Source organism: Maribacter cobaltidurans (assembly GCF_002269385.1).
GTDB lineage: Bacteria > Bacteroidota > Bacteroidia > Flavobacteriales > Flavobacteriaceae > Maribacter > Maribacter cobaltidurans.
Genome location: NZ_CP022957.1, coordinates 4,577,471 through 4,635,141, shown reverse-complemented (window position 1 = coordinate 4,635,141; position 57,671 = coordinate 4,577,471). Strand labels below are relative to the sequence as shown.

Sequence of the window (57,671 nt, the reverse complement as noted above, 5' to 3'; positions counted from 1 at the left end):
GGAACTATACTTTTTTCAGCCCAAAAAAATCATTCAGATTAAGGGTTCGGAAATCACTTTCCTGTATATGAACCTTGTAGCCGATGAAATCCAAAAGGATTTTGAAACTATTTTGGTCATCGATGGGGCTCCACCTGCACATCACGAAAAAAAGGAAAGACCATCTATAAGAATGCGCATCTTTAAGGACGAGTACTTTGAAAAGTTAGAGCGGATATTGGGGCATATCCATCATGGCGATATTTATGAGGTTAATTTTTGTCAGGAATTTTATTGTGAAGGGTTGGACTTGAATCCTTTGTCTATTTATGAAAGGCTGAATGAAATTTCAAAACCTCCCTTTGCAACATTTATGAAAGTATGGGATAAATATGTGCTCTGTGCCAGTCCCGAGCGATTTTTAAAAAAGGAAGGAAACAAAATAATAAGCCAACCGATCAAGGGAACGGCCGCCAGATCCCATAATCCCGATGAAGATGAAGCATTAAAAAAGAAATTGGGTAAGGATGAAAAGGAGCGATCTGAAAATGTGATGATCGTGGATTTAGTTCGAAACGACCTTTCCAAGAATGCATTAAAGGGCACAGTACAGGTCGAGGAATTGTGCAAAATATATTCTTTTCCGCAGGTCCATCAAATGATTTCAACCATTTCATGCGAAGTAGGTGACGATGAAAACCCGGTGGACATTATACGAAGTTGTTTTCCCATGGGCAGCATGACTGGGGCTCCCAAAGTATCCGCCATGAAAGTTATAGAAGAGGTTGAATCCTTCAAAAGAAGCGTTTACAGTGGGGCCGTGGGCTATTTTACTCCTGATGGCGATTTTGATTTTAATGTGGTCATTAGAAGTATTCTTTACAATAGCACCAATAAATATCTTTCCTATGCTGTGGGAGGTGCCATCACGGCTAAATCGGATCCAGAAAAGGAATATTTGGAATGTCTTTTAAAAGCTAAGGCCATGCGACAGGTCTTGGAGGAACTTTAAACAAGGTCCAAATACATAATTGGTTAACTTTGTGCCATGCTCAAGGATTTTCAATCGCATATCTCCAAAAACTTTCCAGAACTGCTAAAAAATAAATTTTTATTGGCATGTAGTGGCGGGTTGGACAGTGTTTTGCTGTCTTATCTATGCAAGCAAAACCATATGGATTTTATTTTGGCACATTGTAATTTTCGATTGAGGGGCGCGGATAGTAATGGCGATGAGGATTTTGTGAAGGAACTGGGGCATCGGTTGGGTAAGCCTGTTTATGTGACCCATTTTGATACCATGGGCTATGTGAACAACCACAACGTTTCCGTACAAATGGCCGCCAGGGACTTGCGCTATCATTGGTTTAAGGGATTGATGGAGGAGCACGCAATAGAGTATTTGGTTACTGCCCATCATGCAGATGACAACCTGGAAACCTTTTTGATCAATCTGTCCCGGGGTACCGGGATAGAAGGTTTAACGGGCATTCCGGAAACTTCGAACCAAATACGACGTCCCCTGCTTAAGTTTACACGACAACGTATTTTGGAGTATGCCCAGGAATGCAACTTGGAATGGAGGGAAGATGAAAGTAATTCCGATACCAAATACCTTCGAAACAAAATCCGATTGGAAATTGTTCCCAAGCTCAAGGAACTGCATCCTACCTTTATGGATAATTTTGAAAGGACTTTGGGTTACCTCAAGGAGACCCGGGAAATTTCAAAAAGTGAACTCAAAAGGGTAAAGCGGGAACTTTTTAAGACGGACGGTCAACATTGGAAAATTTCGATATCGGAATTAAAAAAGCTACAACCCATTGAAGGGTACTTGCATGGTTTATTTCAGGAGTATGGTTTTACGCAATGGAACGATATCCTGCTTTTGCTGGATGCCCTGAGTGGAAAAACTATTTATGCTGAAAATTATGTGCTGCTCAAAAACCGAAATCATCTTATTTTGGGCAAAAATGAAGGGGAGGAGCAGGAGGAGTTTGAGATACAGGAAGGTGTAATCCAGATTCAGCAGCCTATAGGTTTGGAAATAAAGCAGGTATCCGAAAAAAAGGATAACCAAGGGAATATAATTTATGTTGATAAAAATACGTTAAAGTTTCCGTTGACCGTAAGGAAATGGAAGGAAGGCGACTATTTCTATCCTTTGGGAATGCAGGGAAAAAAGAAACTTTCCAAGTATTTCAAGGACGAAAAATTGGACCTTTTTGCCAAGAAGGAACAATGGTTGCTTTGCTCAAACGATGAAGTCGTTTGGGTAATAGGAAGACGCGCGGATGACCGATTTAAAGTGAAGGATACAACAAAGCAGATATTAAGCATAGCAATACAATGAGAAATATACTAGTAGCATTTATTATTCTGTTCGTACCATTTATGGGCTTTTCACAGAGTGATGAAAACCCGGTGATATGGAGTCACGAAGTCAATAAAATTTCAGACACCGAATTTGACTTGATTATAAAAGGGGATATTCATGAAGGGTGGCATGTGTATTCCCAATTTACGGATGAAGGAGGCGCCCTGCCCAGCGAATTGACCTTTTCTGAAGTGGGCAAGGATTATGAATTGGTAGGAGGTGCAGAGGAAAGCCTTACCGTAAAGGAGTATAGCGATATTTTTGAGGTAGAGGAAACCTTTTTTAAGGAAGAGGCCATCTTTACACAACGCATAAAACTTTTGAATCCGGATGTAAATCAAATCAAGGTTAACCTATTTTATCAAGTTTGTAAGGAAGTCTGTATCCCGGCGGATATCGATTTTACATTCTCCTTGGATGGATCCGAGGCCATTGAGAATACCGTTGCGTTGGACGAAAAAAGCAAATTATTGTCATCCAACTTAAAATTGGATTTAAAGAACAAGGCTCTCCTGAGTCAAGGTCAGGAAAATATTGGATCAGGTTCCAATTTATGGGTGATTTTTGGTCTGGGATTTCTAGGAGGACTTATTGCCTTATTGACGCCATGTGTGTTCCCCATGATTCCGCTTACGGTTTCCTTTTTCACAAAGCATTCGGAGAAAAAGTCCAAAGGAATAGCCAATGCCTTGCTCTATGGCTTTTTCATTGTTCTGATCTATTTTCTTTTGAGTCTGCCCTTTCATTTGTTTGATTCGGTCGATTCACAGATACTCAATACTATTGCCACAAACGTATGGCTAAACTTGGCCTTTTTTGCCATTTTCATATTCTTTGCGTTTTCCTTTTTCGGCTATTATGAGTTGACCTTGCCAAGTTCCTGGGCCAATAAGATGGATGCGGCATCCTCCAAGATAGGTGGCGCCTTGGGAATCTTCTTTATGGCTGTGACCTTGGCAATCGTATCCTTTTCCTGTACGGGACCCATATTAGGGGGATTGTTGGGAGGTACCACCTTGGCAGAAGGAGATGTGGCCACTAATCTATCTGCCGGGATGACCGGTTTTGGGGTGGCTTTGGCATTTCCGTTTGCTTTATTTGCGTTGTTTCCAGCTTGGTTGAATTCCCTTCCAAAATCCGGAGGATGGATGACCACGGTTAAAGTGGTTCTGGGCTTTTTGGAGATTGCACTAGCGTTAAAATTCCTTTCCAATGCCGATTTGGTGGGTCATTGGGGAATCCTAAAAAGAGAGGTTTTTATTGGAATTTGGATTCTAATAGGAATATTGACAACCTTATACCTTATTGGAATTTTCAGGTTCCCGCATGACGGACCCAAAGGAAAATTGTCAAAGGGCAGGATTGCCGTAGGGGTTGTAAGTGCCCTTTTTAGTTTATATCTGATATTGGGCCTTACCGGGGTTTCCAATCTTAAACTATTGAGCGGTTTTCCGCCACCGGAATTTTACAGTGTTTTTGAACAGGAATCAGATTGTCCATTGGGCATCGACTGCTTTAAGGACTTTGAAACTGGATTGGCCTATGCCAAGGAACAAGAAAAACCTATTTTGTTGGACTTTACCGGATGGGCATGTGTCAACTGTAGGAAAATGGAGGAGAACGTGTGGAGCGAGCCAGATGTATATCAAATCCTAAAAAATGACTACGTGCTTATCTCCCTATATGTGGATGACCGAAAGGAACTACCGGAAGAGGAACAGTTTAATTTTCAATACGATTCCGGACGAATAAAACGCATCGGTAATATTGCCCAAAAATGGGGAACTTTCCAGGATGTGAATTTTAATGCCGTGTCCCAGCCTTTTTATGTGTTGTTGTCACCGGACTTGGAGGTGTTGAATACGTCCATTCAAAATACGGATGCCGATACGTATAAAAATTGGTTACTGGAAGGGCTTAGGACTTTTGAAAAAAGGGAACTTTCCATCATTCCGTAATAAATTCAGTGACCTCTTTCAGGCTTCAAAAATTTAACCCTAAATTACAGGTGATTTTTTTTGAACATTCATGAAACTAGCAAAGAAAATAGGGTACATTATTTTGGCCCTTATCCTCCTTATTGTTATATCAGGGTACCTATTCGTACAATTGCACAAGCCTGATTATTCTGGCGAAAAAAAACTCCTGAACCTTCAAAACGAGGTCCAAGTGTATTTTGACGAATATGGGATTCCCCATATTTACGGTCAATCCGAAGAAGATGCCTTTAGGGTGTTGGGCTATGTACATGCCCAAGACCGACTATGGCAAATGGAACTTCTAAGAAGAATTGGTAGCGGTGGACTGTCCGAGGTTTTTGGCAAGGATTTAATCGGTACGGATAAATTCTTTCTTTCCTTGGGAATTGATGAAGCCTCCAAGGAAGCCATCTCCAAACTAGATGGGAATAGCGAGGGCGTTTCCATTATCAATGCCTATTTGGACGGACTCAATCAGTTTGTGGAAGAAGGGCCAACCCCGGTAGAGTTTTACCTTACCGGTATTGATAAGACCAAGTTTACCATTACCGATGTATACAATACCATGGGGTATATGGCCTTTAGTTTTGCCATGGGACATAAGACCGATCCGTTATTGAGCAATATCAAGGATAAATTAGGGCCCGAGTATTTAAAGGATTTGGCTATTCATTCTGATTCTAGCACTGTATGGATAAGGAACTACAAAAAATCTTCTAAAGATTCCATAGGAAACTCCGTGACCGCAATGGTGACCGATGCGCTTAGTAAATTAAAACTTCCGCTTTTTGAAGGAAGTAACAGTTGGGTTTTAGCTCCTCCAAAAACAAAAAATGGGAAGGTCATCTTTGCCAACGACCCCCATATTGGCTTTGCCCAACCTTCGGTTTGGTACGAGGCCCATATAGAAACACCCACGTATTCAAAATACGGATATCATATTGCGGGCATTCCATTTCCAGTACTGGGTCACAACAGGGATATTGCCTACGGAATGACCATGTTTGAGAACGACGATGTGGATTTTTACTATGAAGAAAACAATCCCGATAATGCCAATCAGTATAGGCACAATGGTACTTGGACAAATTATGAAAAAGTAACGAAATCAATTAAGGTCAAGGATTCGGTGGATGTCGAATTTACTTTTAAAAAATCTGTACATGGCCCCATCTTAAATGGCATTGCGAACCAAATTCAAGGAGAACGCCCCATATCCATGTATTGGGTGTATACACAGGAAGAAAATACGGTGGTCGATGCTTTTTACGAAATAAGCCATGCCACAAATCTTTCCGAGTTTACATCGGCCTTGCCAAAAATCCATGCACCTGGACTAAATATTATGTATGGTGATGCAGAAGGTAATATTGGGTGGTTCGCCACGGCCAAATTGTGGCAGATTCCGGATAATATCAATACCAAATTGGTCTATGAACCCGATAATAGACCCAACGATAATCGGGAATTTCTAAAATTCGAGAAGAATCCACAAGCGGTAAACCCACCATGGAATTATGTGTACTCGGCCAACAACCAGCCGGATTCCGTTTCGGGAATGCTATATCCGGGGTATTATTTACCAGAAAACAGGGCCAAAAGAATCGTGCAATTGTTGGACCCCAAAAACGATTGGGATAAGAACGACATCTCCAGTATGATTTTGGATGTGAACTCCCCTGTACATTTGGAAATAGCCGAAGATCTTATGAGCTCTTTGAATAGTAAGGAATTGACAGAAAAGGAAATTAAAGTTCTAGATGTTATGAAAGCTTGGGACGGCACCTATTCATTGGACAATATTGGTGGAACTATGTATACACGTTGGGTATATTATGTTCTGGTCAATACGTTTAGGGATGAGTTGGGCGAAGAAATGTTCAAGCAATTACTGGATACCCATATTTTAAAACGAACCATTGCGCCCATGATTGCCAATGAAAATTCTATTTGGTGGGATGATATCAATACCTCAGATGCAAAAGAGACCAGGGAAACAATACTTAGGAATTCCTTTACAGACGCCATAAGTTCTTTGGAAAAGGATTTTGGTACGGATACCCAGGAGTGGACTTGGAACAAAGTACATACGTTGGAACATGGACATCCTATAGGTCAGGTAGATGCATTACGGTCATTTTTTAATGTGGGACCCTTTCCTGTTGAAGGTACACGTGAGGTCATCAACAATTTGGCCTTTCCTTATGATAGCACGGGATTGTACAAAGTTAGTTCAGGCCCATCCACGCGTAGGATCGTAGATTTTTCCGATGTTGAGAATAGCATAAGTATTTTGCCCACCGGGCAATCCGGAAATCCATTCAGCGAACACTACAAGGACCAGGCGGAGATGTATGTAAATGGAGTGTTCAGGAAAATGATGATGAACAAGGACGAGATTCAAAAATCTTCTGAAATGCTTACATTTATCCCAAACGAGAACTAAATGCTAACCAAAGTTTATGGCAGTGCCGTTTTTGGCGTTGAGGCTACCACAATTACCGTTGAGGTTAATATTGACAAAGGTATTGGGTATCATTTGGTAGGATTGCCGGATAATGCCATTAAGGAAAGTAATTACAGGATAGCGGCGGCCTTACAGAATAATCAATATAAAATTCCGGGAAAAAAGATTACCATCAATATGGCACCGGCCGACCTCAGGAAGGAGGGTTCCGCATATGACCTTACCTTGGCCATGGGTATTTTGGCGGCATCGGGGCAAATACAGTCCGAAGACATTGAGAAATATATCATTATGGGCGAACTATCCTTGGATGGAAGCCTGCAGCCCATAAAAGGGGCCTTGCCCATTGCCATAAAAGCCCAAGAAGAAGGTTTTGAGGGATTTATTTTGCCAGCCGATAATGCCAAAGAGGCCGCCATCGTGGGGAATTTAAAGGTGTTTGGGGTAGAGAACATTAAACAGGTGATTGATTTCTTTGATCAGGGAACTCCTTTAGAACAGACGGTTATCGATACTAGGGAAGAGTTTTACAAAAGTTTGGATTTTCCTGAATTCGATTTCTCCGATGTAAAAGGTCAGGAAAGTATCAAACGTTGTATGGAGATTGCCGCTGCGGGCGGACATAACATTATCCTGATCGGACCTCCAGGTGCAGGCAAGACTATGTTAGCTAAAAGGTTACCTTCAATATTGCCCCCGATGACCTTGCACGAAGCTTTGGAAACGACCAAGATTCATAGCGTGGTGGGTAAGATTAAGAATATGGGGCTCATGAGCCAACGCCCGTTCCGGAGCCCGCACCACACAATTTCAGATGTGGCACTCGTCGGCGGTGGAGCCTATCCACAGCCCGGAGAGATATCCCTTTCGCATAACGGCGTTTTGTTTTTGGACGAACTGCCCGAATTTAAACGCGGTGTTCTGGAGGTAATGCGTCAGCCCTTGGAAGATCGCGAAGTCACCATTTCACGGGCAAGGTTTACGGTAACTTACCCAAGTAGTTTTATGTTGGTGGCGAGTATGAACCCAAGCCCCGGTGGGTATTTCAATGACCCCGATGCACCCGTGACTTCTTCCCCCGCGGAAATGCAACGCTATCTGAGCAAGATTTCCGGTCCCTTGTTGGACCGAATCGATATCCATATAGAAGTAACCCCAGTACCTTTTGAAAAACTCTCCGAAGATAGAAAAGGGGAGAGCAGTGTGGAAATCCGCAAACGAGTTACGGCTGCGCGCCAACTGCAAACGGAACGATTTAAGGAATTGGAAAATGTGCATTACAATGCACAGATGAATACCAAACAGATCCGGGAATATTGCAAATTGGATGAATCTTCAAAGTCATTGTTGAAAAACGCCATGGAGCGGTTGAACCTTTCCGCCCGGGCCTATGACCGCATCTTAAAAGTGGCCCGAACCATTGCCGATTTAGCGAATGAAGAAGAACTGAACGGCAACCATATTAGTGAAGCGATTCAATATAGAAGTTTGGACCGGGAAGGTTGGTTGGGGTAATCCCTAGTTTAAAGTTTCTAGTTTTAAGTGCAGGGTGCAAGGTTCCTTTTGTCATACTAAGCGAAGCGAAGTATATTTCGTATATCTAAAATGATTCTTTACTGCTTCAACTACTGCCGAGCCAAGATGCAAATGAAAAGTACGGAAAACATTTCTGCTCTATCGCGAAAGACTTGCGGCATGGTTTTTTATAACTCTGTTAATAAGGTTTTGATTTTTAAGTATCAGAATTTCAAGTAATTGTTAATTTAACTCGTTGTAAAATCTGGTAAATCATGAATAAATTTAAAGTCTATATTTTGTTCTTGTTAATGCTAATAGGTTCTAATGTAAATTCTCAAGTAGGAGATTTAGAATTACGAAATTACTTTAATGCAATGGTCTTTTTAAAGGACTCAGCCACAATAAAACAAAATATAAACGGTATTGAGCATGAAGTGTATTTAAAGAATCCGAATACGAAAAAACTGATACCAATGAAAAGTGTAGGGGTTGGGAGCGGATTTTTTATATCAAAAGGTTTGGACGATTACTTAGTAACTGCTCAACACGTAGGGGTAAATATTTCAAAGCGAGGTACTATTGCTTATCGTAATGCATCTGGAAAAAAGATTGAGGTTAAATTAGAGGACATAACTTATGAAAATGAAAATTGGGTTTATCATCAAGAAGCCGATGTAGCCGTTTTACATTTGAACCTTAAAGAAAAAGATGAGGAATTTATAAAGGGTTTGGAAATTAGATTTATCGATTACTGGTATCTTATGAGAGATCAAGTAGCACCGGATAGATTTACTGATTTGCATGTAGTTGGATATCCTTTGGGTTTAGGGGTGACAGAGCTAAATATCTCCCCAATAACCAAGAAAGTTAGGGTATCTAGTGATATACTGGTTTTACCAAGAGCCGACAGGGGCAATTTAAGCCACTTTTTTCTTTTGGATGACCCTAGTACATCTGGATTTAGTGGTGGGCCAATAGTTTACTTAGGTGATCCAATTATAAGTAAGGATAAAAAAACCTATTTACCCTCTCCCATGCGAATCATGGGGCTTGTACATGGCACGATTTCAGACCCAAAAGACAAAGCAGGTAGATTTTCAGCTATTGTGCCCTCTTATTTAATTGCGGAAACAATTGATTTAGCTCCTTCTTTTGAGGGGACTTATACTTATAAATACCCTAATGGGAAATTATGGAGTAGGAGGATTTACAAAAATGGGATTCCTTGGACAGTAATTGATAATTACGACCCAGAGGGAAAACCACAGGAAAAGGGTACTTTAAAAGATGGGACAGGGACTTTAAATACTTATGATGCCAAAGGTAAACTTATCTATGTTGAAAGATTTGAAAAGGGTATCAGATTAAGCCTTTCCCCAGTTATGACAACAGAGGAATTAGAGAAATTTGGAGGATTTGCACCCGCAAAACCTGATGAGAATGATTGAGACTTATATTTCCCTCCGCCGGCGCACCCACTAGCACTCATTTATAACGAGTGCCCACACGAGAAAGCACTATCAAACGATGGTAAGACCCCGCCCCAAGATTTTTGTAAGTTTAAACTTAGTAACATAGAAACCTACCCCATCACCCTCTTAAGCCCTTTATCAAAAGCCTTCATATCCTCCATGGTGCCGGTACTGATACGGGCCCATTCATAAAAGGGTGGGAAGGGCCTGCCGATCAAGACATTTTCTTTTTCCATGGCGGCCATCATGTCCCTTATCGGTCTTCCGGTTTTAAAGAAGACAAAATTGGTGTGTGATTTTATATAGGGCAATTCCAAACCGTCCAATGTTTTGTAAATGGCTTGCTTGGCCTCCATGTTTTTCGCCACGCTAAATTTGTAGAATTCATCGTCTTTCAAGGCTTCTTTGGCCGCTTCAATGGCCAACACATTGGTCATGGCCATCACACTTTTTTGTAATCGCTTTGCAATATCCGGGCGAGCAACCAAGTAGCCTATCCGCATACCCGCAAGTCCGTACACTTTGGAAAAGGTCTTGGAAACGATGACGTTCTTTCCTTCTTTCACCAGTTCCACCATGGAAGGGTAATCCGGTTCCGTAATGAAATCATAATAGGCCTCATCGCTAAAGACCATGGCCTTTTCACTGGTGCGTTCACAAAAGGATTTCAGGTCGTTTTTATCCAAAAGCGTCCCGGTAGGATTGTTGGGATTACAGATAAAAATGAGTCGGGTTTTGCCGTTGACCCGGTTTTCCATTCCCTTTAAATCGTGCTGCATGTTCTCGTCCACCGGAACTCGGTGTACATAGGCGCCAAAGTTCTCGGCGTAGGTCATCATGGACTGGAAGGTAGGATCTGCAGCGATAAGTTCCCCTCCATTTAATCCATACGTAAGACCAACGGCTTTGAGTCCTTCGGTAGAACCACCTGTTACCACGATATGGTCCGTAGAAACACCTTCGGTCTCCGCAATTTTTTCCAGCAAGGGCCTGAACACTATGGAAGGATACCTACAGGCATTATCAAAAGCAGCGGTTATGGCCGCCCTTACTTTTAGGGAAGGGCCAAAGGGGTTTTCGTTGCTGTTGAGTTTGGCAACGTTTAGCCAAACATTATTTTTGTTGGGACTTGGTTTGGACAGAGCCAATGCACTGGCGCCACCCAAAAAAGTAAAACCACCGGTGAGGGCAGCGGTCTTTAACCAGTTTCTTCGGTCTATATGATTCATACCTTTTATTATTTCTTTAAAAGGTACAAAAAGATGGCTTACAGGGTAATATCTAAAAGAAATTGTTTAAGGCAAAAACTCAAAGTTGAAATTCTTCGTTGTTGTTATCCTTTTTTTCCTTCTTTTCGGCATTAAAGATATCCTTTAGAATATAGGCGGTAACAATTGTGAGTCCGGTCGTAAGGGTGGGTATTGCATATTCCCACTTTAAAAGCTGCATTAGGCCACCGGCAATAATGGTCAGCACGCCAATGACCATAGCGAAATTCCATGCGATTTCCAATACGGTATTGTGCGATTTTCGGTCCTGGTCCATAAAATAGGCCGTACCCTCCATGGCAAACCACAATATAAAGGATAGGGCCGTCCCAATTTGGAAAATTACGGTATATGGAAAATCCAGAATTCGGAGCAGTCCGTTCGTAGTCCAAAAAAGAACAAGCAGCATTTTAATGTAATCTACCGGCTTTTTTGGGTCTTTTCTTGAAAAGCGGATTGCGTATAGGATTGCAATGGCCAAAAAGGAGACCAGTATTATTCCCCCGGCGTAGGGCCAGTGTACAATACGCGCAAGCACTCCAATGATTAAACAGGCCAAGGCCACTCTAAGAGGTGTTTTTAAGGTTTTATTGGATTTGCTCATAACGAATTTATTAGTTGATTACTTTTATGTTTGCCTTGAGGCCTTCCATAATTCCTATAATGTTCTTAATGGTTTCATTTAGATAGTATCTAATTAGGATATGCGGAATACGAATAGTGGTAAACCCGTTCTTAAAGGAGTGCATGGCCTCCTCCAAGTTGTTGATGGCCTGTTCTTCGGTCAATTTTTCATATCCACAGTCAATTTCAATGTTTAATTTTACCCTTGAGATGGCGATATCGACGGATTTCTTACCATCCCACCATTCCAACATTCCTTGTACTCCGGCCTCTTTTAGGCCGTAGTATAGTTGAATGGCCTCCAGCGGCGTATCGTTCTTTTCAATCAATACCTTTATCAATTCTTGATGGTGGGAACACAATTCCACGCCCACACTCTCTATGGCACTTTTATGATCAAGATATCCAAGCTCTTTGTTACATTCTAAGCAAGTCATTAAATAGGTTAAGTTTATTTGGTTTGGGGTATTAATAACAGGGAATTTTTTGGTTTAGTATCAACACTCGATGTATGACATCCCGTTTTTAGACGAACGGCATTTTTTTAGATAAACGGCATTTTAAAATGTTAAAATTGTTGTGAACTTCTATTTTTTTATGGGCAGTATTTTAGGATAATTGCAGGTATCTTTACCTGAACATAAATTTTTTATCAAATGTTTAAAAAATTGGGCCCGGGAGTTCTCGTCGCAGCTGCCTTTATAGGTCCTGGAACGGTAACGGCCTGCATGTTGGCGGGGGTGTCGTTTGGATATTCGCTCCTTTGGGCCATGCTCCTTTCCATTCTGGCCACCATGGTATTGCAGGAAATGTCGGCCAGATTGGGAATCATTACGCAAAAAGGCTTGGCCGAAGTAATACGGCAGGAGGTATCCAACACTTATGTTAGAACTTTTGTAGTAGTCATCATACTCTCCGCCATAGTTATAGGAAATGCTGCCTATGAAGCGGGAAATATTGGTGGTGGTTCATTGGGGCTGGAAGCCATTTTCGGTGCTACATATACATCCTATTTTCCTTTTGTGATTGGCTTATTGGCCTTTGGTCTTCTTTTTATAGGAAATTATAAGTTGTTGGAAAAAGTATTTATATCCTTGGTCCTGATCATGAGTCTGTCCTTTGTGGTTACTGCCGTATTGACCCAACCAGATATAGTACAAATTGTTAAAGGTTTATTGTTGCCCAAGGTAGATGGTGAAAATTTATTGACGGTCATCGCCTTGGTAGGAACAACGGTGGTACCTTATAATTTATTCCTCCATGCCTCTCTGGTAAGCGAGAAATGGAAATCCAAGGAAGACCTTAAATTTGCCAGGCGAGATACCTTCGTTTCTATCTTTGTAGGAGGTATAGTATCCCTTTGTATTATTATCTCCGCTGCATCGATAGACTTGGAAAAGGTCAACAACGTTATGGACATGACCAAGGCATTGGAGCCCTTATATGGTGCAAGTGCCCGATACTTTATGGGGATAGGACTTTTTGCCGCCGGAGTTACTTCGGCCATAACCGCTCCATTGGCCGCCGCTTATGTAGCTTCCAATTGTTTCGGGTGGAAGAGCGGACTTACCCATTATAAGTTTAGATTGGTGTGGATGCTTATTTTGGGATTGGGAGTGTTTTTTCTTTCCTTTGATATAAAACCTATAGAAATTATCAAGTTTGCCCAAGTGGCCAATGGAATTCTTTTACCTGTAATTGCCATATTTTTACTTTGGGTGGTCAACCGGGTGAGCGTCATGGGTAAAAATGGGAATACCTTACTTCAGAATAGTATTGGAATAAGCATCGTAATCTTGTCCGTTATATTGGGAGTAAAAAGTATTCTTAAGGTTTTTGAAGTTTTTTAAATGCGACAGATTGTTATCGATATCAATTGCGATGTAGGTGAGGGGATAGAGAATGAACCCAAGCTGTTTCCTTTTATTTCTTCTTGCAATATTGCCTGTGGCGGACATACGGGTGATAAGGATACGATGCTTCAAACGATTCATTTGGCAAAAGAGAATCAGGTCAAAATAGGGGCTCATCCATCCTATCCGGACAAGAATAATTTTGGTAGGGTATCTATGAACATGGACCACGGGAAATTGTCAGATAGCATCAAAGAACAGTTGCATCAATTGCATGAAATTTGCACCGCTGAAGGCGTTACATGGCAACACATAAAACCACACGGAGCGTTATATAATGATATTGCTAAGGACGGCGAATTGGCATCAGTTTTTTTGGAATCGATAGAGGAGTATAAATCCGATGTGGTTTTGTTCGTTCCCTATGGATCTGCAATACAGAATAGGGCCAAGGAATACGGGTTTAAAACGAAGATTGAAGCTTTTGCCGATAGAAACTACAACGATGATCTAAGCCTTGTCTCTAGGTCCAATACCAATGCACTCATAAAGCGGCCCGATGAAGTGCTGCGCCATATAGTACGTATGGCTAAGGAAAAAAAGGTGTTGACCGTAAATAATGAGCTTAAGCCTATCCAGGCGGAGACCTATTGTATACATGGGGATACGCCAGAGGCTTTACAAATATTAATGTATATTACACAAGAATTACCAAAGCATCATATAGTCCTAAGCCAATGAGTCATCCCCCCATTACCCTAAAGCCTTATGGAAATCATTCAGTATTGATGGAATGGCCCAATGAAGTGAGCGAAACGATTTTGGAAAGCATCTTGGATTTTGAACATTATCTTAAAGAGTACTGCATAAAGGACCCCGAATGGGAAACTGTTTCGGCGTATAATTCACTTTTGTTGGTCAACCCAACCAAAGAGATGGATTTTCAGGATTTTGGCCCTAAAATTAAGGATTGGTATGCTAGATTAAAGGAAGCTCCCAAAAGGGAAAAGGTGTTGTGGAAGCTTCCAGTAAGCTATGATCTTTCCTTTGGTATCGATCTGGAGGAGGTTGCCAAGAGATTGGGTAAGTCGACGGATGAAATTATAGAACTCCACACCAGCAATACATATACGGTTTATGGCATTGGTTTTCTACCGGGTTTTATGTACCTAGGAGGAGTTCCAAAAGAGTTGGAAATTCCTAGAAAGGCAGTCCCAAGATTGAAGGTTGAGAAAGGATCTGTTGGTATTGCTGGTCAACAGACTGGAATATATCCCCAGGAATCTCCTGGAGGATGGAACATTATAGGAAATTGCCCTGTGTCACTTTTTGATCCCAATAAGGAAAACCCCTGTTTTGTAAGTGTTGGTGACAAAATCCAATTTGAAAAAGTTTCCCAGGGAGAACATGAATTACATAAAATAGAAGCTGAGGTGGGCATTTATAAACCAGAAAAAGTTGTATTGAATGCTTAAGGTATTAAAGTCTGGATTTTTTACCAGTGTACAGGACATGGGTAGGTTCCACCATAGAAATAAGGGCGTACCGGTTTCAGGATGCATGGACCAACTTTCAGTATTCAAGGCAAATACCCTTTTGGAAAACGATCCGAACAGTGCTGTTTTGGAAATTACCATGACCGGACCAACCTTACAATTTGAGAAAGACACCTTTATTGTACTGGCAGGTGCATTGATCACTGTAACGTTGAACAACGAACCTGTTCAGAATTATAAAGTATACAAGGTTAAAGCAGGGGATATACTCTCCTATGGTAAATTGAAAAAGGGATTTAGGTTCTACCTTGCCGTTAAAGGTGGATTTAATGCACCCGTAGTGCTGGGAAGCCAATCTTTTTATAAACCTATTACCAAAAAGGGTCGGTTTGTGGATGGGGATACGATTCCGTATAAGGAAAACAAAGACTTTTCACCTAAAATATCTGAAATCAAAGTAGATAGCCATTTGGATGAAACGGTTCTGGAGGTCCATAAGGCCCCGGAATACGATGTATTGTCAGACAGACAGCTGGAAGCCTTATTTTCACGTGAATTCACCATCTCCAAGGAAAACAATAGAATGGCCTATCAGTTGTCGGAAACCATCGAGACACACTCCCATAGCATCTTAACATCGGCTACCTTGCCTGGAACGGTGCAATTGACGCCTGCAGGAAAATTGATTATATTAATGAAGGATGGACAGACTACTGGGGGATATCCAAGGATTCTTCAGCTCTCCGATAAGTCAATTTCGGTTTTATCGCAAAAACGGGAGGGAAATACGGTTTCATTCAAATTTATACAGTCGGAGCAATTAGATTAAAATAATTTTTTCAGGCATTGAATTTTTACGTACTATTGTCCTATGAACATGAATAAGATTTTAGTCAGTGTGGTCGTCATTGTTTCCTGCCGGAAATGATATAGATTTTTCATTGACTTAAAAAACCTGTATCAGACTCCTTCGATACAGGTTTTTTTTATGCATTATAATGAAATCTTAATGTATTGAATATGATATAAAAACAAATGTTATTTAATTGTAAATCAGTTATTTAATAAAATTTTATCACCCTTGAATTTGAACCGAAAATAATTGTTAAAAAATCAAAGGGGATGAAACTTTTATCTTTGATACAGACCGACTTAAAATTTGATATTAGTAGACGATAAATATGGAATTGAATAAATACAGTAAAAGCGTAACTCAAGATCCTTCATTACCTGCCGCACAAGCCATGTTACATGCCATTGGCTTAACAGATTATGATTTAAAGAAACCATTGATTGGAATAGCAAGCACAGGTTACGAGGGCAACCCTTGTAATATGCACTTGAACGACTTGGCGGTCCACGTTAAAAAAGGTGCCGATAATGCAGGTCTGGTGGGTCTGATTTTTAATACTATCGGAGTTAGTGATGGTATTTCCAATGGAACACCGGGAATGCGCTTTTCTTTGCCCTCTAGGGATATTATTGCGGATTCCATGGAGACTGTGGTAGAAGCTATGAGCTATGACGGGCTGGTTACCGTTGTAGGATGCGATAAAAATATGCCGGGAGCTCTTATGGCGATGTTGCGATTGAATAGACCTTCCATTTTGGTTTATGGTGGTACTATAGCTTCAGGGTGTCATAATGGAAAAAAGTTGGATATCATTTCCGCTTTTGAGGCCTATGGACAGAAAGTTGCCGGAAATATAGATGAGGAGGAATACAAGGAGGTCATCCACAAAGCCTGTCCGGGTGCTGGTGCCTGTGGAGGAATGTACACGGCAAATACTATGGCTTCTGCCATTGAGGCCTTGGGAATGTCCTTACCTTTTAACTCTTCCAATCCAGCTATTAGTGATGGAAATGTAAAGGAACAGGAATCTCAAAAAGCGGGTGAGGCATTACGGTCGTTGTTGGAAAAGGATATTAAACCATTGGATATCGTAACAAAAAAATCCTTGGAAAATGCCTTTAGGTTGGTCACCGTTCTTGGCGGGTCAACGAATGCCGTTTTGCACTTTTTGGCCATTGCCAAAGCGGCTCAATTGGATTTTACTTTGCAAGATTTCAAGAGGATAAGTGATAATACACCATTATTGGCCAATTTAAAACCTAGTGGTAAGTACTCCATGGAAGATTTGCATGGTGTTGGGGGCATCCCGGGGGTATTAAAGTATATGCTGGATAATGATATGCTGCACGGTGATTGTTTAACGGTTACCGGAAAGACTTTAGCTGAAAACTTGAAGGATGTACCAAATTTGATTGAAGGTCAAGACATCGTCAGCACTTTGGATAAACCTATCAAGGAAACGGGACATATTAGAATTCTTTTCGGGAACTTGGCCACTGAAGGGGCCGTTGCCAAAATTACCGGTAAGGAAGGTTTGTCCTTTAAGGGAACGGCCAATGTATTCGATAGTGAAACGGCCGTTAATGAAGGGATTAAAAACGGAAAGGTCAAAAAAGGGGATGTCGTCATCATACGGTATGAAGGTCCAAAAGGAGCCCCCGGAATGCCAGAAATGTTGAAGCCTACCTCTTCCATTATGGGTGCAGGTCTGGGCAAGGATGTAGCCCTGATTACGGATGGTCGTTTTTCTGGTGGTTCACATGGTTTTGTGGTGGGCCATGTGTCTCCAGAGGCTCAAGTGGGTGGAAACATTGCCTTGGTCGAGAACGGCGATATTATTTCTATTGATGCGGTTAATAATACGATAGACATAGAAATTTCCGATGCCGAATTGGAAACTAGAAGATCAAAGTGGGTGGCTCCGGAATTAAAGGCTAAAAGAGGTATTTTATATAAATATGCCAAAAGTGTATCCTCCGCATCCAAAGGATGTGTTACGGATGAATTCTGATACTTGGCGTATTAATTATGGTTTGATATGGAAACATTAAAAGAGAAAAAGAAAGCGCAACAAACAAAGGAATCCATTAAAATTAGTGGTGCGGAAGCTATAATTCATTGTTTGTTGGCAGAAGGAGCCGATTTAATATATGGTTATCCGGGAGGTGCCATTATGCCAGTTTATGATGAACTCTATAAATTTCAGGATAGGTTAACACATATCTTGACAAGACACGAGCAGGGAGCGACACATGCCGCACAGGGTTATGCCAGGGTATCGGGAAGAGTGGGTGTTGCAATGGCAACTTCCGGTCCCGGAGCTACAAACTTAGTAACGGGTTTGGCGGATGCCCAGATAGACTCAACACCTTTGGTCTGTATTACGGGCCAAGTAACTAGGGAACTATTGGGTTCCGATGCTTTTCAGGAAACGGATATTATTGGTATCTCCACACCTGTGACCAAATGGAACTACCAAATCACCAAAGCTTCTGAAATTCCAGAGGTTATGGCCAAGGCTTTCTATATTGCAAAGTCCGGTCGTCCAGGTCCGGTTCTTGTGGATATCACCAAAAATGCGCAAATAGAGGAAGTGGACTTTAGCTACAAACCCTGTACCGGGGTTAGGAGTTACAAGCCGGTTCCAAAACCGGATGCCAATACCATTAAACAGGCAGCCGATTTAATTAATAATGCAAAAAAACCATTAATTGTTTGGGGTCAAGGAGTTATTCTTGGTAAAGCGGAAAATGAGTTGAAGGAATTTGTGGAGAAAGCTGGTATACCCGCAGCATGGACAATCATGGGGGCTTCTGCCTTGGATTCTGAACATCCATTGAATGTTGGTATGGTGGGCATGCATGGAAATTATGGACCCAACGTATTGACCAATGAGTGCGATGTATTGATAGCTATAGGAATGCGCTTTGATGATCGTGTTACGGGAAGACTAACGGACTATGCAAAACAGGCCAAGGTGATTCATTTTGAAATCGACCCTGCAGAGGTCAATAAGAATGTTCATGCACACGTTGCGGTATTGGGTAACTCAAAGGAAACTTTGGGTATGATCTTACCCTTGATAAATTCAAATTCCCATACGGAATGGCACAATCTTTTTATTGAAAAGTATCAGATAGAATATGATACCATTATTAAAAATGATCTTCATCCTACTAAGGAAGGCCTAACCATGGGTGAGGTAATCCATGAAATCAATTTGGCTTCGGACCAAAAAGCCGTTATCGTTACCGATGTAGGGCAGCACCAAATGATCGGATGTAGATATGCAAAATTCAAGGAGTCTAAAAGTAACATTACCTCAGGCGGATTGGGCACTATGGGTTTTGCACTTCCGGCGGCCATTGGTGCCAAAATGGGTGCTATGGATAGGGAAGTGGTTGCCATCATTGGTGATGGTGGTTACCAAATGACGATTCAGGAATTAGGGGTCATTTTTCAGCATAACGTTCCCGTGAAAATTGTAGTTCTTAACAATGATCACTTGGGAATGGTACGTCAATGGCAGGAATTGTTCTTTGACCGGCGATACGCCTCTACGGTAATGACCAACCCGGATTTTGTTAAAATTGCCGAAGGGTATCATATTGAAGCAAAACGAGTAACGGAGAGAAAGGATTTAAAGAGCACGATTCAGGAAATGATGGCTTCAAAAAATCCATATTTCCTTGAGGTCAAAGTAGAAAAAGAAGACAATGTATTCCCAATGATACCTTCTGGAGCGGCGGTGTCCGAGATTAGATTGAAATAATCCATGAACGATTACAACGTACGGGATATACCGAAGGTTTATAAGGCGATACAGGATAAATCCGATGAAATTGGGTTTACGATGCCCTCAGATGTGTATGCTGGTACCATGTTGAAAACTTTGGTCAGTTCCAAACCGGAAGCTAGGGTATTGGAATTAGGAACCGGTATCGGTTTAAGTTTATCCTGGATGATCGATGGAATGGATAAGGAATCGAAGTTGATTTCTGTGGATAATGATCCCGAGCTCATTGAGATTGCCAATTCGTTTTTTAGTGACGATGATAGGGTAACCTTGGTTTGTGAAGATGGTGCGGACTGGATTTTGAATTATGAGGGAGCCAAGTTCGATTTGATTTTTGCCGATGCTTGGCCAGGAAAATATAGCCAATTGGAAGAAACCCTGGCTTTGTTAAAAGTAGGCGGGTTTTATGTGATCGACGATATGTCGGCTCAGCCCAATTGGCCCGAAGGGCATGAAAATAATGTAGAGGCACTACTTGACCTTTTGGAAGATAGGGGGGATTTAAATTTGACTAAAATGAACTGGTCAACGGGTATCGTGCTGGCCGTAAAAACAAAATAAGGAGGGCATCAAACCGATTAAATAAATAAAATTTGAACAAATGAAAAATGAATGGTTTACAATTTCAGTGTATTCCGAGAATAATGTGGGTTTGCTCAATAGGATATCCGGAATATTCTTAAAAAGACACATTAATATAGAAAGTCTAAACGTTTCAAAATCGGAGATTGACCACGTGTCCAAATTTACGATTGTGGTAAACACCACGGAGAAATGGGTTCATAATATCGTCGGACAAATAGAAAAGCAGATAGAGGTAATAAAGGCTTTTTATCATACTGATGACGAAACCATTTATCAGGAATCCGCTCTTTTTAAGATTGCCTCCAATCTATTGTTCGATGAAAGACAGATTCAAAATATTATCAAGGAGAGTAATTCACAAATCGTCACGGTTTCAAGGGAGTTTTTTGTATTGGCAAAAAGCGGAAGGAGATATGAGATAGACGAGATGTACGATCAATTGAAGCCATTTGGAATAATGCAGTTTGTAAGGTCCGGTCGTATTTCGGTAACCAAGGATGAAATGCAAATCTCCACCTTGTTAAAAGAGTTTCAACACAATTAATACATTAGAATAATAACTAAACAATTCCCAAAGGGATAAATTACACTTAAAAACAATACACAAAATGTCAAACTACTTTAATACGCTGTCGTTAAGAGACCAATTAACACAATTGGGAAAATGTAGATTTATGGACCCAGCTGAATTTTCAGATGGTGTAACTGCTCTAAAAGGAAAGAAAATTGTAATCGTTGGTTGCGGTGCCCAAGGGTTGAACCAAGGATTGAACATGAGGGATTCCGGATTGGATATTGCGTATACTCTTAGGGATGCTGCCATTAAAGAAAAGAGACAATCCTACATCAATGCCACGGAAAATGGCTTTACCGTTGGAACATATGAAGAACTTATTCCAAGTGCGGACTTGGTCATTAATCTTACTCCGGATAAACAACATACACAGGTAGTTGGCGCAGTAATGCCACTAATGAAAAAAGGTGCCACATTATCCTATTCCCATGGTTTTAATATTGTGGAAGAAGGAACAAAAATTAGGGAAGACCTTACCGTAATTATGGTTGCGCCGAAGAGTCCAGGCTCAGAAGTGAGGGAAGAGTACAAAAGAGGATTTGGGGTGCCAACTTTGATTGCCGTTCATCCAGAGAATGATCCCGAGGGAAAAGGATTAGAGCAGGCCAAGGCCTATGCCGCTGCAACGGGTGGTCATAAAGCCGGTGTTTTGGAATCTTCCTTTGTTGCCGAGGTTAAATCGGATCTTATGGGAGAGCAGACCATTCTATGTGGATTGCTGCAAACAGGTTCCATTCTTTGTTTTGATAAAATGATCGAGAAAGGAATCGAACCGGGATATGCTTCCAAATTGATTCAGTATGGTTGGGAAACCATTACCGAGGGAATGAAATATGGTGGAATCACCAATATGATGGATCGTTTATCCAATCCTGCAAAAATAAAGGCATTTGAGCTTTCTGAGGAACTGAAGGACATCATGAGACCTTTGTTTCAGAAACATATGGATGATATCATGACTGGACATTTTTCTAAAACCATGATGGAGGATTGGGCCAACGATGATAAAAACCTATTGACTTGGAGAGCGGAAACCGGCGAAACAGCTTTTGAGAAAACACCTGCTGGGGATAATGAAATTACCGAACAGGAATATTATGACAATGGCGTATTGATGGTTGCCATGGTTCGTGCCGGTGTGGAGTTGGCCTATGAGTCCATGACGGAATCAGGTATCATTGGCGAGTCTGCCTATTATGAATCCTTACATGAAACACCGCTGATTGCCAATACCATTGCAAGAAAGAAACTGTTTGAAATGAACAGGGTTATTTCAGATACGGCAGAATATGGCTGTTATTTGTTCGATCACGCCTGTAAACCGTTGTTGGCGGATTTTATGAAGAAAATTGATGTTGATGTCATAGGTAAGCACTATGGTGAAGGTGAGGACAATGATGTGGACAATGCGAAACTGATAGCGGTCAACAAACAATTACGGGAACATCCTGTGGAAATTGTAGGCGCGCGCTTGAGGGAGTCCATGACCGCAATGAAACCTATAGTATAATTTATAGCAAAACTAAACCTTTACCAATAAGCCTATGGAGTATTTTCCCAAGGTAGAGGATATAAAAAAAGCGGCGTTGACCATTCGGCAAGTATCGGAGGTAACGCCGCTTGCTACTAGCATACGTCTTTCCAAACAGTATGGTGCCAATATACTTTTAAAAAGGGAAGATTTACAACGCGTACGATCTTACAAGATTAGGGGAGCTTTTAATAAGATACACTCCCTTTCCTTGGAAGAAAGAAAACATGGTGTAGTGTGTGCAAGTGCAGGAAATCATGCGCAAGGTGTAGCCTTTGCCTGCAAGCATTTAAAAATTGAGGCCACAATTTACATGCCCGCCGTTACTCCAAAACAGAAGGTGGAACAAACCAAAATGTTTGGGGAAGAATGGGTAACCGTTGTCTTGGAAGGAGATACCTTCGATGATTCCTTTAATGCCGCCATGACATACTGTATTGAAGGTAAAAAGACCTTTATACATCCTTTCGATGACCCCAAGGTTATAGAAGGCCAAGGAACCGTGGGTTTGGAATTGTTGGAACAAGCTGATGAGCCCATTGACTATATTTTCGTGGCCATTGGAGGAGGGGGATTGGCATCGGGACTTTCTGCCGTTTTCAAGTCGCTGTCTCCCAAAACCAAGATTATAGGTGTGGAACCCTTTGGAGCTCCTTCCATGAAAACATCCATGGAAAATAATAGGAATACTGAGCTTTCCGATATCGATAAATTCATAGATGGGGCCGCGGTTAAGAAGGTAGGGGATTTAACATTTGCGATTTGCAGGAAGAATCTTCACGATATCATAACAGTACATGAAGGAAAGGTATGCCAAGCTATATTAGATTTGTATAACAGGGATGCGATAGTGGTAGAACCTGCCGGGGCTTTGAGTATTTCCGCTTTGGATAGCTATAAAGAAGAAATTAAGGGCAAAAATGTAGTATGTATTGTTAGTGGCAGTAACAATGATATTACAAGGACTGCAGAAATAAAGGAGCGGGCCCTTTTATATGGAAAATTAAAACACTATTTTATCGTAAGATTTCCGCAACGACCAGGAGCACTTAAACAATTTGTGGCCGAAATTTTAGGCCCAACGGACGATATTACACATTTTGAGTACTCCAAAAAATCGAGCAAGGAAAATGCACCCGCCGTCGTGGGAATCGAACTAAAAAACCCTGAAGACTTGCAGCCTTTAATGGATAGGATGAAGGCCAATAATTTTTTCGGGGATTATATTAATGACAAACCGGATTTATTTCAATATTTGGTATAAAATTTCAACAATGATTAAAAAAACCGACATACCCAAGGAATTTGCAATAGACAAACAAATTCACCAAACAACCTATTTGGTAGGTGGAAAATTAAAAGAATGGAAAGGGGAAACTACCGATGTTTATTCCACCATTTCTTCATCGGATGAGTATAAACCTACACTACTAGGTAGCGTTCCGGATTTACAGGAAGCTGAGGCTTTGGAGGCCTTGGATTCGGCATTGAACGCCTATGACAGAGGTCAGGGGGTCTGGCCTACAATGCATGTAAGGGACCGTATCATCTGTATGGAGAATTTTGTAAAACAGATGAAGACCAAGAGGGATGTTGTTGTAAAATATCTCATGTGGGAAATTGGAAAATCCTTACCGGATTCCCAAAAGGAGTTTGATAGAACAGTGGAGTACGTAGAGGATACCATAGAGGATTATAAGAATTTGGACCGGAATGCGGCGAAGTTCCAAAAACATGATGGGGTTTATGCACACATTAAAAGAGGACCTTTGGGTGTGGTACTTTGTTTGGGACCCTATAACTATCCTTTGAACGAGACTTTTGCCCTCTTGATTCCTGCCATCATCATGGGAAACACTACCATTTTTAAACCCGCAAAGCACGGTGTATTACTTATTACACCTCTGCTGGAAGCCTTTCAAACAGCCTTTCCAAAAGGCGTGGTCAACATTATTTTTGGACGGGGTAGAACGGTTGCTGCACCCATTATGAAAACGGGAAAGGTTGACGTATTGGCCTTGATTGGAAATAGTAAATCTGCCAATGCCTTACAGGATCAACACCCTAAAAGTAATCGATTACGTTTGGTATTGGGGCTAGAGGCCAAAAACCCAGCCATTATATTGCCGGATGCGGATATGGACCTTACCATAAACGAGTGCTTGACAGGTACGCTATCTTTTAATGGTCAGCGTTGCACGGCTTTAAAAGTTATCTATGTTCACGATGAAGTGCGGGAAACTTTCTTAAAAAAGTTTGCTGATGAGGTAGATAAATTAAAGTTTGGAAATCCTTGGGAAGAAGGTGTTAAATTGACTCCACTGCCAGAACCTGGAAAGCCCGCATATATACAGGAACTTATTGATGATGCGGTTTCCAAGGGGGCCAAGATTTTAAATAAAAAAGGGGGTAAACATTTTGACAACTATATATGGCCAGCGGTATTATATCCAGTAACCAAGGATATGAGAGTATACCAAGAGGAACAATTTGGTCCGATTATACCCGTGCTATCTTTTTCAAATATTGAGGAACCTTTAGATGATATGGCGGAAAGCAATTATGGCCAACAGGTAAGTCTTTTTGGGAAGGATGTTTATACATTATCTCCGTTGATCGATACTTTGGTGAACCTCGTTTGTCGTGTTAATCTAAACAGTTCTTGCCAACGTGGTCCTGATGTGTATCCGTTTACGGGTAGAAAGGATTCTGCACAAGCCACTTTAAGTGTTCATGATGCCTTACGATCATTCTCTATTAGAACCTTTGTTGCCTTCAAGGATAACGATTTAAATACGGAAACCGTTCAGCAATTATTAGAAGCCAAGGTCTCCAATTTTGTAAGTACGGATTATATATTATAAGGTTAATTTTCAGATAGTCAATACTATAAACCCTATACTTTAATTATTTAGTTGAATTTTCACGAGTTTGGGACAGTTAAATGTGATAGTAAAATTTGAGGCAACTTATAAGAAGATGATTTAAAATGTAAAAAGATGAGGAGTAAATGGTGCACAGTAATTACAATTATCTTTTTTGTAAGTTGCTCCAGTGTTCAAAAAAAGGAAGGGGTATGGGTTTCTATCTTTAACGGTAAAGATTTGGAAGGATGGTCACCAAAGTTTACAGGTGAGAAATACGGGGTGAATTATCTTAATACCTTTCGAGTAAAAGATGGTAAATTAGTAGTTAGCTATGACGGTTACGACACTTTTGATAATAAATTTGGGCATATTTTCTATAAGGAAAAACTTTCTCAATTCAAACTACGTTTAGAGTATCGATTTATTGGAGAGAAAGTAACTGGCGCACCCTCTTGGGCTTTCAAAAACAGTGGTATTAAATATCATTCCCTACATCCCTCCAAATTACCGTTGGGTCAAGTGTTATTAGTGGCACCTGAAGCCCAAATTTTAGGCGGTGATGGAAAAATGGAACGTTTTACTGGAAACGTATGCACAGCTGGAACGCATATTGAAATGAACAATCGCTTAGTCACGGAGCATTGCACGAATTCAAATTACCCGGCAATTAATGATACTGCTTGGGTGAAAATGGAATTGGAAGTACATGGTAGCAAATTAATTACCCATAAAATTAATGGTAAGAAGGTTTTGGAATATAGTGCCGCCCAGTATGATGACTCAGATGAATTTGCCAAGGAACTTATTAAAAATGGTTACCCAAAAATTCTAAGTGAAGGCTATGTAGCACTTCAGGCAGAAGGACATCCTATAGAATTCAAAAATATTGAATTAATGAAATTGGATGATTAACGTTTAATTGTTCTTTGTTCTCTTCGGAAAGTGCTGTTATCCGTCTTTATTGTAAGCCAAATTATTTAGCTCCTAAAAACAGATTTCGATTTTGCACAAAATTGAAATTATATGCCATTTTATCAATACTTAACAAAATACTAACAATTTAGGTTAATATTGAATATAAATAGGATAATGCTGTGATACTAAGTACTAAACAAGTTCGTTAACTTTGCCCCAAAATTCTTGGGTAGTTACCCAGTGTTATTTATAAAGAATGAATATTAATCCATCGAACAAAAAAGCATTGTTTGCCTTGGCCATTGGAGGATTTGGTATTGGTCTGACGGAGTTCGTTATTATGGGCATATTGACCGAAGTGTCTAATTCTTTGGGAATAACAATTTCCGAAGCCGGACATTTTATAGCGTCTTATGCCTTTGGTGTTGTTGTTGGAGCTCCCTTGCTAACTAGCCTTGGTTCCAAACTATCACCAAAACGGATGTTGTTCCTATTGATGATTTGGTTCACCTTGTTCAATTCCTTGTCCGGTTTGGCCACTAACTATGGTACATTACTGGTTTTACGCTTCTTGTCCGGTATTCCCCATGGAGCATTTTTTGGTATTGGAGCAGTGGTGGCCATGAAATTGGCAAGAGAAGGTAAATCTGCGCAAGGTATCGCCATTATGTTTTCCGGTTTAACGGTGGCCAACGTCATTGGTGTTCCCGTAGGGACATATATTGGTCAAGAGTTCGGTTGGAGTACTTCTTTCTTTTTGGTTGGCATTGTTGGGGTATTGACCTTAACTACGCTTCAGCTTTGGATGCCCAGAATGGAAGCGACTACCGGTAGTCCCAAAGTAAAATTGTCTGATGCTCTTAGAAATAAACAACTATGGGCCATGATTGCTTTGACCACCATTGGCACGGGAGGCTTTTTTGCTTGGTATAGTTATATAGCGCCATTGATAAAGGATGTGGCCGGGTTGGAAGATCATTTTGTGGGATATGCCATGATGCTTGCCGGTTTAGGGATGGTATTTGGGAATTTTGTAGGCGCAAAGATGGCAGAAATATTTTCTCCTTTAAGAGCAGTAATAATAAGTCTTTCCGTTATGTCGGTGGTCTTGGTTATAAATATGTTTATAGCCACTAATCCCTACCTACTTATGGTATTTACTTTCTTAATAGGGGCCATTGCATTTACAGTTTCTACCCCCATTCAAATGGCCATTATAAATACAGCAAAAGGATCCGAAATGTTGGGTTCTTCCATGAACCAAAGTGCTTTTAATATGGGTAACGCTTCTGGTGCCTATTTAGCTGGTTTACCCATGGCTTTTGGTTTTGAGGTGGTGTATTCTAGTTTGGTAGGTGGTATTTTGGCTGCTTGCGGGGTTATATTGGCCATTGCAATCTATTTATACCGAAAACAAAAGGAAGGAAAATCTAAGAAAGTAGCGTTAAGTTCCTAATTGACAACTCAATATAGTGCTTTCACAACTTTATGGTTTTTGTCGTAATTAATTTCTAATTTGTACGTTAGAAATTATACTTAAATCATTCTTTAAAGTGCAACGTTTAAAACTCATTTTAGGTGCCTTTTTATTGGTGCTTATTCTTTTTACTTTTTCTGCAGCGACTATAGACATTAGATCAGAGGAAGTTTCCAAAGTCAACTTTCCGAATCAACTGGCCATTCAAAAGGAGGCTAAAATCTATGCTTCCAGAAAAAAAGCGTTGGAAATAGCTGTTAATGAATACTTTGTTCAGGCTTTAAAGTCGGGAGAACTCGTTGGAGCCGGAGTAAGTATCGTTAAAGGTGATTCCATTTTATTGGCGGAAGGTTATGGTAAACGTAATAGTAAAAAGGACATTCTGGTAGATGGAGAGACGATATTCCGGCTGGGTTCACTGTCTAAAGGTTTTACCGGTGTTCTAGCGGCAAAATTAGTGGAAGAAGGCACTTTTGACTTCATGGATAAAGTCGCAGATTACCTTCCCCAGTTTGCTTTTGGAGATAGCGACAACACAAAAAAGATAAAAATAGCGCACATACTATCGCACACCTCTGGTACACCATATCACAGCTATACTAACTTGGTCGAAGCCGGGTTGTCCATGGGCAAGATTGCCGAACAATTTAAACATGTAGAGCCTTTAAGCGAGCCCGGTGTACAATATAGTTATCAAAATGCCATGTTTGCCTTGAGCCAAGAAGTCATGTTGCAGGCGACTGGAGAGGATATCAGTTCTTTGTTGATGGACCGGTTTTTCAAGCCCTTGGGTATGTCCAATACTATGATGGACCATCACTCATTTATAGAAAATAAAAATATTGCTGAACCCCATTCGAAAAATGGAAACAACTGGCGCGTTTTAGCATTAAAAAATAATTATTATAACGCTGTAGCCGCTGGAGGAATCGACGCTAGTTCAATAGATATGGCCAAATGGATGCGGTTTTTGTTGGGGCATAATTCTGCTGTTATGACAAAAAATACCTTGGAAAAAGCTTTTGAGCCTTTTATCGAATTGAACGAGAACAATAAGTATTATCAACGTTGGGAAGGACATTTAAAATCAGCTTATGCTTTTGGATGGAGAGTCCACACAATGAAGAATGAAACAACCAATAAAGAGGAAACCATAGTACATCACGGCGGAAGTGTTAATAGTTATAGAAATGAAATTGCACTTTTCCCTGATTCAGATTTGGGTATTTGTGTGTTAATGAACAACAATTCCCGATTGGCAAGGACGGTTATACCAGAACTAAGGGAAATTGTTAAACATATATACGAATTATCACCAGATGCTTTGGCGAGCTTATAATTCCATTATTATCAAAAGAAAACCCTCAATATTTCAATATTGAGGGTTTTATGTTTTATTAAAGTGAATTGATTAGATGTTTTTGGCCAGCCAATCTCCAACTTCACTGGTTTTATAGGATTTACCACCTTCTGCTAAATCTTCGGTCACGATTCCTTCAGCAAGTGATTTATTTACAACCCTTCTTATTTCTTCTGCTTCCTTGGTCAACTCCAAATCCTCAAACAACATTGCTGCGGACAAAACAGTCGCCAAGGGGTTGGCAATATCTTTACCAGCGGCTTGCGGATAGGAACCGTGGATAGGCTCGTACAATGAAACTTTGCTACCTACGGAAGAAGACGGCATTAATCCCATTGATCCAGAAATTACGGAAGCTTCATCGGTTAAAATGTCCCCAAAAAGATTGGCGGTAATGATGACATCATATCCTTTGGGCCATTGGATTAAGCGCATGGCAGTGGCATCCACAAATTCATAGGAAACAGTTACTTCGGGAAACTCCTTTTCCATGGCCTGTACGGTCTCCCTCCATAAACGGGAAGATTCCAAAACATTGGCCTTGTCCACACAACATAATTTTTTGGAACGTTTCATGGCCATTTCAAATCCTTTTCGGGCAAGACGCTCAATTTCGAATCTTTGATAGGTCATTGTATCAAAAGCGGTATTGTTATCGTCTTTTCTTCCTCTTTCCCCAAAATAGACACCTCCAGTCAATTCACGCAGAATTATTAAATCGGTTCCTTCTATTCTGTCCCTTTTCAAAGGAGATTTATCAATTAGGGATGGAAAGGTAAATGTGGGCCTAACGTTGGCGAACAAACCCAGTTTTTGCCGCATTTTTAAAAGACCTTGCTCCGGACGTACTTTGGCGGAAGGATCATTATCAAATCGTGGATGACCAATTGCACCAAACAGTACCGCATCCGAACTAGCACAGATTTCGTGAGTTTCATCTGGATAGGGCTCGCCAACCGCATCTATGGCAGCTGCACCGGTCAGTGCAGGTTTCCACGATATTTCGTGATTATACTTATTTGCAATGGCATCGCATACTTTTACAGCTTGATCTACAACTTCTGGGCCTATTCCATCTCCGGCTAATAGCGCTATGTTTAGTTTCATTATAGTAATTTTCTATTCTATTGATTAAATTATATTTAGCATTTTCTCTGTGGCTTTAATAGCAGATACTGTTTGGTCGGAATCCAATCCGCGAGAGGTAAACTCCTTGCCATTTATGTCCCACGTTATTACGGTTTCACATAAAGCGTCTGAAGCACTACCTGGTGGTATTCTAACGGCATAATCGGTCAGGCGAGGCAAAACAAGATTTTGCGATGCATAAATTTTTCTCAAGGCATTCATAAAAGCATCATATTGACCGTCTCCAGAGGCATTTTCTTCAAAAATTTTACCGTCAATTTCCAACGAAAGCGTGGTAGAGGGTTTTAGTCCTTTAGCATGGGTCAATACATAGGACTTCACAAAAACTTTTTGTTGAAAGTCCGTATCGAGTACATCGGAAATGATATAGGGTAAATCATCTTTGGTTACCCTTTCCTTCTTATCGCCTAGTTCAATAATCCTTGCGGTTACTTTCTTAAGTTCATCTTCGTTAAGTGTTAAACCAAGCTCCTGAAGGTTTTTTTGAATATTCGCCTTTCCGGACATTTTCCCCAAGGCATATTTACGTTTCCTTCCAAAACGTTCCGGCATTAAGTCGCTGAAATATAGATTTTTTTTACTGTCCCCATCCGCATGAATTCCAGCGGTTTGTGTAAAAACATTTTCCCCGACTATAGGTTTATTGGAAGGAATACTAATACCTGTAAAGGCAGATACTAATTTACTGACCTTATAAAGCGCCTTTTCGTTTAGGTTAATATCTATATCAGGCAGAAAATCATTGATAACTGCAATTGCACTGGCCATAGGTGCATTTCCGGCACGTTCACCCATACCGTTTATGGTCAAGTGTAGCCCATGGCATCCAGCCTTAATAGCTTCCATAACATTTGCCACTCCTAAATCATAGTCGTTATGACCATGAAAATCTATATGAAGTTTAGGATATTTTTTTACGATTTCGGAAATAAAATCAAAAGTCTCCTTATACGTTAGTACCCCCAAGGTATCTGGCAAAAGAACGCGTTTAACGGGTTGAGTCGTTAGAAAATCTAAAAACTCAAAAACATACTCCTTAGAATTTCGCATACCGTTGCTCCAGTCCTCCAGATAAATATTATTGATAATACCTCTTTCTGATGCAGCCTTAAAAATCTCTGCGATTTCGTTAAAATGTTGTTCCGGTGTTTTTTTTAACTGATGTGTTAGGTGGTTTAAAGAACCCTTTGTCAATAAGTTCTGTGAAATGGCACCAGCCTTTTCCATCCAGTCTAAGGAAATGCCTCCATCAACAAAGGTTAGAACCTCTACTTTGTCCAAGTATTCATTAGCCTTAGCCCATTCCGTAATTTGCTGAACCGCTTGAAGTTCTCCCTCAGATACCCGGGCCGATGCCACCTCAATACGGTCGACCTTCAGTTCTTCAAGAAGGAGTTTGGCCAAAGTAAGCTTTTCGGATGCTGAAAAGGATACTCCAGAGGTTTGTTCACCATCCCTTAGGGTGGTATCCATAATTTCCAACTTTCTTTTCATCCTTGTTTTCTGGAGTATAATTAAAGAGGAGTCTTAGCGGCGAAGGTCTCTATTTTATCCTTGATATTCAACAAGTAATCGATATCGTCGAAACCGTTGGTCATGTTATTTTTCTTGTATTCGTTAATGTCAAAGCTTTCGCTTTCTCCCGTAGATAACAAAGTGATTTTTTGCTCCGGTAAACTAACCTCTAATTGAGTTTTTGGGTCAGCCTCAATGGCGTCAAATATTTTTTGCAAGAACTCCGCACTTACCTGAACAGGCAGCACACCAATATTTAAACAGTTATTTCTGAAGATATCTGCAAAGAAACTGGAAACTACACAACGAAATCCGTAATCATATACGGCCCATGCGGCGTGCTCACGAGACGATCCCGAGCCAAAGTTTTTACCTCCTACCAATATTTTGCCACTGTAAGTGGGGTCGTTCAGCACAAAATCTTTTTTAGGGCTATCGTCCTGATTGTATCTCCAATCCCTGAAAAGGTTGTCTCCAAAGCCTTTTCTTTCCGTCGCTTTTAAGAATCGGGCTGGAATAATTTGGTCCGTATCCACATTTTCTATGGGTAACGGAACTGCTGTTGATGTTAATATATTGAATTTATCGTAAGCCATTTTGTTTTGTCTAAGTTTTGTTTCTTAATTAAGCGGTTTCCAATTCCATAAGTTCTCTTGGATCGGTTACTTTTCCAGTAACCGCTGCTGCTGCTGCTACCAGCGGACTTGCAAGAATGGTTCTGGCCCCTGGGCCTTGTCTACCTTCAAAATTCCTGTTGGAGGTACTCACGGCCAATTTTCCTGCAGGAATTTTATCCTCGTTCATTGCCAAACATGCAGAACATCCAGGTTCTCTCAGTTCAAATCCGGATTCTGTTAGGATGTCCAATAGTCCTTCTTCCTTAATTGCAGCTTCTACCTTATGAGATCCTGGAACCAACCAAGCGGTGACATTATCCGCTTTTTTTCTACCCTTGACCAAAGAAGTGAAAGCCCTAAAATCCTCAATTCGCCCATTGGTACAGCTTCCAAGGAAAACATAATCGATGGTTTTTCCCATCATACTTTCGCCTTCATTGAAATTCATGTATTCCAATGACTTTTTATAGCTGCTGGCTCCACCTTGGGTAGCCGTGGCCAATGGAATGTCTTTTGAGATTCCCATTCCCATACCTGGATTGGTTCCATAGGTTATCATTGGTTCTATCAGTGCCCCATCAAAGGTCAATTCCTTGTCAAAGATGGCATCTTTATCCGTGTAAAGGGTTTCCCAGTAGGCCATTGCCTTATCCCAATCATCGCCTGTAGGAGTAAATTCGCGTCCTTTTATGTATTCAAAAGTTTTTTCATCCGGAGCAATCATACCACCACGTGCACCCATTTCTATACTAAGGTTACACACGGTCATTCTTCCTTCCATACTCATATTTCGGAAGATATCCCCTGCATATTCCACAAAATAACCAGTGGCTCCTGAGGTCGTTAATTGACTAATTATAAACAATGCGACATCTTTTGGAGTCACCCCTCTACTAAGTTCACCGTTTATATTGATACGCATTCTTTTCGGTTTGGGCTGCATGATACACTGGGTGGCCAAAACCATCTCCACCTCAGATGTGCCAATACCAAAGGCAATAGCGCCAAAGGCCCCATGGGTAGATGTATGTGAATCTCCACAAACAATGGTGGCTCCGGGTTGTGTAATTCCGTATTCCGGTCCAACAACGTGAACAATTCCATTTTTTTCATGGCCCAATCCCCAATAGGAAATACCGTGTTCATTGGCATTTTCCTCCAACATTTTTAATTGATTGGCAGAAAGAGGGTCTTCTACAGGAAGATGCTGGTTGATTGTTGGGGTATTGTGATCCGCTGTTGCAAAAGTTCTTTCATTATATAAAACACCGATACCCCTATTTTTTAGGCCTAAAAAGGCTACAGGGCTCGTTACTTCATGAATCATATGACGGTCGATGAACAGGACATCCGGACCATTCTCAATTTTATGTACTACGTGGGAATCCCACACCTTATCAAATAACGTTTTTGTTGCGCTCATAATCTTTATAATGTAAGAATGTAAAAGTATTAAAAACAAGGATTTTTAAGAAACGAGCACGTGTTTAAATTACGATGTTCAAAACTTGAATCTGTTAAAAATGACAATCAACTAATATAGTTCCAGATATTTTTAAATTTGACCAGTTGTGCGTAAAAATGCCTAATTACAAGATTCTCCGGTTTTTCTAAGGAAGGGTCGTCCTTTAATAGCTGCATGGCATAATATCTGGCGGACTTTAAAATAGAATTATCCTTTACAATATCTGCAATTTTTAAGTTTAACATACCACTTTGTTGGGTTCCCATGATATCTCCAGGGCCACGGAGTTTTAAATCCACTTCAGCAATCTCAAACCCATCATTGGTTTGTACCATCGTTTCCAATCGGGTTTTGGCTTCGGAGCTTAGCTTGTAGCTCGTCATTAGAATACAAAAACTTTGGTCGGCTCCTCTACCCACTCTACCACGTAATTGATGCAGCTGCGAAAGCCCAAACCGTTCTGCGCTTTCTATAATCATGACCGAGGCATTGGGAACATTTACGCCGACTTCAATCACCGTGGTAGCGACCATAATTTGGGTTTCTCCTTTTACAAAGCGCTCCATTTCGTAATCCTTATCCTCAGGTTTCATTTGCCCATGGACTATGGAAATTTGATAATCGGGTTGTGGAAAATCACGAACAATACTCTCATACCCATCCATCAAGTCCTTATAATCCAATGCTTCGGATTCTTGAATTAAAGGATAGACGACATACACTTGTCGTCCTTTTCCAATTTCATCCCTAATGAACTGGAACACTTTTAAACGGTTAGAATCATATCGGTGTACCGTTTTTACGGGTTTTCTTCCCGGCGGCAATTCATCAATGACCGAAATATCCAAATCCCCGTAAAGGCTCATGGCCAGGGTTCGTGGAATGGGGGTTGCCGTCATGACTAGAATATGGGGTGGGGGAGCCCCTCCGACCTCCCCGGAGGGGAGGCTTTCCAGAACTGTCCCAATTTTAGATATCACCGAGTCGATATTCCCGATTACTTCTTCATTTGTAAATCGTATTACCTTATATCCAAAATCATTGAGAATTTGGGCCCTCATTGTATCGGCTTCCTGCTCGGACGCATCATCATGGTATTTTCCGTCAACTTCAATAACTAACTTTTTGGAAATACAAACAAAGTCTACAATGAACATATCTATGATATGTTGTCTTCTAAACTTATCGCCTAGTTTCTTTGTTTTTAATGACTCCCATAGAATTTGCTCGGCTTCCGTGGTATGTTTTTTTCTGTCTTTTTGTAGTTCCTTCAACAAATTATAAGTTGAAGGTCTGGCGGTTTGATATTGAGCATGGATTTCATTCACCCTCCCTTTGGGAGGGGTTAGGGGTGGGCTTCCCTTATGCCACAACTTGGAACGTTGCGCTACACCAAATCGATGCTGTTCATCAATTATCGCCAAACCTAGGTTTTTGAATACTACTTTATCCTCCAGCACGGCATGGGTCCCGATAAGAATATGGAGCTCTCCATTTTCCAGTTGTTCATGGATAGGTTTTCGGACGGATTTCTTGACCGAGCCGGTCAAAAGCTTGCAGGTTACTGCGGTTCCTGCTAACAATTCCTTGATTCCGTTGTAATGTTGATTGGCCAGGATTTCCGTAGGAGCTACCAAGCACGCTTGAAAACCATTATCTATGGCCAACAACATGGTCATAACCGCTACAATGGTTTTTCCAGAACCTACATCGCCCTGTAATAATCGGTTCATTTGGGCATTGCTACCTAAATCGGCCCTTATTTCTCGGATGACCCTTTTCTGGGCATCAGTGAGTTCAAAAGGCAAATGATTGGCATAAAAATCATTGAACAAGGTTCCTACTTGATCAAAGTTGAATCCTTTGATTTTCTGCTTGTGGAGCATGTTTTTGGCAATCAGTTGTAGTTGCAGGTAAAAAAGCTCCTCGAATTTCAACCGGAATTGGGCTTTTGCCAATAATTCTTGATTTTTTGGAAAATGAATATTAAAAAGTGCCTCGCTCTTCGGAATCAGTTTTAATTCATATAAAATTTTATCGGATAAGGTTTCTGAAAATTTTCCCTTTGTTTCCACAAAAAGCTGCTGTACCAGTTTGCCCAACACACGATTGGTAATGCCCTTATTGCTTAATTTTTCGGTTGAAGGATATACCGGTTGCATGTGAATTCTAAGACTCTTTTCGTGTTCTGAAAGAAGCTCCATCTCCGGATGAGGCATAGAAAACATGCCGTTGAACCAGTTGCACTTGCCAAAAATCACATATGGTGTATTCAGCTTTAGATTTTCCCTGATCCATTTTTGCCCCCGGAACCAAACCAGCTCTATTTCGCCCGTATCGTCTACGAATTTGGCTACCAATCTTTTGCCCCGTTTTTGCTCTACCGTTTTGATATGGACAATTTTTCCCACAATCTGAACCTCCGCATTACTTTTTTGGAGTTGGCCTATTTTGTAATACTGGGTCTTGTCTATATATCTATTGGGAAAGAGGTTCAATAAATCTTGGTAAACCTGAATACTTAATTCGGACTGTAAGGTTTCCGCCCTGTTGGGGCCTACACCTTTAAGATACACAATGGGCGTTTGAAGGAATCCGGCATTCATCCGACTAAATTAGGGCTTACCATCTGTAACTGCAATACAGGAAAAGCCTTATTTTGGTCCAAGAATTAATTGTTTATGGTTATGAATCGGGTTTGGTTTTTATTTATGTTCCTTGGTCTGTCCGCTTTTTCCCAGCATCAGGACAAGGTAGATTTTATAAAGGCGACGGTAGTAATCACTCCTGACCTGTCCGAAGAAACCATTTCAGGAAAGGTCTTTTATGACTTTCACATTCTTCAAAATGTAGATTCCGTTTGGCTGGATGCCAAAAATATGGATTTTGAAAAAGTGAGATTAGACGATAAAAGAGTTAAATGGAATTACGATGATAAAAGATTGGTGATTAAAAATAAGTTTAAAAAGGGAGTTGACCACAAGCTGTTTATCCAATATTCATGCACACCTAAACAGACGGTTTATTTTATAGGACTTGATGACGACAATCCCGACAACGACCAAGTCTGGACCCAAGGACAGGGTAAATATACCAGTCATTGGTTACCCAGTTTTGATGATATGGAGGAGAAGGTTGTTTTTAATATGAATATACAAGTAGACTTCCCCTTTCGAGTGGTCACCAATGGCAAATTTAATTCGTATACTCAAGGACCGGTAAAAAATCCAGTTTATTCCTTTTCTATGGAAAATCCCATGAGCAGCTATTTATTGGCCTTTGCCATTGGAAAATATGACAAACAGGAGTTGAAATCTGAAAGCGGTGTACCTATCGATAATTATTTCTATCCGAAGGATAGTTTAAAGGTTGAACCCACCTACCGATATACCAAGAAGATTTTTGATTTCTTTGAGGAGGAAATTGGCGTTGACTACCCTTGGCAGAATTACAAACAAATTCCGGTTCATGATTTTCTCTATGCGGGAATGGAAAATACGGGCGCTACTATTTTTTCCGATGCTTATGTCATAGATTCCACGGCATTTATCGATCGTAATTATGTTAATATCAATGCCCATGAAATGGCCCACCAATGGTTTGGAAACCTGGTTACCGAAAAGGATGGTAACCACCATTGGTTGCATGAGGGTTTTGCTACGTATTATGCCTACTTGGCCGAAAAGAATATTTTTGGCGAAGATCATTTTTATTGGAAATTGTATGATACGGCCAGACAACTGTACAAAATGTCCCAAGAGGAAAAGGGAGAAAGTCTATTGGATCCCAAAGCAAGTAGCCTTACTTTTTATGAAAAGGGAGCATGGGCCTTGGTGATATTGAGGGAGAAAGTAGGGGAGGAAGCTTTTAAAAAAGGAATCAAATCCTACCTAGAAAAGTATGCCTATAAAAATGTAACCGTGGATGATTTTTTAAAAGAGATGGAAGAGGCATCTCATCAGAATTTGGATGATTATAAATCTAGATGGTTGATTTCGACCGAATTTCCTTGGGACGACGCAAAGACATATTTGGCAAGGAAAAATGAAAGTCTGAAAAACTACTTTTTTTTACAAGATCAGTTGGATTGGTCAACGGCTTTGGACGATGAAAAATTAATGTGGTTGTGGAACCGGGAGACCCCAAAACCTTTTAAAACGCATTTAATTTCTGAATACCATAGCCAAATTCAGAATTCAACGCTTCAAAGAATTTTTCAAAATGAACTTTCTCTGGAAGTGAGACAGGCTTTGGCCATATCCATACCACAAGTTAAGCCGGAGTTTAAAACGTATTTTGAGTCGTTTTTGCAGGATAAAAGTTACGTTACCCAAGAATATACCCTTTTTAAATTATGGGAGGCTTTTCCCGAAAGTCGGGTTGGGTATTTGAATAAACTTGAAGATGTAGTTGGCCTACCCAATAAAAATGTCCGTCTTCTGTGGCTGACTTTGGCTTTGGTGACTCCTGACTATAAAACGACTGAGAAGGCAAGTTATCTGGAAGAATTGATTTCTTATACCCGAAAAATCTATAATCCGGAAATCAGGCAAAGTGCCTTTCAATATCTATATCAAATAAACGCTGTCAATGGGGAAGTTTTAAGGCAATTGATTTTGGCAACGGATCATCATTCTTGGCAATTCAGAATGTTTGTAAGAAATTTACTAGACGAAATGCTTAAGAACGAAGACCTAAAACAACAGATTGTCTCTGTAGCCATGCAACTAAAACCATCGGATTTACGTTATTTAAAAACCAAAATAGAATTACCATGAGGGCTTTGGTCATTTCAGGAGGAGGTAGTAAGGGGGCTTTTGCCGGTGGCGTAGCCCAATTTCTTATTCAAGATGCGGGAAAAACCTATGATATTTTTGTGGGTACTTCCACGGGGAGTTTATTGATTTCCCATTTGGCCTTGGGTAAATTAAATAAGATCAAACGTATTTATTCCAATGTAACACAAAGTAGTATTTTCAATAATTGTCCTTTTGTAATCAAGAAAGTACATGGGAGCGATGAAATTGGTATTAACCACTGGAATGTAATTCGGAATTTCATAAAGGGTAAAAAAACCTTTGGAGAAAGTGAGAACCTTCGGAAACTTATCAGTGAAAGCCTAACGAAAACCGAATTCAACAAGCTAAAGAAGGGAATGTCCGATGTCGTCATTACGGTCAGTAACCTTTCCCTGAACCAAGTCGAATACAAATCGATAAAAGAATGTTCCTACGAGGATTTTTGTGATTGGATTTGGATTTCCGCAAATTATACACCTTTCATGAGTTTGGTCAGAAAGGAAGGTTGTGAATATGCCGATGGTGGATTGGGTAGCATTGTTCCCATAGAGGAGGCCATTAAAAGGGGGGCTACGGAAGTTGATGTAGTAGTTCTACACACGGAGGTAAATTATTTGAACCGTATGCCTTCCAGAAATCCCTTTGAGCTTTTGACATCCATGATGAGTTTTGTCTTTGATAGGATTGAAAACCAAAACATAAGAATAGGGAAATTTGTGGCCAATCAGAACAATGCCATCATTAACCTTTATTATACTCCCACAATCCTAACCACAAATTCCCTAATTTTTGATAAGAAGAAAATGACTCTTTGGTGGAAACGTGGGTATCTCTATGCCAAAAATAAGAATGAGGAGACTAACCCAATAGAACCCAATGAAAATGAGTGATTTAGATGTTTGTTACTAGATGTCAGACGTAGAAATTTTGTTATTTCAATGGTAGAAAATCTAGTTAATTTAACAGAAACGGATGCAATAAATCTTTTGGGTCTTGAAGGTGCATTAAGTAATTTCACTAACTCTTAACTCTTAACTCTTAACTACCACAATTCCCCGATTTCCTTTTTCACAAAGGACAGGGCAGTAGCCGAAGGGGAGGCTTTTTCCATGGTATCGTTCAATATGTCCTCCCGAAGTTTGTCTGCTGTATCGGATTGACTCATAGCGGCCTTCCGGATCATCTGTACGGTAGCATTTTTGGCAGCCTTTATAATGTTCCAACATTCGTCTGTCATATAGATTTGTTGTGTAAGATTGTGATCAAATTCTGTTTCAATACTTTTTATCAGAAGGCTTTCATAGGCATCCTTGTCCTGACTCTTTGGCGCTACCCGAACAACCAAACTTGGTATGGCTATTCTTTCCAGGAACAATGCCATACGTTCATAGGCCTGCAAACGAATGGGAAGGGTGTCCTTTTGTGAGTCCTTGTGCAAGAGGAAACGTCTTCTTCCTTCCTCATTGTTGGTATGCATTCTGAAAAAATAAAATGCAATGGCACCGGTTACAATCGATGGTAATAAATAAGCAAAAAGTTGAAAAATTTGGTCTGAAGTCATTCTTGTAATATTAAACTGTTTAGTTCATAATTCATGACTCTTTAACGACCAGTTTTGTCAATTAGTATATGACTTGATCGATGAAATGCAATTTTAGTTTTTCACATCGTCCTTAGCAGTTGCATAGAAGGATTTGTAGTCTGGGTGGATTTCTATCTGTAACGACTCCCTCAGTCCGCCATCCAAACCCTTGGCGCTTACCTTAGCACCTTCTATACCATAGTCCTTGATAAGAATTTGGGCAACGGAAGCTGCCTGATTTAGTGCAATGTCCAATTCCCCTGTCATGCTCAATCCTGAAACGGTAACGGCCGATTTCGGATTGGCGGAAATGATTTTCGAAATTTTCTCCAACCACTCCTTGGCCGAATCTTGAACCTTAGTACCCAAACCGTCAACGAAATAGAAATCTAATTTCTCCGAAATAATGACAGAACCATTGCTTACCTGAACCTTGGCATTTTCCCCCAGGGTCTGCTTGGCATTTGTCAAAATGACAATGGCCGTAGAATCATTGCTGGCAACACCATCTACAATACCTTTTAGCTGAGCCTCTTTTCTTTCCAAGGTAGCTAAGGTTTTGTTTATATTTTCGGAATTTTGGCTGGATAAGGCAGCAAAACTATTCAGGTTTTTGAGCAAAGTTGCATTCGCATCCTGTAATTCAGTAACTTGGGATTGTAATTCCTCTGCCTTGATTTCGCTGATTTTTTGATTGGATTGTGCCGTTGAGACCAAACGGGTAATAGAGTCCAGTCGAAATTTTAAATCCTGGTTCTCCTCAATAAGTTCACTTTTTTTTTGTGCACTAATAGTGCCCGTAACGCAAAAAGTAACTATTAAAAATGGCAAAATTTTCTTCATGTTTACTAGCATTTATTTGCTGCCAAGATACGAACAGTCTTTCAATTCCTGAACACCATTAAAAGAAACCTTCGGCTTATTATAGCCATAAGCGTAGGCAAGGCTTTTATTTAGTTCATTATCATCCAAATTTACCTGGACATCGTCCATGGTAAATTGACAGGGATGTTCATATCCTGCTGCATGGGTTATTTCTAAAAATTCTTTCCGGAAGGTTTTAAAATATTGGGCCAATCGATCCGACTTTAAAGGGACGTTAATACCATTTTGCAGCCATTTGTTTTGGGTTGCGACTCCCGTAGGGCACCTATTGGTATGACACACCTGTGCTTGGATGCAGCCAATGCTCATCATGGCCTCACGGGCCACATTGATGCAATCTATTCCCATAGCAAAGGCCATGGCTGCCTTGGCGGGGAATCCTAATTTTCCGCTTCCTATGAAAACGATCCTATCCGTTAATTTTCTATCCAGAAAAACTTTGTAAACACTGGAAAAGCCATATACCCACGGAAGGGAAACATGATCGGCAAAGGAGGGTGGGGCTGCCCCTGTTCCACCTTCACCACCATCAATAGTTATAAAATCGGGTCCTTTACCCGTTTTTAGCATAAGGTCGGCCAATTCTTCCCATTGATCTAATTTTCCTATGGCGGCTTTAATACCAACAGGCAATCCGGTTTCATCAGCGATTTGCTCTATCAACTCCATAAGTTCGGGAACTGAGGAAAAAGCCTTATGTGTTGCAGGTGATATTACGTCCTTTCCCACTTCAACCCCTCTGATTTCCGCTAATTCATGGGTTATCTTGGCTCCAGGCAAAACACCTCCTTTTCCTGGTTTGGCACCTTGTGAAAGTTTTATCTCAATCGCTTTTATGCAAGGATTGTCATTAACTAGCTTTTTCATTTTTTCCATGGAGAAGTTACCATCCGGAGTTCTAACTCCAAAATACCCCGTACCAAAATGGAAAATGACATCCCCACCTTGTTTGTGATATGGGGAGAGTCCGCCTTCACCCGTATTATGATAGGCCCCGCATTTTTTTACACCAATGTTCATGGCCTCCACAGCTGCTGCCGATAAAGACCCAAAACTCATAGCCGAAACATTGATGATGCTTGCAGGCCTATAGGGCCTTTTTCTCTTATTGAATTGACCCATGACTTTTGCACAGGGCATAAAATAGGGGTCTGATTCATTGGGGTGGCCTTGGGGAACCTTATAGGCCATCATTCTATTTTTTATAAAAACATGCTGATGGGCGTATATATCCCTGTCCGTTCCAAAACCTTCATAATTGTTTTCTTTTTTAGCGGATGCATATATCCATCCACGCTCAATCCTATTGAAGGGAAGTTCTTCCCGGTTATTGGCAACAAAATATTGGCGCATCTCCGGTCCAATACTTTCCAGCCAGTATCTGAGATGGCCTACAATGGGAAAATTATGTTTTATAGTATGCTTTTTTTGAATAAATATATCCCAAATAGCTACTAGTAATAAACCTATAAGAATCCACGCCCACCATGGAAATATGGGCGACAAAACAATTAGATAAGCCATTAAAATTTATCCTTTTGGTTGATTTTCCAGTCTAGGGGTATTTTTGCTGTTCAAGTAATCTAGGCTCATGGCCGTAAGTGTTTTTACGCCTAACAATAAGCCACTGTCGTCTATTCTGAAATCCGGTGTATGATGCGGAAATGATTCCGTGTTACCTGGTGTCATTCCTCCAAGCATAAAGAAAAAGCCAGGTATTTTTTCTTGATAGAAAGAGAAATCTTCGGCACCTGTAATGGCTTTGGTCGCAACAACATTTTCCTTACCCGCTGTGGCCTCCATGCTGGGCAGCATTTGGGTAACCAATTCTGGATAGTTATAGGTAATTGCTGTACCATCTGATATTTCAGTGGTAGCCTCCCCTCTATAAGCTTCGGCTATGGATTTTACCATTTCCTTCATTCTGCGATTCAATTGCTTTTGCATATCATAATCCAAGGTTCTAATAGTACCTACTATTTCTGCGCTTTCGGGAATGATGTTGTTTCTGACCCCCGAGGTAATTTTTCCAACGGTAATTACCGCAGCTTCGTTGGTCAGGTTCATTTCTCTACTGATAATAGTCTGTAATCCATCAATAATCTTGGCACTGATCATAATAGGGTCAACACCGGACCAAGGTTGTGAGCCATGGCTTTGCTTCCCCTTTACGGTGATAACGAATCTTTGGGCGGCCGCCATAGCCCCTCCAGATTTATATCGAATCATGCCCACGGGAGTTTGAGAATTGATATGCAAACCAAAAATAGCGTCCACATCCGGATTCTGTAACACCCCTTCCTTAATCATTAAGGCCGCCCCACCTTCTTCTCCCGGGGGAGCTCCTTCCTCGGCAGGCTGAAATATGAATTTAACGGTACCCTTTATTTTATCCTTGTTTTTTGAAAGAACTTCGGCTACGCCCATAAGTATAGCCACGTGCGTATCATGTCCGCAAGCGTGCATTACTCCTACTTCGTTGCCTAAATATTCTGATTTTACATTGCTCTTAAAGGGCAAATCGTTTCGCTCCGTAACGGGCAAGGCATCCATATCGGCTCGTAGAGCTACCACTTTCCCAGGTTTATTTCCCTTGAGTATACCCACAACTCCGGTATGGGCAACACCGGTTTCAACTTCAATGCCCAAACTTTTTAAATGGTCGGCAATTTTTTCCGCGGTTTCAAATTCCCTATTGGACAGTTCCGGATGCTCATGGAAATATCTTCTCCATTCAATGACCTTTTCCTCTATTGCTTTAAAATCCTTGTCCATGGACTTTTGGGCCGTTGCCATCAAACCACAGCACAAAAGGGTGAGTAAACCTAGTTTTTTCATAATGCTCTTTTAAAATTTAATCAGTCTATAATTATCGTCTTGTAATTGAATCAATGCGGTCATTGCGCTCAGGGATAGTTGTATCCCTTCCAAAAGTTCTTCTTTGGGAAATCCTCTTGAAGCAGAGGATTGACCACAAAATATAATATCTGCCTTAGCGGCCATCAAGGCCTTTAATAATTCCTCGTTGGGATTTTTCGTTCCGTATTTTGTCTTGTAAGCCGCAGAAGAAATCACATCTTTTGAGGCTTGGTTATGTATCACCAGGGCAACTTTAAGTTGTTCCAATGGAACCCCGTTCTGGGCGTGCATGTTTAAAAACCTGGCAGCGGTCTCTATGGAAGGATTTACCTGATTCAAATCATCAGGGGAGGTCATAATATCAAAAACGGCTTTGAATGTTTTTGAAGTATCCAATTTGTAGTCTTGGTTCTCTATTCTCCAAACCTTACCATAATTTTCAATAATAGGTCCACTTTCCTTGTTTTGTGCATGTAAAAACTGTAATGAAAAGGCTATGGGCAGTAGTAAACTTGAGATTTTTAAAGTGTTGGTCATGTGTAGAAGTTCAATCGGTTAAAGATATTTAAAAAGGAACAAACCACTTGCCTCATTGTTTATAAATCTAAAAAACATCATTTTCGGTATCGTTTAATTATGGCTAAATTCACGTCTTAAAAATTGTATTACGTTGAGTTCTTTTATAGATGAGTTGAATGATGCCCAAAAGGCTCCTGTTTTACACAAAGACGGGCCTTTAATGGTAATCGCCGGTGCCGGGTCGGGAAAGACCAGGGTGCTTACATACCGTATTGCTTATTTGATGGAGCAGGGGGTGGACGCCTTTAATATTTTGGCCTTAACCTTTACCAATAAGGCTGCCCGTGAAATGAAGAAGCGTATTTCCGAAATTGTAGGGGTTTCAGAGACCAAGAATCTTTGGATGGGTACCTTTCACTCGGTGTTTGCTAAATTACTTCGATATGATGGCGACAAACTTGGTTACCCAAGTAATTTTACCATATATGATACCCAGGACTCCCAAAGATTGATAGCCTCCATCATCAAGGAAATGGGTCTGGACAAGGACATTTACAAATACAAACAGGTTCAGAACCGAATTTCATCCTTTAAGAACAGTCTCATTACGGTAAAGGCCTATTTCAACAACCCAGAACTTGTGGAGGCCGATGCCATGGCAAAGAGACCAAGAATTGGGGACATCTACCAGAATTATGTGGATCGTTGTTTTAAGGCCGGGGCCATGGATTTTGATGACTTGCTTTTGAGAACGAATGAATTGCTTACTAGATTTCCAGATGTTCTTTTAAAATATCAAGATCGTTTTAGGTATATTTTGGTAGATGAGTATCAGGATACCAACCACTCACAATATTTGATAGTTAGAGCTTTAGCCGATCGATTTCAAAATATATGTGTCGTAGGGGACGATGCGCAGAGTATTTATTCTTTCCGTGGAGCTAATATTAGTAACATTCTTAATTTTCAAAGGGACTATGACAATGTGGGCATGTATCGCTTGGAACAGAATTATCGGTCCACAAAAAATATCGTGAATGCTGCGAATTCGATTATCGCCAAGAATAAAAATCAGCTGGAAAAAAATGTCTGGACGGCCAATGACGATGGCGCCGCAATAAAAATCCATAGAAGCATTACCGATGCGGAGGAAGGTCGTTTTGTAGCCAATTCCATTTGGGACCACAAGATGCAAAATCAAATGTCCAACGGGGAATTTGCTGTTTTGTATCGTACAAACTCACAATCAAGGGCCATTGAGGATGCCTTGCGAAAAAGGGATATTCCGTATAGAATTTATGGGGGGTTATCATTTTACCAAAGAAAGGAAATCAAGGATGTACTTTCTTACTTAAGGTTGGTAATCAACCCAAAGGACGAAGAGGCATTGAAACGTGTCATCAATTTTCCTGCGAGAGGAATAGGACAGACCACTATAGATAAGTTGGTGGTTGCCGCAAATCATTACGGGCGCTCCATGTTCGAGGTTATGGAGAACATTTCCAAAATAGACCTGAAAATAAATTCGGGCACGAAAAGAAAATTGGAGGATTTTGTCACCATGGTTAAAAGCTTTCAAATTATGAACCAAGGGGCCGATGCCTTTACCCTTGCTGAACATGTAGCCAAGAAAACAGGACTCTTGCTGGAATTTAAAAAGGACGGCACTCCGGAAGGCATTGCCAGAATGGAAAATATTGAGGAATTGCTCAACGGTATCAAGGATTTTGTGGAAGGGCAAAAGGAAATCGCAGATGCGACCGGAGGGTTGAGCGAATTTTTGGAGGATGTTGCCTTGGCGACGGATTTGGATAATGACACAGGGGATGATGACCGGGTAGCTTTAATGACAATACATTTGGCCAAAGGACTGGAGTTTCCTTATGTATATATAGTAGGTATGGAGGAAGATCTCTTTCCATCGGGAATGAGTATGAACACCAGGAGCGAACTTGAGGAAGAGCGAAGACTTTTCTACGTTGCCTTAACCCGAGCAGAAAAACAGGCCTATTTGACCTATACCCAAAACAGGTATCGATGGGGAAAGTTGATAGATGCGGAACCTAGCCGATTTTTAGAAGAAATCGATGAGCAATATGTTGAGAATCTAACTCCTTTGGATGGAGGATATCGCTATAAGTCCATGATAGATGCCGATATATTCGGGGAAGTGGATAAAAGTAAATTACGTCAGGTAAAACCAAAAAACGGAACACCCCCAAGTATAGATAGACCTAATCTAAATCAACTTAAAAAGTTGAGAAAAATTAAACCGGAACTTTCCCAACCTGTTGGAAATACCAATACTATTGACCCAGGATTAGCCGAAGGTGCCCTGGTAAACCATTCAAGGTTTGGTAGGGGGAAAGTACTTAAGATAGAAGGTGTAGGAAATGATAGAAAAGCTGAAATCAAATTCGATCAAGGGGATGTAAAAAAGTTACTTCTTAGGTTTGCTAAATTGGAAGTCCTATAGTGATTAAGTCGTAAATCACTAAATTGGTAAAAATATCTAGTCAGATGCTAAAATATAGATTGTCCATTCCGTTCATCGCCTTTTCTTTTATGGCATCTTGTCAAAGTGCTTCCATAACAGAAGAGCCGTTGGAAAGTGTTCTTCAAGAAAATTTGGAGGCTCCTCCTCCTACTACTGGAGAGGATGTCTTTGCTCCCGATTATTGGGATGATGCGGAATTGGTTTGGAGCGATGAGTTCGACGGAACAGAGCTTTCCCAAGAAAACTGGAAGTTTGAAACTGGAAATAACGGGTGGGGAAACAACGAACTACAAAATTATCAGAATGAGGGTAATGTTGAGGTAAGTAATGGTACGTTGAAGATTATTGCCAAAAAAGAAAACGTTGATGGTAGTATGTATACTTCTGCGAGATTAAATAGCAAAAAGGAGTTTACATTTGGAAAAATCGAAATTCGCGCAAAAATTCCGGAGGATAAAGGAAAAGGAATATGGCCAGCACTTTGGATGTTGGGAAATAATATTAATTCAGTGGGTTGGCCCGCCTGTGGAGAAATAGACATCATGGAATATGTAAGCTATAGCCCCAATGAGGTACATTTCACGATTCACAGCACGGCGAACAACCATGTAAAAGGAACCCAGATTACTTCAGGTCCCGTTCCCTTGGAAACTATAGAAGAGGAATTTCATACGTATGGTGTGCTTTGGACAGATAAATACATGAAATTTTATATCGATACCGAGGACAATATAAAATTGAATTTTCTAAGACCAAATATTTCAAATTCGGATAATTGGCCTTTTTCCAAGCCCTTTTATTTTCTAATGAATATTGCTATAGGGGGGAACTGGGGCGGACTTGAAGGTGTTGATGATTCCATTTTTCCAGCGGTTATGGAGGTAGATTATGTAAGGGTATATCAGAAATAATGACATGTTATGGCCGAGCTTATCAGAATATACGAAGAGAACCCAAATCCCAAGGAAATTACCAAGGTGGTTCAAGTATTAAGAAAGGGTGGACTCGTCATTTATCCTACTGATACGGTGTATGGTTTAGGATGTGATATTACCAATTCCAGAGCTCTTGAAAAAATTGCCAGAATAAAAGGCGTAAAGTTGGCAAAGGCCAATTGGTCGTTTATCTGTGCAGATTTAAGTAACCTTTCGGATTATGCCAGGCAAATAGACACCGCAACTTTTAAAATTTTAAAAAGGGCATTGCCAGGCCCTTATACCTTCATCTTGCCAGGTAACAATAACCTTCCTAAGGATTTTAAGAAGAAGAAAACGGTGGGAATACGTGTTCCAGATAATAATATTGCCAAAGCCTTGGTGTTGGGATTGGGAAATCCTATTGTTTCCACCTCGATTCGTGATGATGATGATGTACTTGAGTACACTACCGACCCTGAACTTATTTACGAAAAATGGGATAAATTGGTCGATATTGTAATTGATGGAGGTTACGGAGGAAACGTGGCCTCGACCATAATTGATTTATCCACAGGTTTTCCCGAGGTCATTAGGGAAGGTAAAGGGGATATAGATATTATCTAGGAATAAAAGAATTCGAAAGTTCCTTTACCTTTTTAATTCCATCGTTGTATCAAGTGCAGTACTACGGTAATTTACGTGCTGCATTACTAATAGGACATTGATTTAATTATAAATATGAGAAGAACAATTTTAATTATAGGAATGGCAATTGCTGTGGTAACGATTATTTATAGCTTTTTCGGCATGGGAGATACGGGGCAATTTTTTGGATTTGAAATGAATATCTGGTTTTATCGTTTAATTTGGTTTGGCCTATTTCTATTGGTTTTAAAGGATTATCTCAAAATGAGAAAATAATCGGAATAAAAAAAGCGGCTCCCTCGAGCCGCTTTTTATTTAATGTTATATAAAGAAAATTATTTTCCTCCACCAATGGCAGGATCTTTCATTCCTTCTTCGATCATACTATAAAACTGATCGATTTTTGGAAGAACAACAATTCTAGTTCTTCTATTTTTGGATTTTTCTGTTTGAGATACAGGTACATATTCTGATCTACCAGCAGCGGTCATACGCTTAGGATCAACACCAAAATCGTTTTGTAAAATTCTAACAACTGCTGTTGCTCGCTTTACACTTAAATCCCAGTTATCCAATAACACAGGTCTACCGGCAGTGTAAGGGACGTCGTCTGTGTGACCTTCTACCATAAACTCAAAATCAGGCTTGTTGTTTACAACCTTAGCTACCTTTCCAAGAACTTCTTTAGCTCTGTTGGTTACGTTATAGCTTCCGCTGCTAAACAATAACTTGTCGGAAATGGATACAAAAACAACACCTTTCTCTACGCTGATTTCAATATCTTCATCGTCCAAATTGCCTAAAACACCTTTTAAGCTCTGAACCAAAGAAAGGTTTACTGAGTCTCTTCTGGTAATTGCATCGTTCAATTTGCGAATGGTTAAATCTTTTTCCTTAAGGCTTTCCAAAGATTTTTCCAAGTTCTCGGCACCTTTGGTGGTCAATGTGGTAAGGTTGCCCATGTTGTTGATCAATTCTTGATTGTTGGCTTTTAGGAATGCATTTTGATCTTCCAAAGTTTGAAGCCTAGATGAAGCCGTAGCCTTTTCTTCCAAACAATCGTTCAACTTTACAGTGGCCGAATTCAATAAATCTTGTGTCTCTTTCTGTTTCGCCTCAAGATCAGCATATTTCTTCTGTGAAACACAGGAGGATAATAGTAGCGTTACTCCAAGACAGCCTAAAATGATTTTTTTCATAATTGTTTAACTCTATTAATGTTTGTTATTTACTCGTTTTAATAAACGCAGTCAAAATTATAGTTTTTGACATTCGCTTATGGGGGTTCTTCGTTAATCTTTTACTAAAATGTTAAAATTCTTTATTCCATTTACGAAATAAGACCATACTATGGATTTTACAATATAGTATTTTATAATAAAATTAGCTTTTTCCCGCTTTCCATACATACGTCCAAATTGTCTGTAAAAGCTCAAATGTGCCCTTAATATGGCCCAGCAGTGCTTCATTCTAAATTGTAATACGAATCGCAGTGCCGCAATACCATCCAAGAGCAATCTAATAAAAATTATGATAAAAGCCTTTCTTCTGGGAAGGTTTTTGGTAATGGAAAATAGGGAATTCCTAAAATTAAGATACGTCTTTTTTGGATTCATGTTGCTTAAAGTAGAACCACCTAGATGATATACCCTGGAAGTTCCTATATAAAAAACCTTATATCCATGGTTTTTGGCCCTCCAACAAAAATCTACTTCTTCCTGATGTGCAAAATAATCGGGGTCAAAACCACCTAATTCCCAAAATACTTTTGAACGCACGAACATACAGGCGCCAGTGGCCCAAAAGATTTCCTGGATATCATCATATTGTCCTTGATCCTTTTCCAAACTTTGGAAAATCCTTCCCCTACAAAATGGATAACCTAATTGGTCTATAAAACCTCCGGCAGCCCCGGCATATTCAAAATGGTCCTTTTTTAACAGGTCCAATATTTTAGGTTGCACGATAGCCGCATCCAGATGCTCCGAAAAAAAATCAATAACTGGGTCCAACCAACCTTCAGTTACCTCTACATCTGAATTTAAAAGGCAGAAAATATCGGCGTTCACAAACCGTAGCGCATCGTTATACCCTTTTGCAAATCCACCGTTTGTGGAATTTTGTATGCATTTGATTTTGGGGTAATGCTTTTTTATAAATGGTATGGAGTCATCCGTGGAAGCATTGTCGGCAACATAAATATCTGCAAGTCCTTCGGAAAATTTAATTACCGAAGGAAGGTAGCGCTCAAGGAGTACCTCTCCATTCCAATTGAGTATGACAATGGCTATCTTCAAAACGCTTGCAAATTAACGGCTAAATTCAGGAATCTCCTTTAAAAACTTATATTTTTCCTCTTTGAAAAGCATTTGGCAAGTATAGTGTTCCAATCCATTGGTGAGCAATAAATAGGTGGCATTAAGGTTAAAATTGTATTGCGCTATTTGATCAAAGGTTTTTTGGGCAATGGAAACGTGGGGTGCCTTACATTCTACCAATAAATGAATACTTCCGTCCGGATTAAAAACCACTACATCGTAACGTTTTTTCAAACCGTTGTAGACAAGTTGCTTTTCTACATTGATATGACTTAACGGATATTTTTTTTCTTGGACCAGAAACTTTAGCACATGCTGTCTTACCCATTCCTCTGGAGTCAATACCACAAACTTTTTGCGAACCATGTCAAAAATCAGGGCTGTATTTTGACTATTTTTGAACCTAAAGGTGTACCTCGGAAAGTTAAGGGGCTGCATGTTACAAATTTGATGATTTTTTTCCAATGGACGAAGCGCTACAAATAGTCAATGAAATAAAGAAGGGAAACATAAAGCCTATCTATTTTCTTTTTGGGGAAGAGGCATTTTTTATAGATAAGATTTCTTCATATATAGCGGATAAGGTACTCACTGAAGAGGAGAAAGGGTTTAATCAAATGGTTTTATATGGCAAAGATGTTTCCATTGATGAAATTGTAAGCCATGCAAAACGTTTTCCTATGATGGCCGACCGACAAGTTATTATTGTAAAGGAAGCACAACATCTATCCAGAACCATTGAAAACCTACATTCTTATTCCGAGAACCCACAACCAACCACGGTTTTGGTATTCTGTTACAAGTATAAAAAACTGGACAAAAGAAAGGCACTGTACAAGAGCATAAAGAAGAACGGGGTCGTTTTTGAAAGTAATAAGCTTTATGAAAACCAGGTTTCTGAATGGTTAAGGAGAACGCTAGTACAAAATGGTTATTCCATATCCCACAAGGCGGCCATTATGTTGGTAGAATATTTAGGAACCGATTTGGGACGCATCAACAATGAGCTGGAAAAGTTGAAATTGGCACTTCCGGAGAAAAAAGAAGTAACGCCTGAGGATATAGAAGAGCATATTGGAATTAGTAAGGACTATAATAATTTTGAGCTGAAGAAGGCCATTGGGGAACGAAATATTCTTAAGGCTACCAAGATTGTGAACTACTTTGCCCAAAACCCTAAGGACAATCCATTTATTCTTACCATAACTTTGTTACATAGCTTTTTTTCCCAGTTACTGCAATATCATGGTCTTAATGATCACTCACCAAAGAATGTGGCTAGCGTCCTAAAGATAAACCCATATTTTGTAGGGGAATATCAAATAGCGGCAAAAAACTTTCCTATGAAAAGAGTCAGTCAAATTATAGGCAGTTTAAGGGAATTGGACCTTAAAGGAAAAGGAGTGAATGCGGCAAGTTTGGACCAAAAAGACCTTCTAAAGGAACTATTATATAAAATTCTTTAGTTATTTTTTATCGATACTGAACTTTCCAGGGCCTAATAAGGCAATGGTAATAAATGCGACCAGATACAATAGTGCTATTTCCTTATCTCCAAATGGATCGGCAGCATGGGCTATAAAAGCCGCCACTGCCATAGTAATTGCCGTAGGAATCGCGGCAAATCTTGTTTTAAATCCTACTATAATAAGTAAAGGACATATAAATTCGCCGATAACGGCAAGGAAAAGCGATGGTGCTTCACCAATACCAATAGGGTCACCGAATTCGAAATTACCTGAAATCATTCTTTGAAATTTACCATACCCATGAGTCAACATCATGGCAGAAGTAACAATTCTAAAGAAGGCGAGACCTATATCTTTCATCGGGGGATTTTTTTGGTTATTCGTTAAATTTCTATAAATGTATAGATTTTATTGTTCTTGCAAAAGAATTTCTAAATGGTGCAATAAAGTATCGCAATCATTCATGTTGAAATATAAAGGGGGTTTTATTTTGAGTACGTTATCATAAGGGCCATCTGTACTTACGAGAATGAATTTTTGTCTTAGTCCATTTTTTAGCTGATGTGCCCTATTGGTATCCGGCTGTTTTTTTTGTCCACAATTTCTACCCCTAAAAACAATCCTTCCCCACGTACATCTCCAATTTCCGGATACCGATTTCCTAGTTCAACAAGTCTTTTTTTAAGATAACCTCCCGTTTCTTTTGCTTTTTTGTCCAATTGCTCCTCTTGGATTACATCCAAAACGGCTTCGCCTATGGCACAGGAAACGGGATTTCCTCCAAAAGAACTAAAGAACTCAAGTCCGTTTTCAAAACTTTGGGCAATCTCATCCGTTGTTATTACTGCACCAATTGGATGTCCATTGCCCATGGGTTTGCCAATAATCACGATATCGGGAACAACATCGTACATTTCATATCCCCAGAAAAAGTCGCCCAATCTGCCAAAGCCAACTTGAACTTCATCACTGATACAAACTCCTCCCTGATCTCTAATAGCAGGATATATATGTTTTAAATACCTTTTGGGTAAGGGTACCTGTCCACCGCAGCCAATGATGGGTTCACTAATAAAACTACTTATGTGATTTTTGTTTTTTTGAATTTCCTCAAGGGCTTTATCAACATAAAACCGACATGCCTCTTCCTCTGAAGAAAATTCTGAGCCAAATACTTTGGGCATGGGCGCCTGGATGATGTAGTCCCTTTTTCCAGGTCCTCCCTTATGGTCATATTTATAATGACTAATATCGATTCCCATTCTGGTATTGCCATGGTATCCATGCTCCATGACCATAATCTTGTTCTTTTTTGTGTGGTTCTGGGCCAATCTTATGGCCAAATCACTAGCGGCACTTCCGGAGTTTACGAAAAAAACTTTTTTTAATTGTGATGGGAATTTGGAAAGGAGTTTTTCACTGTACGATAATAATTCGGGGTATATATAGCGTGTATTGGTATTTAATTTGGACATGGTTCGCTGACCAGCTTCTACCACTTTTGGATGGCAGTGACCGACCAACATAATATTATTATAGGCATCCAAATAAGTATTTCCCTTTTGATCGTACATATATTGAAATGCAGAGCGCTCCATCTGTATCGGTTTGTCATAACTCAGGGATAGCGATTTGCTTATATATTTACCACGAAGCTCTAGCTGCTCCTTCAAGGGTTTTTTTATGTTAGGTTGAAAACCTGCAGCTTTTCTAAACGTGTCTCTTGCTTTTATGGGGCTAATGGTCAACCATTTGTAAAGTAGGTTCCAGGCAGGTTTTTCGCTTATTGTGATATATGTAGAGTCGGGATTTTGTTTTTTCGAATAGGCCGAATTACATACACTTATACAAAGCCTTGCTGCAACAAGGTAATATAGGATATCCAATTCTAACACTTGCAAAGGAATTATGCTATGGTAGCCTTTTATCATCTCAATGGCATAGTCCAAAGGCTTCTCCTTTTCCATCATAAAATAGGTAAGTGCAACTGCCAATTCATTGATAAGCCAAGTATGGCACATATCCCCAAAGTCTATGATTCCGGAGATAGAATCCTTACGGGTTAGCACGTTCCACTCATTCCCGTCATTATGGATAATTCCCTTTCTTAATTCTTCTTCGAATGGAATTATCTGTTCCTTGAATTGTAAAAGAAAATATTCAACCAAACTCCGGTCTTTTGAATCTGGAATATATTTTATATACTTTTTGTTTTTGGACAATTGCCTAATATCCCATTGCGTTTGTTTGGCATACACCGGAGCTTCGTACAGCGGCATTGTGACCTTATCCATACGGCCAAGAAAAACACCAAGGTCGTATGCCAAATTTTTGGAGCGATCAACATGCCCGAGAAAAGTGCCCTCTACATAAGATAATACTCTATAAATATGGCCATTTTCCTCAACCCAAGGTTTATGGTTCTTCGTTCTAACCGGAACGGGAAAATCATAAGCCACAATGGTTTTTAATTGCTCCAAAACCTCAATTTCTCCTTCGATGATAGTTCGGTTTTCCCTATTTGCACCATATACTTTTAAGACAAAACGGTTGGATGGCGTCTCAATCCTGTAATTGTTACTTTCATACCCTTCCATTTCCTGTATAGTAGGGTTGGAAACATCAAAATGTGTTTGAAGTATTTTTAGGATTGATTTAGGTTGCTTTCCCATTCTGAATACTATCGATTTTCGCCTGCGAATTTTGAAAACAAGATAATAATTTATAAATCGATTTTAGAGTACGCCGATGAATTAGTGCGTCAGTAAAAATCGATGATATGGTTAATGAGAAGTGAAAGGATTTGGATAAAAAGGATACGGCTATCTAAGGCGAGGATAGTCCGAAGGATTAGCCTCATTCATAATTGCATATGCCTTTTCGAAAACATCCTCAACATTGGGTTTTGAGAAATAATCCCCATCTGTGCCATACGCAGGTCTATGTGCTTGTGCGGTAAGGGTTTGTGGGGCACTATCCAAATATTTATACCCACCCTGCTTTTCAATGATTTCTGTAAGCAAATACGCCGAACATCCTCCCGGCACATCTTCATCGATTACCAAAAGGCGATTTGTCTTTTGAAGGCTTTTTACGGTATCGCCGTGTATATCAAAAGGTAGCAAGGTCTGGGCATCGATAACTTCGGCATCAATACCTACTTCCAACAGCTCTTTTGCGGCCTGTTCCACAATGCGCAGTGTAGATCCGTAGGACACTAAGGTGATATCCGTTCCCTCCTTTACTTTTTCCACGACACCAATGGGCGTACAGAATTCCCCAAGGTTGTTTGGTTTATCTTCCTTTAAGCGATACCCATTTAAACTTTCAATAATCAAGGCAGGTTCATCACTTTTCATTAGGGTATTATAAAAACCTGCCGCCTGGGTCATATTTCTTGGAGCCAAGATATAGATTCCCCTAAGAACATGAATAAGTCCGCCCATTTCTGAGCCGGAGTGCCATATTCCTTCTAAACGATGTCCACGGGTCCTTATAATCAATGGTGCCTTTTGTTTGCCGTACGTTCGGTAAAGAAGACTGGCCAAGTCATCTGTAAGGGTGGCCAAGGTATAGAATATGTAATCTAGATATTGAATTTCCGCGATAGGTCGTAACCCTCTTAACGCCATGCCAATTCCTTGGCCTACAATGGTGGTTTCCCGTATTCCGGTATCCGCAATTCTGGTGTTGCCATATTTTGCTTGTAAACCCTCCAAACCTTGGTTTACATCGCCGATGGCACCAGTATCTTCCCCAAAAACGAGGGCATTGGGATATCGTTCAAATAGTTTATCGAAATTGTCCCGTAGAAGTACGCGCCCATCTACTTTTTCAGTTTTTTCAGAATCATATTTTGGTGGGATGGCCTTTATTTTGGTAGCCCGATTGTCATTCTCACTATACAGGTGGGAACTAAACTTTGGTTGGGATTCAGAAAGAAATTTATTCAACCAATTCGCCAAATCCTCCCGTTCCTTCGAACTTTCCCCCACAAGGTAACGTAATGCCTTGCGAGCTGCCACAGCCAAATCCTTTTTTACGGGCTCATCGGTTGCAATCAGGTCGTTTTTAATCTTTGCCAGGAAATTTTTATTTGAACTAACGTTTGCCGCTTCATTGATGAGTTGTACTAAAGTTTTTTTCAGCGAGAGGTGTTCCTCAAGGTATTCCGTCCAGGCTTCCTTTTTGGCTTCCCTTACAGTTCTCTTTATTTGCTTTTCAATATTGGCCAGCTCTTCTTCCCTGGCAATCCCGGATTCCAATATCCACTCCCTGAACCTTTTATTGCAATCATTATCCCTTTCCCATGCCAAGCGTTCATCATCTTTATAGCGTTCGTGAGAGCCAGAGGTAGAATGTCCTTGTGGCTGGGTCAGTTCGGTAACGTGGATTACTACGGGTACATGTTCTTGTCTGGCAATATCGGCGGCATTTTCATAGGTATGCATAAGTGCCGTGTAATCCCATCCCTTTACTTTGAGAATTTCAATTCCCGGGTTGTTTTCATCCCTTTGAAAACCCGATAGGACTTTTGAAATATCTTCTTTGGTGGTATGGTATTTTGCAGGAACCGAAATTCCGTATTCATCATCCCAAATACTTAAAACCATGGGAACCTGAAGGACTCCCGCAGCATTAATGGTTTCCCAGAACATTCCCTCGCTGGTACTTGCGTTTCCAATTGTTCCCCAAGCGACTTCGTTTCCGTTGTCTGAAAATTTGGAACTATCCAAATCCTTTAATTCCCGATACACCTTTGAAGCCTGTGCCAAGCCCAATAATCGTGGCATTTGACCCGCAGTACATGAAATATCGGAACTACTGTTTTTTTGTTCGGTCAAATTCTTCCAGCTACCGTCCTCATTTAGACTATAGGTCACAAAATGTCCGCCCATTTGCCTACCAGCGCTCATGGGCTCCTTTTCTATATTCGTGGTGGCATACAGGCCGTGGAAAAAGTCTTTAGGTTTTAAATGGCCTATGGCCATCATAAAGGTCTGGTCCCTGTAATATCCACTTCTAAAATCACCGTTTTGAAAGGATTTGGCCATGGCCAATTGAGGTAGTTCCTTTCCGTCACCAAAAATTCCAAACTTGGCCTTACCGGTAAGCACCTCTTTTCTTCCAAGCAGACTACAGGTTCTACTTAAAAATGCAATTTTATAGTCACTAAGTATTTGTTCTTTAAAATCCTCAAATGATATATCATTGCTAGTCTTGGAAGAAACTTTCATGTTTTTTCAAATTTTCACAAAAGTACCGAATAGAAATCGTTTTAGCAATCCGGTCCATGCTTTATCTGTTGCGAAAATGTTATTTAAAATCTATTATTTTGTGAAATTCACAGAATAATTGGCCTTATTGGAGTGTAAATTGAAAAAATTTAAATCAAAACCATTTTCTCGTAAACAACCCAGTCAGTGTTTTTGGACTTACCGTAA

Annotated in this window: 47 protein-coding genes (2 of these 47 running past the window's edge); 27 read left to right on the top strand and 20 right to left on the bottom strand. The window is 40.3% G+C overall.

Going from position 1 to position 57,671, the window contains the following annotated elements; all coding sequences use genetic code 11:
* The 6 genes from CJ263_RS20795 to CJ263_RS20770 all read left to right on the top strand — a co-directional run.
* Window positions 1-991 carry the 3' portion of an anthranilate synthase component I family protein gene (locus CJ263_RS20795; protein WP_094999334.1) on the top strand. The gene continues 311 nt to the left of window position 1, outside the view, so only the last 991 of its 1,302 coding nucleotides appear in the window; its start codon lies off the left edge, out of view; its stop codon occupies window positions 989-991.
* Between the two features lie 36 nt (window positions 992-1,027).
* Entirely contained in the window at window positions 1,028-2,332 is a 1,305-nt protein-coding gene (tilS, locus tag CJ263_RS20790) for a tRNA lysidine(34) synthetase TilS (protein WP_094999026.1), read from the top strand.
* Window positions 2,329-4,314 carry a protein-disulfide reductase DsbD family protein gene (locus CJ263_RS20785; protein ID WP_094999025.1) on the top strand — a complete coding sequence of 662 codons (1,986 nt, stop codon included), beginning with the start codon at window positions 2,329-2,331 and terminating at the stop codon, window positions 4,312-4,314. The genes tilS and CJ263_RS20785 overlap by 4 nt, the downstream gene beginning before the upstream one ends.
* 70 nt (window positions 4,315-4,384) lie before the next feature.
* Window positions 4,385-6,781 carry a penicillin acylase family protein gene (locus CJ263_RS20780; protein WP_094999024.1) on the top strand — a complete coding sequence of 799 codons (2,397 nt, stop codon included), beginning with the start codon at window positions 4,385-4,387 and terminating at the stop codon, window positions 6,779-6,781.
* Entirely contained in the window at window positions 6,782-8,317 is a 1,536-nt protein-coding gene (locus tag CJ263_RS20775; RefSeq protein WP_094999023.1) for a YifB family Mg chelatase-like AAA ATPase, read from the top strand. It abuts the gene before it with no gap.
* Between the two features lie 275 nt (window positions 8,318-8,592).
* Entirely contained in the window at window positions 8,593-9,768 is a 1,176-nt protein-coding gene (locus CJ263_RS20770) for a trypsin-like peptidase domain-containing protein (protein ID WP_094999022.1), read from the top strand.
* A 134-nt stretch (window positions 9,769-9,902) separates the two neighbouring features.
* Here the strand turns inward: CJ263_RS20770 and CJ263_RS20765 are convergent, their stop codons facing one another.
* The 3 genes from CJ263_RS20765 to CJ263_RS20755 all read right to left on the bottom strand — a co-directional run bounded on the left by CJ263_RS20765 (window position 9,903) and on the right by CJ263_RS20755 (window position 12,121).
* The gene (locus tag CJ263_RS20765; RefSeq protein WP_094999021.1) at window positions 9,903-11,021 is read right to left on the bottom strand and encodes a pyridoxal phosphate-dependent aminotransferase; all 1,119 of its coding nucleotides are present in this window, start codon (window positions 11,019-11,021) and stop codon (window positions 9,903-9,905) included.
* A gap of 79 nt (window positions 11,022-11,100) precedes the next feature.
* Complete coding sequence (locus tag CJ263_RS20760) at window positions 11,101-11,664, bottom strand: hypothetical protein (protein ID WP_094999020.1); 564 nt, start codon at window positions 11,662-11,664, stop codon at window positions 11,101-11,103.
* 10 nt (window positions 11,665-11,674) lie between these two features.
* The gene (locus tag CJ263_RS20755) at window positions 11,675-12,121 is read right to left on the bottom strand and encodes a hypothetical protein (RefSeq protein WP_094999019.1); all 447 of its coding nucleotides are present in this window, start codon (window positions 12,119-12,121) and stop codon (window positions 11,675-11,677) included.
* Between the two features lie 219 nt (window positions 12,122-12,340).
* Between CJ263_RS20755 and CJ263_RS20750 the strand changes: the two genes are divergently transcribed.
* The 14 genes from CJ263_RS20750 to CJ263_RS20685 all read left to right on the top strand — a co-directional run bounded on the left by CJ263_RS20750 (window position 12,341) and on the right by CJ263_RS20685 (window position 28,970).
* Complete coding sequence (locus CJ263_RS20750) at window positions 12,341-13,534, top strand: Nramp family divalent metal transporter (protein ID WP_094999018.1); 1,194 nt, start codon at window positions 12,341-12,343, stop codon at window positions 13,532-13,534.
* Window positions 13,535-14,278 carry a 5-oxoprolinase subunit PxpA gene (gene pxpA / locus CJ263_RS20745; protein ID WP_094999017.1) on the top strand — a complete coding sequence of 248 codons (744 nt, stop codon included), beginning with the start codon at window positions 13,535-13,537 and terminating at the stop codon, window positions 14,276-14,278.
* Window positions 14,275-15,012 carry a 5-oxoprolinase subunit PxpB gene (gene pxpB / locus CJ263_RS20740; RefSeq protein WP_094999016.1) on the top strand — a complete coding sequence of 246 codons (738 nt, stop codon included), beginning with the start codon at window positions 14,275-14,277 and terminating at the stop codon, window positions 15,010-15,012. The genes pxpA and pxpB overlap by 4 nt, the downstream gene beginning before the upstream one ends.
* The gene (locus CJ263_RS20735; protein ID WP_094999015.1) at window positions 15,005-15,862 is read left to right on the top strand and encodes a 5-oxoprolinase subunit C family protein; all 858 of its coding nucleotides are present in this window, start codon (window positions 15,005-15,007) and stop codon (window positions 15,860-15,862) included. The genes pxpB and CJ263_RS20735 overlap by 8 nt, the downstream gene beginning before the upstream one ends.
* Window positions 15,863-16,214: 352 nt before the next feature.
* Complete coding sequence (gene ilvD, locus CJ263_RS20730) at window positions 16,215-17,897, top strand: dihydroxy-acid dehydratase (protein ID WP_094999014.1); 1,683 nt, start codon at window positions 16,215-16,217, stop codon at window positions 17,895-17,897.
* Between the two features lie 27 nt (window positions 17,898-17,924).
* Window positions 17,925-19,658, top strand: coding sequence for a biosynthetic-type acetolactate synthase large subunit (gene ilvB / locus CJ263_RS20725; RefSeq protein WP_094999013.1), 1,734 nt, complete (start codon window positions 17,925-17,927; stop codon window positions 19,656-19,658).
* Window positions 19,659-19,661: 3 nt separating this feature from the next.
* Window positions 19,662-20,243 (top strand): O-methyltransferase, encoded by a 582-nt coding sequence (locus CJ263_RS20720; RefSeq protein ID WP_094999012.1) that lies wholly within the window; start codon window positions 19,662-19,664, stop codon window positions 20,241-20,243.
* 40 nt (window positions 20,244-20,283) lie between these two features.
* Window positions 20,284-20,811: an acetolactate synthase small subunit gene (gene ilvN / locus CJ263_RS20715; protein WP_094999011.1), complete on the top strand. Its 528-nt coding sequence runs from the start codon at window positions 20,284-20,286 to the stop codon at window positions 20,809-20,811.
* Window positions 20,812-20,875: 64 nt separating this feature from the next.
* Window positions 20,876-22,351: a ketol-acid reductoisomerase gene (gene ilvC / locus CJ263_RS20710; RefSeq protein ID WP_094999010.1), complete on the top strand. Its 1,476-nt coding sequence runs from the start codon at window positions 20,876-20,878 to the stop codon at window positions 22,349-22,351.
* Between the two features lie 34 nt (window positions 22,352-22,385).
* On the top strand, window positions 22,386-23,636 hold the full coding sequence (gene ilvA / locus CJ263_RS20705) for a threonine ammonia-lyase IlvA (protein WP_094999009.1): 1,251 nt from the start codon (window positions 22,386-22,388) through the stop codon (window positions 23,634-23,636).
* Between the two features lie 10 nt (window positions 23,637-23,646).
* Window positions 23,647-25,236, top strand: a complete 1,590-nt coding sequence (locus CJ263_RS20700) for an NADP-dependent glyceraldehyde-3-phosphate dehydrogenase (protein WP_094999333.1) — start codon at window positions 23,647-23,649, stop codon at window positions 25,234-25,236.
* A gap of 135 nt (window positions 25,237-25,371) precedes the next feature.
* Window positions 25,372-26,151, top strand: a complete 780-nt coding sequence (locus CJ263_RS20695) for a 3-keto-disaccharide hydrolase (protein ID WP_094999008.1) — start codon at window positions 25,372-25,374, stop codon at window positions 26,149-26,151.
* Window positions 26,152-26,410: 259 nt separating this feature from the next.
* Window positions 26,411-27,610, top strand: coding sequence for an MFS transporter (locus tag CJ263_RS20690; RefSeq protein WP_094999007.1), 1,200 nt, complete (start codon window positions 26,411-26,413; stop codon window positions 27,608-27,610).
* 97 nt (window positions 27,611-27,707) lie between these two features.
* Window positions 27,708-28,970, top strand: a complete 1,263-nt coding sequence (locus CJ263_RS20685; RefSeq protein WP_094999006.1) for a serine hydrolase domain-containing protein — start codon at window positions 27,708-27,710, stop codon at window positions 28,968-28,970.
* Between the two features lie 72 nt (window positions 28,971-29,042).
* Here CJ263_RS20685 and leuB read toward each other — a convergent pair whose 3' ends face one another.
* The 5 genes from leuB to CJ263_RS20660 all read right to left on the bottom strand — a co-directional run bounded on the left by leuB (window position 29,043) and on the right by CJ263_RS20660 (window position 36,343).
* Entirely contained in the window at window positions 29,043-30,098 is a 1,056-nt protein-coding gene (leuB, locus tag CJ263_RS20680) for a 3-isopropylmalate dehydrogenase (RefSeq protein WP_094999005.1), read from the bottom strand.
* Between the two features lie 24 nt (window positions 30,099-30,122).
* Window positions 30,123-31,634, bottom strand: coding sequence for an alpha-isopropylmalate synthase regulatory domain-containing protein (locus CJ263_RS20675; RefSeq protein ID WP_094999004.1), 1,512 nt, complete (start codon window positions 31,632-31,634; stop codon window positions 30,123-30,125).
* Between the two features lie 20 nt (window positions 31,635-31,654).
* Window positions 31,655-32,251 carry a 3-isopropylmalate dehydratase small subunit gene (gene leuD, locus CJ263_RS20670; protein WP_094999003.1) on the bottom strand — a complete coding sequence of 199 codons (597 nt, stop codon included), beginning with the start codon at window positions 32,249-32,251 and terminating at the stop codon, window positions 31,655-31,657.
* Between the two features lie 28 nt (window positions 32,252-32,279).
* Window positions 32,280-33,695, bottom strand: coding sequence for a 3-isopropylmalate dehydratase large subunit (gene leuC / locus CJ263_RS20665; RefSeq protein WP_094999002.1), 1,416 nt, complete (start codon window positions 33,693-33,695; stop codon window positions 32,280-32,282).
* A 107-nt stretch (window positions 33,696-33,802) separates the two neighbouring features.
* Window positions 33,803-36,343: a DUF559 domain-containing protein gene (locus CJ263_RS20660; RefSeq protein ID WP_094999001.1), complete on the bottom strand. Its 2,541-nt coding sequence runs from the start codon at window positions 36,341-36,343 to the stop codon at window positions 33,803-33,805.
* Window positions 36,344-36,424: 81 nt separating this feature from the next.
* On the opposite strand from CJ263_RS20660, the gene CJ263_RS20655 reads away from it, so the two are divergent.
* Complete coding sequence (locus CJ263_RS20655) at window positions 36,425-38,515, top strand: M1 family metallopeptidase (RefSeq protein ID WP_094999000.1); 2,091 nt, start codon at window positions 36,425-36,427, stop codon at window positions 38,513-38,515.
* On the top strand, window positions 38,512-39,426 hold the full coding sequence (locus CJ263_RS20650) for a patatin-like phospholipase family protein (protein ID WP_094998999.1): 915 nt from the start codon (window positions 38,512-38,514) through the stop codon (window positions 39,424-39,426). The genes CJ263_RS20655 and CJ263_RS20650 overlap by 4 nt, the downstream gene beginning before the upstream one ends.
* A gap of 152 nt (window positions 39,427-39,578) precedes the next feature.
* On the opposite strand, the gene CJ263_RS20645 is transcribed toward CJ263_RS20650, so the two are convergent.
* From CJ263_RS20645 to CJ263_RS20625, 5 genes are all read right to left on the bottom strand, one after another.
* Window positions 39,579-40,097 (bottom strand): DUF7935 family protein, encoded by a 519-nt coding sequence (locus tag CJ263_RS20645; protein WP_094998998.1) that lies wholly within the window; start codon window positions 40,095-40,097, stop codon window positions 39,579-39,581.
* 93 nt (window positions 40,098-40,190) lie between these two features.
* Entirely contained in the window at window positions 40,191-40,961 is a 771-nt protein-coding gene (locus CJ263_RS20640; RefSeq protein ID WP_158657218.1) for a hypothetical protein, read from the bottom strand.
* A gap of 12 nt (window positions 40,962-40,973) precedes the next feature.
* Window positions 40,974-42,527: an FMN-binding glutamate synthase family protein gene (locus tag CJ263_RS20635; RefSeq protein ID WP_094998996.1), complete on the bottom strand. Its 1,554-nt coding sequence runs from the start codon at window positions 42,525-42,527 to the stop codon at window positions 40,974-40,976.
* Window positions 42,528-42,533: 6 nt separating this feature from the next.
* Window positions 42,534-43,841, bottom strand: coding sequence for an amidohydrolase (locus tag CJ263_RS20630; RefSeq protein WP_094998995.1), 1,308 nt, complete (start codon window positions 43,839-43,841; stop codon window positions 42,534-42,536).
* A gap of 9 nt (window positions 43,842-43,850) precedes the next feature.
* A complete protein-coding gene (locus tag CJ263_RS20625) occupies window positions 43,851-44,399 on the bottom strand; it encodes a DsrE family protein (RefSeq protein ID WP_094998994.1) in 549 nt (182 codons plus the stop codon).
* Between the two features lie 133 nt (window positions 44,400-44,532).
* On the opposite strand from CJ263_RS20625, the gene CJ263_RS20620 reads away from it, so the two are divergent.
* The 4 genes from CJ263_RS20620 (at window position 44,533) to CJ263_RS20605 (ending at window position 48,716) form a co-directional block, all read left to right on the top strand.
* Complete coding sequence (locus tag CJ263_RS20620) at window positions 44,533-46,857, top strand: ATP-dependent helicase (protein ID WP_094998993.1); 2,325 nt, start codon at window positions 44,533-44,535, stop codon at window positions 46,855-46,857.
* Between the two features lie 44 nt (window positions 46,858-46,901).
* The gene (locus tag CJ263_RS20615) at window positions 46,902-47,789 is read left to right on the top strand and encodes a glycoside hydrolase family 16 protein (protein ID WP_229702372.1); all 888 of its coding nucleotides are present in this window, start codon (window positions 46,902-46,904) and stop codon (window positions 47,787-47,789) included.
* A 9-nt stretch (window positions 47,790-47,798) separates the two neighbouring features.
* Window positions 47,799-48,419, top strand: a complete 621-nt coding sequence (locus CJ263_RS20610; protein ID WP_094998992.1) for an L-threonylcarbamoyladenylate synthase — start codon at window positions 47,799-47,801, stop codon at window positions 48,417-48,419.
* Between the two features lie 114 nt (window positions 48,420-48,533).
* On the top strand, window positions 48,534-48,716 hold the full coding sequence (locus CJ263_RS20605) for a hypothetical protein (RefSeq protein WP_094998991.1): 183 nt from the start codon (window positions 48,534-48,536) through the stop codon (window positions 48,714-48,716).
* 59 nt (window positions 48,717-48,775) lie between these two features.
* Here CJ263_RS20605 and CJ263_RS20600 read toward each other — a convergent pair whose 3' ends face one another.
* The 3 genes from CJ263_RS20600 to CJ263_RS20590 all read right to left on the bottom strand — a co-directional run bounded on the left by CJ263_RS20600 (window position 48,776) and on the right by CJ263_RS20590 (window position 51,196).
* Window positions 48,776-49,639, bottom strand: coding sequence for an OmpA family protein (locus CJ263_RS20600; protein WP_094998990.1), 864 nt, complete (start codon window positions 49,637-49,639; stop codon window positions 48,776-48,778).
* 93 nt (window positions 49,640-49,732) lie between these two features.
* Entirely contained in the window at window positions 49,733-50,737 is a 1,005-nt protein-coding gene (locus tag CJ263_RS20595) for a glycosyltransferase family 2 protein (RefSeq protein ID WP_094998989.1), read from the bottom strand.
* 12 nt (window positions 50,738-50,749) lie between these two features.
* A complete protein-coding gene (locus CJ263_RS20590) occupies window positions 50,750-51,196 on the bottom strand; it encodes a type I restriction enzyme HsdR N-terminal domain-containing protein (protein WP_094999331.1) in 447 nt (148 codons plus the stop codon).
* 26 nt (window positions 51,197-51,222) lie between these two features.
* On the opposite strand from CJ263_RS20590, the gene holA reads away from it, so the two are divergent.
* On the top strand, window positions 51,223-52,224 hold the full coding sequence (gene holA / locus CJ263_RS20585) for a DNA polymerase III subunit delta (RefSeq protein WP_094998988.1): 1,002 nt from the start codon (window positions 51,223-51,225) through the stop codon (window positions 52,222-52,224).
* On the opposite strand, the gene CJ263_RS20580 is transcribed toward holA, so the two are convergent.
* The 4 genes from CJ263_RS20580 to CJ263_RS20565 all read right to left on the bottom strand — a co-directional run.
* A complete protein-coding gene (locus CJ263_RS20580; protein ID WP_094998987.1) occupies window positions 52,225-52,587 on the bottom strand; it encodes a DoxX family protein in 363 nt (120 codons plus the stop codon).
* A gap of 194 nt (window positions 52,588-52,781) precedes the next feature.
* Window positions 52,782-54,899, bottom strand: a complete 2,118-nt coding sequence (locus tag CJ263_RS20575; RefSeq protein WP_229702373.1) for an aminotransferase class III-fold pyridoxal phosphate-dependent enzyme — start codon at window positions 54,897-54,899, stop codon at window positions 52,782-52,784.
* A gap of 150 nt (window positions 54,900-55,049) precedes the next feature.
* On the bottom strand, window positions 55,050-57,464 hold the full coding sequence (locus CJ263_RS20570; RefSeq protein WP_094998986.1) for an alpha-ketoacid dehydrogenase subunit alpha/beta: 2,415 nt from the start codon (window positions 57,462-57,464) through the stop codon (window positions 55,050-55,052).
* Between the two features lie 154 nt (window positions 57,465-57,618).
* Window positions 57,619-57,671: the 3' end of a gluzincin family metallopeptidase gene (locus CJ263_RS20565; protein ID WP_233726872.1), read on the bottom strand. It continues 2,785 nt past the right edge of the window; only the last 53 of its 2,838 coding nucleotides appear in the window; the start codon falls outside the window, past its right edge; it ends in the stop codon at window positions 57,619-57,621.

Coding starts and splice junctions, on each gene's coding strand:
- ilvB (WP_094999013.1), top strand. CDS start 17,925: ATGGAAACATTAAAAGAGAAAAAGAAAGCGCAACAAACAAAGGAATCC.
- CJ263_RS20575 (WP_229702373.1), bottom strand. CDS start 54,899: ATGGGAAAGCAACCTAAATCAATCCTAAAAATACTTCAAACACATTTT.
- CJ263_RS20650 (WP_094998999.1), top strand. CDS start 38,512: ATGAGGGCTTTGGTCATTTCAGGAGGAGGTAGTAAGGGGGCTTTTGCC.
- CJ263_RS20735 (WP_094999015.1), top strand. CDS start 15,005: ATGCTTAAGGTATTAAAGTCTGGATTTTTTACCAGTGTACAGGACATG.
- CJ263_RS20635 (WP_094998996.1), bottom strand. CDS start 42,527: ATGGCTTATCTAATTGTTTTGTCGCCCATATTTCCATGGTGGGCGTGG.
- CJ263_RS20695 (WP_094999008.1), top strand. CDS start 25,372: ATGAGGAGTAAATGGTGCACAGTAATTACAATTATCTTTTTTGTAAGT.
- ilvA (WP_094999009.1), top strand. CDS start 22,386: ATGGAGTATTTTCCCAAGGTAGAGGATATAAAAAAAGCGGCGTTGACC.
- leuD (WP_094999003.1), bottom strand. CDS start 32,251: ATGGCTTACGATAAATTCAATATATTAACATCAACAGCAGTTCCGTTA.
- leuB (WP_094999005.1), bottom strand. CDS start 30,098: ATGAAACTAAACATAGCGCTATTAGCCGGAGATGGAATAGGCCCAGAA.
- pxpB (WP_094999016.1), top strand. CDS start 14,275: ATGAGTCATCCCCCCATTACCCTAAAGCCTTATGGAAATCATTCAGTA.
- CJ263_RS20570 (WP_094998986.1), bottom strand. CDS start 57,464: ATGAAAGTTTCTTCCAAGACTAGCAATGATATATCATTTGAGGATTTT.
- CJ263_RS20590 (WP_094999331.1), bottom strand. CDS start 51,196: ATGCAGCCCCTTAACTTTCCGAGGTACACCTTTAGGTTCAAAAATAGT.
- CJ263_RS20645 (WP_094998998.1), bottom strand. CDS start 40,097: ATGACTTCAGACCAAATTTTTCAACTTTTTGCTTATTTATTACCATCG.
- CJ263_RS20640 (WP_158657218.1), bottom strand. CDS start 40,961: ATGAAGAAAATTTTGCCATTTTTAATAGTTACTTTTTGCGTTACGGGC.
- CJ263_RS20660 (WP_094999001.1), bottom strand. CDS start 36,343: ATGAATGCCGGATTCCTTCAAACGCCCATTGTGTATCTTAAAGGTGTA.
- CJ263_RS20600 (WP_094998990.1), bottom strand. CDS start 49,639: ATGAAAAAAATCATTTTAGGCTGTCTTGGAGTAACGCTACTATTATCC.
- CJ263_RS20720 (WP_094999012.1), top strand. CDS start 19,662: ATGAACGATTACAACGTACGGGATATACCGAAGGTTTATAAGGCGATA.
- CJ263_RS20785 (WP_094999025.1), top strand. CDS start 2,329: ATGAGAAATATACTAGTAGCATTTATTATTCTGTTCGTACCATTTATG.
- holA (WP_094998988.1), top strand. CDS start 51,223: ATGGACGAAGCGCTACAAATAGTCAATGAAATAAAGAAGGGAAACATA.
- CJ263_RS20700 (WP_094999333.1), top strand. CDS start 23,647: ATGATTAAAAAAACCGACATACCCAAGGAATTTGCAATAGACAAACAA.
- tilS (WP_094999026.1), top strand. CDS start 1,028: ATGCTCAAGGATTTTCAATCGCATATCTCCAAAAACTTTCCAGAACTG.
- CJ263_RS20625 (WP_094998994.1), bottom strand. CDS start 44,399: ATGACCAACACTTTAAAAATCTCAAGTTTACTACTGCCCATAGCCTTT.
- CJ263_RS20765 (WP_094999021.1), bottom strand. CDS start 11,021: ATGAATCATATAGACCGAAGAAACTGGTTAAAGACCGCTGCCCTCACC.
- CJ263_RS20605 (WP_094998991.1), top strand. CDS start 48,534: ATGAGAAGAACAATTTTAATTATAGGAATGGCAATTGCTGTGGTAACG.
- ilvN (WP_094999011.1), top strand. CDS start 20,284: ATGAAAAATGAATGGTTTACAATTTCAGTGTATTCCGAGAATAATGTG.
- CJ263_RS20775 (WP_094999023.1), top strand. CDS start 6,782: ATGCTAACCAAAGTTTATGGCAGTGCCGTTTTTGGCGTTGAGGCTACC.
- CJ263_RS20630 (WP_094998995.1), bottom strand. CDS start 43,841: ATGAAAAAACTAGGTTTACTCACCCTTTTGTGCTGTGGTTTGATGGCA.
- leuC (WP_094999002.1), bottom strand. CDS start 33,695: ATGAGCGCAACAAAAACGTTATTTGATAAGGTGTGGGATTCCCACGTA.
- CJ263_RS20770 (WP_094999022.1), top strand. CDS start 8,593: ATGAATAAATTTAAAGTCTATATTTTGTTCTTGTTAATGCTAATAGGT.
- CJ263_RS20760 (WP_094999020.1), bottom strand. CDS start 11,664: ATGAGCAAATCCAATAAAACCTTAAAAACACCTCTTAGAGTGGCCTTG.
- CJ263_RS20675 (WP_094999004.1), bottom strand. CDS start 31,634: ATGAAAAGAAAGTTGGAAATTATGGATACCACCCTAAGGGATGGTGAA.
- CJ263_RS20690 (WP_094999007.1), top strand. CDS start 26,411: ATGAATATTAATCCATCGAACAAAAAAGCATTGTTTGCCTTGGCCATT.
- CJ263_RS20615 (WP_229702372.1), top strand. CDS start 46,902: ATGCTAAAATATAGATTGTCCATTCCGTTCATCGCCTTTTCTTTTATG.
- CJ263_RS20655 (WP_094999000.1), top strand. CDS start 36,425: ATGAATCGGGTTTGGTTTTTATTTATGTTCCTTGGTCTGTCCGCTTTT.
- CJ263_RS20780 (WP_094999024.1), top strand. CDS start 4,385: ATGAAACTAGCAAAGAAAATAGGGTACATTATTTTGGCCCTTATCCTC.
- CJ263_RS20580 (WP_094998987.1), bottom strand. CDS start 52,587: ATGAAAGATATAGGTCTCGCCTTCTTTAGAATTGTTACTTCTGCCATG.
- ilvD (WP_094999014.1), top strand. CDS start 16,215: ATGGAATTGAATAAATACAGTAAAAGCGTAACTCAAGATCCTTCATTA.
- ilvC (WP_094999010.1), top strand. CDS start 20,876: ATGTCAAACTACTTTAATACGCTGTCGTTAAGAGACCAATTAACACAA.
- CJ263_RS20610 (WP_094998992.1), top strand. CDS start 47,799: ATGGCCGAGCTTATCAGAATATACGAAGAGAACCCAAATCCCAAGGAA.
- CJ263_RS20755 (WP_094999019.1), bottom strand. CDS start 12,121: ATGACTTGCTTAGAATGTAACAAAGAGCTTGGATATCTTGATCATAAA.
- pxpA (WP_094999017.1), top strand. CDS start 13,535: ATGCGACAGATTGTTATCGATATCAATTGCGATGTAGGTGAGGGGATA.
- CJ263_RS20750 (WP_094999018.1), top strand. CDS start 12,341: ATGTTTAAAAAATTGGGCCCGGGAGTTCTCGTCGCAGCTGCCTTTATA.